Origin of the sequence: Pseudonocardia alaniniphila, assembly GCF_022524485.1 — a bacterium.
GTDB lineage: Bacteria > Actinomycetota > Actinomycetes > Mycobacteriales > Pseudonocardiaceae > Pseudonocardia > Pseudonocardia alaniniphila.
This window is the reverse complement of record NZ_JAKXMK010000013.1, coordinates 171375-212627: the sequence shown is the minus strand read 5'-3', so window position 1 is coordinate 212627 and position 41253 is coordinate 171375. Positions and strand designations below refer to the sequence as shown.

General features: G+C 72.3%; 38 protein-coding genes (1 of these 38 cut by a window edge). 15 read left to right on the top strand and 23 right to left on the bottom strand.

Annotation, left to right across the window (positions count from 1 at the left end; translation table 11 throughout):
- Nucleotides 1-50 precede the first annotated feature (50 nt).
- Nucleotides 51-1448 (bottom strand): glycine--tRNA ligase, encoded by a 1398-nt coding sequence (locus MMF94_RS17450; RefSeq protein WP_241037870.1) that lies wholly within the window; start codon nt 1446-1448, stop codon nt 51-53.
- Between the two features lie 264 nt (nt 1449-1712).
- Entirely contained in the window at nt 1713-2036 is a 324-nt protein-coding gene (locus MMF94_RS17445) for an antibiotic biosynthesis monooxygenase family protein (RefSeq protein WP_241037869.1), read from the bottom strand.
- Nucleotides 2037-2133: 97 nt separating this feature from the next.
- Between MMF94_RS17445 and MMF94_RS17440 the strand changes: the two genes are divergently transcribed.
- The 3 genes from MMF94_RS17440 (at nt 2134) to MMF94_RS17430 (ending at nt 3664) form a co-directional block, all read left to right on the top strand.
- Nucleotides 2134-2559 carry an ArsR/SmtB family transcription factor gene (locus MMF94_RS17440; RefSeq protein ID WP_241037868.1) on the top strand — a complete coding sequence of 142 codons (426 nt, stop codon included), beginning with the start codon at nt 2134-2136 and terminating at the stop codon, nt 2557-2559.
- Nucleotides 2556-2978 (top strand): Fur family transcriptional regulator, encoded by a 423-nt coding sequence (locus MMF94_RS17435; RefSeq protein ID WP_241037867.1) that lies wholly within the window; start codon nt 2556-2558, stop codon nt 2976-2978. Before MMF94_RS17440 ends, MMF94_RS17435 begins: the two co-directional genes overlap by 4 nt.
- A 74-nt stretch (nt 2979-3052) precedes the next feature.
- On the top strand, nt 3053-3664 hold the full coding sequence (locus tag MMF94_RS17430) for a hypothetical protein (protein WP_241037866.1): 612 nt from the start codon (nt 3053-3055) through the stop codon (nt 3662-3664).
- A 52-nt stretch (nt 3665-3716) separates the two neighbouring features.
- On the opposite strand, the gene MMF94_RS17425 is transcribed toward MMF94_RS17430, so the two are convergent.
- Nucleotides 3717-4115 (bottom strand): hypothetical protein, encoded by a 399-nt coding sequence (locus MMF94_RS17425; protein ID WP_241037886.1) that lies wholly within the window; start codon nt 4113-4115, stop codon nt 3717-3719.
- A 20-nt stretch (nt 4116-4135) separates the two neighbouring features.
- Nucleotides 4136-4921, bottom strand: a complete 786-nt coding sequence (locus MMF94_RS17420; protein WP_241037864.1) for an isoprenyl transferase — start codon at nt 4919-4921, stop codon at nt 4136-4138.
- A 97-nt stretch (nt 4922-5018) separates the two neighbouring features.
- On the opposite strand from MMF94_RS17420, the gene MMF94_RS17415 reads away from it, so the two are divergent.
- The 4 genes from MMF94_RS17415 to MMF94_RS17400 all read left to right on the top strand — a co-directional run bounded on the left by MMF94_RS17415 (nt 5019) and on the right by MMF94_RS17400 (nt 7965).
- On the top strand, nt 5019-5777 hold the full coding sequence (locus MMF94_RS17415; protein WP_241037862.1) for a DedA family protein: 759 nt from the start codon (nt 5019-5021) through the stop codon (nt 5775-5777).
- 10 nt (nt 5778-5787) lie between these two features.
- Nucleotides 5788-6966: a sensor histidine kinase gene (locus MMF94_RS17410; RefSeq protein WP_241037861.1), complete on the top strand. Its 1179-nt coding sequence runs from the start codon at nt 5788-5790 to the stop codon at nt 6964-6966.
- Between the two features lie 2 nt (nt 6967-6968).
- Complete coding sequence (locus MMF94_RS17405) at nt 6969-7613, top strand: response regulator (RefSeq protein ID WP_241037884.1); 645 nt, start codon at nt 6969-6971, stop codon at nt 7611-7613.
- A 115-nt stretch (nt 7614-7728) separates the two neighbouring features.
- On the top strand, nt 7729-7965 hold the full coding sequence (locus MMF94_RS17400; protein WP_241037860.1) for a FitA-like ribbon-helix-helix domain-containing protein: 237 nt from the start codon (nt 7729-7731) through the stop codon (nt 7963-7965).
- A gap of 80 nt (nt 7966-8045) precedes the next feature.
- Here MMF94_RS17400 and MMF94_RS17395 read toward each other — a convergent pair whose 3' ends face one another.
- The 4 genes from MMF94_RS17395 to MMF94_RS17380 all read right to left on the bottom strand — a co-directional run bounded on the left by MMF94_RS17395 (nt 8046) and on the right by MMF94_RS17380 (nt 11105).
- On the bottom strand, nt 8046-8441 hold the full coding sequence (locus tag MMF94_RS17395) for a hypothetical protein (protein WP_241037859.1): 396 nt from the start codon (nt 8439-8441) through the stop codon (nt 8046-8048).
- A gap of 79 nt (nt 8442-8520) precedes the next feature.
- Complete coding sequence (gene recO, locus MMF94_RS17390; protein WP_241037858.1) at nt 8521-9324, bottom strand: DNA repair protein RecO; 804 nt, start codon at nt 9322-9324, stop codon at nt 8521-8523.
- 18 nt (nt 9325-9342) lie between these two features.
- The gene (locus MMF94_RS17385) at nt 9343-10152 is read right to left on the bottom strand and encodes an ABC transporter permease (RefSeq protein WP_241037857.1); all 810 of its coding nucleotides are present in this window, start codon (nt 10150-10152) and stop codon (nt 9343-9345) included.
- On the bottom strand, nt 10149-11105 hold the full coding sequence (locus MMF94_RS17380; RefSeq protein WP_241037856.1) for an ATP-binding cassette domain-containing protein: 957 nt from the start codon (nt 11103-11105) through the stop codon (nt 10149-10151). The genes MMF94_RS17385 and MMF94_RS17380 overlap by 4 nt, the downstream gene beginning before the upstream one ends.
- A gap of 76 nt (nt 11106-11181) precedes the next feature.
- Here MMF94_RS17380 and MMF94_RS17375 point away from each other — a divergent pair, with 76 nt between their 5' ends.
- The gene (locus tag MMF94_RS17375) at nt 11182-11868 is read left to right on the top strand and encodes a TetR/AcrR family transcriptional regulator (RefSeq protein WP_241037855.1); all 687 of its coding nucleotides are present in this window, start codon (nt 11182-11184) and stop codon (nt 11866-11868) included.
- A 3-nt stretch (nt 11869-11871) separates the two neighbouring features.
- Here MMF94_RS17375 and MMF94_RS17370 read toward each other — a convergent pair whose 3' ends face one another.
- Both MMF94_RS17370 and MMF94_RS17365 read right to left on the bottom strand, forming a co-directional pair.
- Nucleotides 11872-12474 (bottom strand): response regulator transcription factor, encoded by a 603-nt coding sequence (locus MMF94_RS17370; protein WP_277398752.1) that lies wholly within the window; start codon nt 12472-12474, stop codon nt 11872-11874.
- 10 nt (nt 12475-12484) lie between these two features.
- Nucleotides 12485-13630, bottom strand: a complete 1146-nt coding sequence (locus MMF94_RS17365) for a sensor histidine kinase (RefSeq protein ID WP_241037853.1) — start codon at nt 13628-13630, stop codon at nt 12485-12487.
- Between the two features lie 126 nt (nt 13631-13756).
- Between MMF94_RS17365 and MMF94_RS17360 the strand changes: the two genes are divergently transcribed.
- Both MMF94_RS17360 and MMF94_RS17355 read left to right on the top strand, forming a co-directional pair.
- Complete coding sequence (locus MMF94_RS17360; RefSeq protein WP_241037851.1) at nt 13757-15154, top strand: acyl-CoA thioesterase/bile acid-CoA:amino acid N-acyltransferase family protein; 1398 nt, start codon at nt 13757-13759, stop codon at nt 15152-15154.
- Nucleotides 15151-15963 (top strand): hypothetical protein, encoded by an 813-nt coding sequence (locus tag MMF94_RS17355; RefSeq protein ID WP_241037850.1) that lies wholly within the window; start codon nt 15151-15153, stop codon nt 15961-15963. Before MMF94_RS17360 ends, MMF94_RS17355 begins: the two co-directional genes overlap by 4 nt.
- On the opposite strand, the gene era is transcribed toward MMF94_RS17355, so the two are convergent.
- Genes era through ybeY form a run of 5 tightly spaced genes read right to left on the bottom strand, consistent with a single transcriptional unit; the run spans nt 15905 to nt 20442 of the window.
- Nucleotides 15905-16837, bottom strand: a complete 933-nt coding sequence (gene era / locus MMF94_RS17350; RefSeq protein ID WP_241037849.1) for a GTPase Era — start codon at nt 16835-16837, stop codon at nt 15905-15907. The genes MMF94_RS17355 and era overlap by 59 nt on opposite strands.
- A gap of 25 nt (nt 16838-16862) precedes the next feature.
- Nucleotides 16863-18116, bottom strand: a complete 1254-nt coding sequence (gene lhgO, locus MMF94_RS17345) for an L-2-hydroxyglutarate oxidase (protein ID WP_241037848.1) — start codon at nt 18114-18116, stop codon at nt 16863-16865.
- The gene (locus MMF94_RS17340) at nt 18113-18526 is read right to left on the bottom strand and encodes a cytidine deaminase (protein ID WP_241037847.1); all 414 of its coding nucleotides are present in this window, start codon (nt 18524-18526) and stop codon (nt 18113-18115) included. The genes lhgO and MMF94_RS17340 overlap by 4 nt, the downstream gene beginning before the upstream one ends.
- A complete protein-coding gene (locus tag MMF94_RS17335; protein WP_241037846.1) occupies nt 18510-19895 on the bottom strand; it encodes a hemolysin family protein in 1386 nt (461 codons plus the stop codon). The genes MMF94_RS17340 and MMF94_RS17335 overlap by 17 nt, the downstream gene beginning before the upstream one ends.
- Nucleotides 19896-19905: 10 nt before the next feature.
- Nucleotides 19906-20442, bottom strand: coding sequence for an rRNA maturation RNase YbeY (gene ybeY, locus MMF94_RS17330; RefSeq protein WP_241037845.1), 537 nt, complete (start codon nt 20440-20442; stop codon nt 19906-19908).
- A gap of 74 nt (nt 20443-20516) precedes the next feature.
- Between ybeY and MMF94_RS17325 the strand changes: the two genes are divergently transcribed.
- On the top strand, nt 20517-21764 hold the full coding sequence (locus MMF94_RS17325) for an FAD-binding protein (RefSeq protein ID WP_241037844.1): 1248 nt from the start codon (nt 20517-20519) through the stop codon (nt 21762-21764).
- A 62-nt stretch (nt 21765-21826) separates the two neighbouring features.
- Here the strand turns inward: MMF94_RS17325 and MMF94_RS17320 are convergent, their stop codons facing one another.
- Nucleotides 21827-23434 carry an alpha/beta hydrolase gene (locus tag MMF94_RS17320; protein WP_241037842.1) on the bottom strand — a complete coding sequence of 536 codons (1608 nt, stop codon included), beginning with the start codon at nt 23432-23434 and terminating at the stop codon, nt 21827-21829.
- 61 nt (nt 23435-23495) lie between these two features.
- Complete coding sequence (locus MMF94_RS17315) at nt 23496-24521, bottom strand: PhoH family protein (protein ID WP_241037841.1); 1026 nt, start codon at nt 24519-24521, stop codon at nt 23496-23498.
- 358 nt (nt 24522-24879) lie between these two features.
- Here MMF94_RS17315 and MMF94_RS17310 point away from each other — a divergent pair, with 358 nt between their 5' ends.
- The 4 genes from MMF94_RS17310 (at nt 24880) to MMF94_RS17295 (ending at nt 35173) form a co-directional block, all read left to right on the top strand.
- On the top strand, nt 24880-28767 hold the full coding sequence (locus tag MMF94_RS17310) for a Pls/PosA family non-ribosomal peptide synthetase (protein WP_241037839.1): 3888 nt from the start codon (nt 24880-24882) through the stop codon (nt 28765-28767).
- A gap of 2 nt (nt 28768-28769) precedes the next feature.
- Nucleotides 28770-30098 (top strand): M1 family metallopeptidase, encoded by a 1329-nt coding sequence (locus MMF94_RS17305; RefSeq protein WP_241037838.1) that lies wholly within the window; start codon nt 28770-28772, stop codon nt 30096-30098.
- A gap of 54 nt (nt 30099-30152) precedes the next feature.
- Nucleotides 30153-33179, top strand: a complete 3027-nt coding sequence (locus MMF94_RS17300) for an alpha-mannosidase (protein ID WP_241037837.1) — start codon at nt 30153-30155, stop codon at nt 33177-33179.
- A gap of 95 nt (nt 33180-33274) precedes the next feature.
- The gene (locus tag MMF94_RS17295; protein WP_241037836.1) at nt 33275-35173 is read left to right on the top strand and encodes a vWA domain-containing protein; all 1899 of its coding nucleotides are present in this window, start codon (nt 33275-33277) and stop codon (nt 35171-35173) included.
- Nucleotides 35174-35183: 10 nt separating this feature from the next.
- Here MMF94_RS17295 and MMF94_RS17290 read toward each other — a convergent pair whose 3' ends face one another.
- The 6 genes from MMF94_RS17290 to hrcA form a co-directional block, all read right to left on the bottom strand.
- The gene (locus MMF94_RS17290) at nt 35184-36812 is read right to left on the bottom strand and encodes a thiamine pyrophosphate-binding protein (protein WP_241037835.1); all 1629 of its coding nucleotides are present in this window, start codon (nt 36810-36812) and stop codon (nt 35184-35186) included.
- Nucleotides 36813-36876: 64 nt separating this feature from the next.
- Nucleotides 36877-37650, bottom strand: coding sequence for a cyclase family protein (locus MMF94_RS17285; RefSeq protein ID WP_241037834.1), 774 nt, complete (start codon nt 37648-37650; stop codon nt 36877-36879).
- Between the two features lie 95 nt (nt 37651-37745).
- Entirely contained in the window at nt 37746-38558 is an 813-nt protein-coding gene (locus MMF94_RS17280) for an alpha/beta hydrolase family protein (RefSeq protein WP_241037833.1), read from the bottom strand.
- 351 nt (nt 38559-38909) lie between these two features.
- On the bottom strand, nt 38910-39653 hold the full coding sequence (locus tag MMF94_RS17275) for a 16S rRNA (uracil(1498)-N(3))-methyltransferase (RefSeq protein ID WP_241037832.1): 744 nt from the start codon (nt 39651-39653) through the stop codon (nt 38910-38912).
- 128 nt (nt 39654-39781) lie between these two features.
- A complete protein-coding gene (gene dnaJ, locus MMF94_RS17270; RefSeq protein WP_241037882.1) occupies nt 39782-40936 on the bottom strand; it encodes a molecular chaperone DnaJ in 1155 nt (384 codons plus the stop codon).
- A 66-nt stretch (nt 40937-41002) separates the two neighbouring features.
- Nucleotides 41003-41253 carry the final stretch of a heat-inducible transcriptional repressor HrcA gene (gene hrcA, locus MMF94_RS17265; protein WP_241037830.1) on the bottom strand. Its footprint extends 769 nt past the window's final position, so only the last 251 of its 1020 coding nucleotides appear in the window; its start codon lies off the right edge, out of view; its stop codon occupies nt 41003-41005.

Genomic DNA, 41253 nt, shown 5'->3' with positions numbered 1-41253 from the left:
CGCCCGTCCGATGGATCCGGACGGGCGCGCCGCTCGTGCAGAGGGTTGGGTCAGCAGCCCAGCAGGCGGGCGGCCAGGTAGCTCTCGACCTGGTCCAGGGCCACCCGCTCCTGCCCCATCGAGTCGCGCTCTCGGATGGTGACGGCCTGGTCGGTGAGGGTGTCGAAGTCGACGGTGATGCAGAACGGTGTGCCGATCTCGTCCTGGCGGCGGTAGCGGCGACCGATCGCGCCGGCGTCGTCGAACTCGACGTTCCAGTGCTTGCGCAGCACCGCGGCCAGATCGCGGGCCTTGGGCGACAGCTCGGCGTTGCGCGAGAGCGGCAGCACCGCGGCCTTGACGGGCGCGAGCCGCCGGTCCAGCCGCAGCACCACCCGCTTGTCGACGCCACCCTTGGCGTTGGGCGCCTCGTCCTCGGTGTAGGCCTCGACGAGGAACGCCATCATCGAACGCCCGACGCCTGCTGCCGGCTCGATCACGTACGGCCGGTACCGCGTGCCCGACGCCTGGTCGTAGAACGACAGGTCGACGCCGGAGTGGTTGGAGTGCGTGGTGAGGTCGAAGTCGGTGCGGTTGGCGATGCCTTCGAGCTCGCCCCACTCCGAGCCGGTGAAGCCGAACCGGTACTCGATGTCGACGGTGCGCTTCGAGTAGTGGGAGAGCTTCTCCTTGGGGTGCTCGTACTGGCGCAGGTTCTCGGGGGAGATGCCGAGGTCGACGTACCAGTTGGTGCGCTCGTCGATCCAGTACTGGTGCAGCTTCTCGTCGGTGCCCGGCTCGACGAAGTACTCCATCTCCATCTGCTCGAACTCGCGCGTACGGAAGATGAAGTTGCCGGGCGTGATCTCGTTGCGGAAGCTCTTGCCCATCTGGCCGATGCCGAACGGCGGCTTCTTCCGCGACGTCGTCTGCACGTTGAGGAAGTTGACGAAGATGCCCTGCGCCGTCTCGGGGCGCAGGTAGTGCAGGCCTTCCTCGGACTCCACCGGGCCGAGGTAGGTCTTGAGCATCATGTTGAAGTCGCGCGGCTCGGTGTACTGGCCGCGCGTGCCGCAGTTGGGGCAGGGCACGTCGGAGAGGTCGTCCTCGGAGACCTCCTTGCCCGTGCGCTCGGCGTACTCCTCGGCCAGCTGGTCGGCGCGGAACCGGCGGTGGCAGCTCAGACACTCCACCAGCGGATCGGTGAAGACGCCGACGTGGCCGGAGGCCACCCAGACCTCGCGCGGGAGGATCACGGAGCTGTCGAGGCCCACGACGTCGTCGCGGCCGGTGACCATGCTCCTCCACCACTGCCGCTTGATGTTCTCCTTGAGCTCGACGCCCAGGGGCCCGTAGTCCCAGGCCGACCGCGTACCGCCGTAGATCTCACCCGACGCGAAGACGAATCCGCGCCGTTTCGCGAGCGCGACGATGGTGTCGATCTTGGCGGAGCTCGGCTTGCTGGCCACGGGGCTGTACTCCTGGGCGGGGCGACGGAGGAACGAACCTTCAGGGTAGCGACCGAGCCCGAGCGGGTTTCCGCGCCGTCGTCGCAGACGGCTGATCGTCGTCGCAGAAGCCTCGGCTGCTGCGCGAAAGGCCGAGGCTCTGCGAGGACGCCTCAGCCGTGGGCGAACGCGCGGCGGATGCGGTCCGGCACCGGCCCTCGCAGACACGCCGTGCTCCTCGCAGGGGCCCGGGCGTCTGCGACGAGCCCGCTGCGTCTGCGAGGACTACGACAGGAGGCTTTCGTGCTCCTGGGTCTTTCCCTTCTGTGCCGTCAGGAGGGTCTCGAAGGTCGACGGGGTGTCCGTCAGCGCCTCCGCGAGCAGGGGAATCACGTGCTCCCGCACCTCGAACGGGGAGAGTGCGCGGCGGTAGGCGTCCACTGAGACGAATCGGACTGCCAGCACCCAGTGGTGAGGCTCGTCGACCGAACGGCCCAGCTCCCCGCCGAGGCAGCCGTCGGCCGATGTGAGCAGCTCCAATGCCCGGCGGGCACGCGCGAGGAACGCAGGTGCGGGAGAATCGGCGACGAACCGGCAGACGAGCAGCACGAACGGAGCATGCCACCACACGCCTACGATGGAGGTGCGGCCGCCGGAGAGCTGGACCACCGGGGGGCGTGGCCGCCGCTTCCGGGGATGGGGACCAATGTCGATCGTCGCTGGTGCCGGGCGGGCAAACGCGTCCACGGGGGAGGCCGCGTACGCCCAGGTCGACGACCAGACGGCAGCGAACACTACGACTCATACCACCGCGCACCGCACCGCGGCCCCCGCGCCCGTCCGCACCCCCCGAACACTCGCGGAGGCCGGCGACCTGCTGCGCGCGCTCGCCGCACCGGTGCGGATCGCGATCGTGCTCCAGCTGTTGGAGTCCAACCGGTGCGTGCACGATCTCGTGGACGCGCTCGGGGTCACACAACCGCTGATCAGCCAGCACCTGCGGGTACTCAAGTCGGCGGGTGTGGTCCGGGGCGATCGGCAGGGCCGCGAGGTGGTCTACTCGCTGGTCGACGACCACCTCGCCCACATCGTCGTGGACGCGGTGGCTCACGTGGAGGAGGGGGTCCGATGAGTACGACGGGGCAGGCGCCCACGACACGGGCGCTACGGGCGACGCGGCAGCGGGCCGCTGTGTCCGCGCTGCTCGACCGGCTCGACGACTTCCGCTCGGCCCAGGAGATCCACGAGGAGCTCCGCAGGCTCGGCGAGGGCATCGGGCTCACCACCGTCTACCGCACGCTCCAGACGCTCGCCGACGGTGGCGAGGTCGACGTCCTGCGCACCGGCACGGGCGAGGCCGTGTATCGCCGATGCGACACCGCTGATCACCACCACCACCTGGTGTGCCGCCGCTGCGGCCACACGGTGGAGATCGAGGGTCCCGACGTGGAGAGCTGGGCACAGCGGGTGGCCGAGACCCACGGGTTCGTCGAGCTCAGCCACACGGCGGAGATCTTCGGCCTCTGCAAGGACTGCGGCGCCGCGCGCTGACGTCCGTCTCAGAACGACACATCCGCCACGCCCCGCGGCCGCTAGCGTCCGCAGCGGAACGCGAGGAGGCGCTCATGGCGGACGACGTGGCGGGTAGCAACGGGGCGGCCACGGCCACCGCACCGAGCACCGTGCGGAGGCTGGACGGTTCCGAGCCCGCGGAGCTGGCGGGCCTCGCGGCGGTGTTCGAGGATCTCCAGTACGTGCTGCGCTGCTGCGAGCACCTGGTCAGCGTGCTGGCGCCCCCGCAGCCGGACCCCGCCCTCGTCGAGGCACTGTGGACGGGCGCCCTGATCGGCTACGTCCGCTGCTTCTCCGGGCGGGCGGGCGTCCTGTCCGACGCCGATCTCGGCCTGCTCGAACTCGACGGCGACGTCCGCGAGTTCCACGGGATGATCAAGAAGCTCCGGGACCACTACGCCTCACGGCACGTCAACCCGCGCGAGTCGTTCACGATCGGCGCGGCGCAGGGCGACGACGGCAGGCCCACCGGTGTCGCGGTGGTCTCGGCGCCGCGCCCCCTCGTGGACGACACGACGGTGCGCCTGCTCGGCCGCGTGGCCTACGCCCTCAGTGCGCTGGTGGACAGCAAGATGCAGGAGACCCAGACGCGAGTACTGGCAACAGCCGGAAAGCTATCGCCGCAGAAGCTCAACAGCCTCCCGCTGGTCCACCTCTCCACGTAAGCCCGCAGCACTGTGGAGCCGTAGCGCTCCGGAGACACCCGGACAGGCAGCCCTACGGCTCCACACTGCTCTGCTCGCTCGTGAGCTCCGCTCGCATGCTCGATGCGCTGCTCACCACCAGCATCAGCAGCGTGCCCATCGCCTTCTCGTCGAGTCCGCTCGCCGGGAAGGCGTAGCGCAAGGTCACATCCCAGCCGTTCTGGCCGCGGATCACCCGCGGGGTGCCGAAGAGTCCCTCTCCTGCGCCGAGCGCGACGCGCGTGGGCACGTCCGACTCCACCGGCAGGTCCCAGGCCACCACGCACGTGAGGTTGAGGACCGGCAGGCCTTCCTCCAGTTCCAGCCCTTGCAGAGCGCAGACGACCCCGCCGTGGGCGAAGGTGAGTGCGCCGTCGTCGTCGGTGGTGACGTCGTGGAAGCGCTCCAGCGCCTGCCGTGCGATGCCGAGCATCTCGGGGATCGAGCGGCCGCTCACGACGCCGCTCCCGGCTTGTCGAGCGCCCCGCCGAAGCGGCGGTCGCGGCGTGCGTAGATCTCGATCGCCTCCCAGAGATGGCGGCGGTCGAAGTCGGGGAAGAGGGTGTCGAGGAAGACCATCTCCGCGTAGGCCGACTGCCAGAGCAGGAAGTTCGACGTGCGCTGCTCGCCCGACGAGCGCACGAACAGGTCGACGTCCGGCATATCCGGCTCGTCGAGGTAGCGGGCGATCGTGCGCTCGTCGATCTTGTCCGGGCGGATCCGGCCGTCGACGGCGAGCTGCGCGACCTTCCGTACGGCATCGGCGATCTCGGCGCGCCCGCCGTAGTTGACGCACATGGTGAGCGTCAGGACGTCGTTGTGCCTCGTCTTCTCCTCGGCGATCTCCAGCTCCTTGATCACCGAACGCCACAGCCGGGGCCGCCGTCCCGCCCACCGGACCCGGACGCCCATCGCGTCCATCTCGTCGACGCGGCGGCGGATGACGTCGCGGTTGAAGCCCATGAGGAACCGCACCTCGTCGGGGCTGCGCTTCCAGTTCTCCGTGGAGAAGGCGTAGGCGGAGAGCCAGCGGACGCCGATGTCGATCGCTCCACGGGCGACGTCCATGAGCGAGGCCTCGCCGCGCCGGTGCCCTTCGATGCGGGGCAACCCCCGGGCGTTGGCCCAGCGGCCGTTGCCGTCCATGACGAGCGCGACGTGGTTCGGAACCAGCTCACGGGGGATGGCGGGGGGCCGTGCGCCCGACGGATGCGGTGGCGGGGGCTGGAAACGTGCCATGGCTGGCCACCCTACGGAGGGGGGTGAGGGCGACCGCAGGGTGCATCCGGCGAGCGCCCCAGTTCCGGGCGGAACGGACTTTCCTACCATCATCGGCATGGTCTCCCCTCCTGAGCTCGATGGCGTGGTGGGCTGGGTCGTCGCCCTGATGGACGCCCTCGGCGCTCCCGGCGTCGGACTCGCCATCGCCCTAGAGAACGTGTTCCCCCCGCTCCCCAGCGAGGTCTTCCTCCCGCTCGCAGGTTTCGCCGCGGCCCGTGGCGAGATGAGCGTCGTCGCCGCGATCGTGTGGACCACGCTCGGCTCGCTCGTCGGGGCGCTGGCGCTGTACGGGATCGGCGCCGCGCTCGGCCGGGACCGGCTGCGCGCGGTCGTCGATCGCATGCCGCTCGTGAACCTGCGTGACGTCGACAAGGCGGAGGAGTGGTTCGCCCGGCACGGCAACAAGGCCGTGTTCCTCGGCCGGATGGTGCCGCTGGTGCGCAGCCTCATCTCGGTGCCGGCGGGCGTCGAGCGGATGAACCCGCTCCTGTTCGCCGGGCTCACAACGGCCGGCAGCCTGATCTGGAACACCGCGTTCGTGATGGCCGGCTACACCCTCGGGGAGAACTGGCACATCGTCGAGCAGTACGCGGGAATCGCCTCGAAGGTGGTGCTCGTGGCGATCGTGCTGGCTGTGGCCATCTTCGTCGCGAAGCGGGTCGCCCGGCGCAAGCAGGACGTCGAGGAGGTCCCCCTCTCCGAGAGCCCCACCGAGCAGATCCCGGTGATCGACGCCGTCGCCGTCACCGAGCGGATCCCCGCCGTTCGTCCCGGACCGGTCGGGCCGCCGATGCGGCGTGGCCCCCACCAGTAGCCTCCCGATCGTGGGGACGATCAGGCGGGCCGCCCGGATGGGCGCCGGGCTCGCCCTCTGTGCCCTGACGGCCGCCGCTCACGTACTTCTCCTGCTGCCGGCCGCGATCGCCCTGCTCGTCCCCGCCGCCCGGCTGTCCGTGGCCGCAGTGGCGAGCCGCCTGGCCGGCGTCGAGCGCTCCCGCGTAACGACATGGCTCGGCGGGGTCGGCGCGGCGACCGCCGCACCGTCGGCCCCGCGGGCGCTGCGCTACCTGGGCGCCCGGTTGCCCGTGGCCTTCCTGGGCGGGATCGTGATCGCCCTGCTCGTCGGGGGCACGGGGTTCGCGATCACGCTCCTGTGGTCCTGGATCAGCGGCACACCGTGGGTCCTGGACGGGCCACCTGCCGCCGTGGTCACCGGCGAGATCGTCCTCTACTACGCCGCTTCCGGGGTGGTGCTGCTCTACCTCGGCATCGCCGGGGCGGCGGTCGCCGTCCGGTGGGAGCGGGCGCTGCTCGCCCGGCTGCTCGCGCCGTCGCGGGAGGAGCAGCTCACCCGGCGCGTCGTCGAACTGGCGAGCACCCGCGATGCCGTCGTCGCCGCCGTCGACGACGAGCGCAGGCGCATCGAGCGCGACCTCCACGACGGCGTGCAGCAGCGGCTCGTCGCCCTCGGCATGCTGCTCGGCAGGGCGCGCCGCCACCCCGACCGCGCCGCCGAACTCGTTGCGCAGGCGCACGAGGAGGCGCAGCGGGCCCTCGTCGAACTGCGGGACGTCTCGTGGCGGGTCTATCCGGCGGCGCTGGACACCGAGGGTCTTGGCGCCGCCCTCGAGTCCGTGGCCGAACGGGCGCCGCTCCCGGTGCGGATCACCTGCACGCTCGCGACCGAGCCTCCCGCCGCCGTACGGGCCGCCGCATGGTTCGTCGCCTGCGAGGCCGTCACCAACGCGGCGAAGCACTCCGGAGCCACGGCCGTGACGATCGAGGTGGGGACCATGGCCTCCGCGCTGCACGTCAGCATCCGCGACGACGGGTGCGGCGGCGCCGACCCCGCGGGCATCGGCCTGGCCGGCCTGGCGCGCCGGGTGGCCGCCGTCGACGGCGAGCTGACGGTGGAGAGCCCGCCCGGCGCCGGCACGCTGATCGCGGCGCACCTGCCCGTCGTCGAGCCCGCGCACGCGGTGCTCCCCGGAAGGACCGCATGAGCCTGCGCGTCACCATCGCCGAGGATTCGGCCCTTCTTCGTGAAGGGCTCGTCCGGCTGCTCGCCGACGAAGGGCACGAGGTCGTGGCCGCGGTCGGGGACGCCCGCGCGCTCCTCGGCGCCGTCGAGAAGGACCGTCCCGACGTCGTGGTCGCCGACGTCCGGATGCCGCCGACGCACAGCGACGAGGGGATCGTCGCGGCGCTGGAGATCCGCCGACGCTGGCCGGCCGTCGGGGTGCTGGTGCTCTCCCAGTACGTGGAGAGGCGGCACGCCGCGCAGCTCATCGGCGACGAGGGAGCGAAGGTCGGCTACCTGCTCAAGGACCGGGTGGCCCAGGTCGGCGAGTTCCTCGACGCGCTCGAACGCGTCGGCGCGGGCGGGGCGGCGTTCGACCCGGAGGTGGTGCGCCAACTGCTCGCCCGCGGCACCCGTGCCGACCCGCTCGCCCGCCTCACCCCCCGCGAGCGTGACGTCCTCGACGCCATGGCCGAAGGGCTGACGAACGCCGGTGCGGCGGAGCGGCTGCGCATGTCCGTGAGTGCCGTGGAGAAGCACGTGGCGTCGATCTTCGGGAAGCTCGGGATCGCCGAGGCGGCGGGGTACAGCAGGCGGGTGCTGGCGATCCTGCGCTACCTGGGCTCCTGATGCAGCACACCCCCTCACCATCAGCGGGGTGTGCACCAGGGGTACGCGACGCCGACAACGCCGTGCGCCTCTATGAGCTCCCGGCGGCCTGATCGCGTGCGGCTAGATTGCATGCGTGACCGCGATCACCGTCCGCAACGTCCCCGAGCACGTCCGGCGCGAGCTGGCCGCGCGAGCGGAGCGCAGCGGGCAGTCGCTGCAGGAATACCTGCTCGCAGCGCTCGCTGAGCTGGCCACCACACCCCGTCCGGACGACTGGTGGGCCCAGGTTCGGGAACGTGCACGGACCTACCGCGGCTCGGCATCGTCGGATGACATTGTCGAGGCCCTGCGCAACGTCCGTGGCGAGTGAGCCACCCCGAGGCCCTCTCGCTGATCTCACCAGCGACGAGCCCTCTCGGCACGATGCGGAGAGGGGCGGTTCGTCCGCTGTCAGCCTGCTGACTTCGTCAGCTGTGACACCCGCTGTGGGGACACGCCGAGTACTGCCGCGACGTCTCCGCCGGTGAGGCCGACCCTCTCTTTGAGGTGATGGGCAAGCGCGCTCCAGCGCCTCGCCGCATCCTTCTGCGCCTGCTCGGCCTCCCGTGTCGCACTTCGCGCCTGCTCGACCTCGGCAGCCACGCCGGCGCCGAGATCCGGGCGGATGTCGAACTCGAAGCTGCCAGGATCGGCGTCGTACAGCAGTGCGAGGTAGTCACGCACCATGCGGTCGGCACCGGCGATGGTGCGTGACTGGGTAGCGCCGACCTCAGCGCCGTCAGCATCGACGATGTGGAGCTCCCAGCCACGCGCCCATCGCTTCGCCTGGACTGTGTAGGTGCTCACTGCAACCACCCTTCCGGCAGGCAGGCCAGCTGCTTGCCAATGCTCTGCACTACGCCCGAGTTGCTCGACGCCCCGCTCGTCACGCTCGACCGTCGGCCGCCACAGGCTCCGAGTCGGCGCTGCGGGTTCGTGACTCCGCCGGAGGCGTGAACGAACGTCGCTCCACCAGCGGCAACGACCTCAGCTGCCGCTCCATGTGCCACTGCAGGTGCGCGGCCACGAGCCCGCTGGTGTCGCGGCGGGTGGCCGGTGCGGCAGCGTCCGCGGTGTCCCAGTCGCCGTGCAACAGGGCATCGAGCAGCGCGAACGTCTCCCGCGACGGCATGACCGAGCCGGGTGGGCGGCAGCGCGGACACACGGCCCCACCGGCGGCGATGTTGAACGCCGTGTGCGGGCCGGGCTCGGCGCAGCGCGCGCAGTCGTTGATCGCGGGGGCCCATCCGGCGTGCGTCATCGCGCGCAGCAGGAACGCATCCAGCACGAGCGACGGGTCGCGCTCGCGGCCAGACAGGGCGCGGATCGCCCCCACCAGCAGCAGGTACACCCGCATCGCAGGCTCGCCCTCCTCTGCGACGAGCCGGTCGGCCGTCTCGAGGATGGCGCAGCCCGCTGTGTAGCGGGAGTAGTCGCCGACGATGCCCACGCCGAACGCGTCGACGGTCTCGGCCTGAGTGATGATGTCGAGCGAGCGGCCGGTGTAGCACTGCACGTCGACGTGGTTGAACGGCTCGAGCCGCGCGCCCCACCGCGACCTCGTGCGCCGAACCCCCTTGGCCACAGCGCGCACCTTGCCACGGCGGCGGGTGAGCAGCGTGACGATGCGGTCGGCCTCGCCGAGCTTCTGCACCCGCAGCACCAGGCCGGTGTCGCGGTAGAGGCTCACCGCGCAAGCCTACGGCGGTCAGGCGTGCGGCCGCGCGTACCGGGCCGTGCAGAGCGGCACGAACACCAGCAGGAGAAGCGCCGTCCAGCCCAGCGAGGCGACCACGGGATGCTCCAACGGCCACGCCCCGTTCGTCGGTGCCGTGGGGTTGCCGCAGAGCTCGCGGACGGCCGCCGCCAGCGCGCTGACCGGGTTCCAGTCGGCGATCGTCCGCAGCCAGGCCGGCATCCCTGCCGTCGGGACGAAGACGTTCGACAGCATCACCACGGGTAGGACGAGCGCCGACAGTTGCCCCGCCGTCTCCTCCTTCCCGATCAGCAACCCCAGGAACATGCCGATCCAGGTGGCCGCGAACTGGAACGCCACCAGCAGACCCAGCGCAGCGAGCGCCGGTGCGATCCCGGTCTGGATCCGCCAGCCGACCAGCAGGCCGCAGACGGCCATCAGCAGCAGGCAGAGCACCCCGTAGACCACGGTCGCCGCCGCCTGCCCGAACGGCACCGCGACCCGCGAGATCGGCATCGAGCGGAACCGGTCGACGACACCGCGGCCGCTGTCGCGCGCCATCGTGATCATCGACGGGATGATGTTGAACGCGGTGGTGGCGAACAGCCCGGGCACGAGGAACTCGCGGTAGTCGCCCGAGCCGGGCACGGCGATGGCGCTGCCGAAGATGTAGCCGAACACGAGCACGAGCACGACCGGTGCGGAGAGAGTGATGACGATCCCGGCCGGGTCGTGGCGCAGCTTCAAGAGCACACGCGCGGCAGCCGCGGCGCCGTCCACGGCCGGGCGGGAGCGGGTGGGGGCCATGGGGATGGTGCTCATGCCGCTGCCTCCTCCTGCCGGGACCGGCGGCCGACGAGGTGCAGGAACACCTCGTCGAGCGTCGGACGGCGGATGCCGACGTCGAGCACTGCCACGCCTGCCGCGTCGAGCATGCGCACGACGCTGGGCACGGTGACGGCCGCCGCGGCGACCGGTGCGCTGATCCGCAGGGACGCCTCGTCGATCTCCGGCTCGCCACGGGTGTACGCAGCGATCGCGGCCGCGGCGGCGGGCAGCTCGGCAGGAGCCTCGACCAGGACGTCGACGCGGACGCCGATCGAGTCCTTGAGGACGTCCGGGCTGCCGGTGGCGACCGCGCGTCCACCGTCGACGATCACGATGTCGTCGGCCAGCCGGTCGGCCTCCTCCAGGTACTGGGTGGTGAGCAGCACCGTGGTGCCGGCGGCCACCAGTTCGCGGACCGTCGTCCAGATCTCGGTGCGGCTGCCCGGGTCGAGACCGGTCGTCGGCTCGTCCAGGAACAGCACGGGCGGCGCGACGACCACGCTCGCGATCAGGTCGAGCCGTCTGGACATTCCGCCTGACCAGGTCTTGACCAGCCGATCGGCGGCGTCTGCGAGATCGAAGCGGTCCAGCAGCTCATCGGCGCGTTTCCGGGCGCCGCGGCGGCCGAGGTGCTGCATCCGGCCGAGGATCTCCAGGTTCTCGCGGCCGGTGAGATCGTCGTCCACGGCGGCGTGCTGCCCGGCGAGGCCGATCGAGGCGCGCACCGCCGCGGCGTCCCGCACGACGTCGTGGCCGAGCACCGCGGCGCGTCCGGCGTCGGGCACGGTGAGGGTGGCCAGCACGCGGATGGCCGTGGTCTTGCCTGCCCCGTTGGGCCCGAGCACGGCGCACACGCTGCCGCGAGCGACCTCGAGATCGAGCCCGTCGAGCGCCCGCACCGGGCCGTACGCCCGTACGAGGCCCTCTGCTACCACTGCAACTGTCATCAGTCCTCCCATACTGCAATCAGTGTTCGCAGTAGGAGGGTAACCGACTGGGTACACTGTTCGCAAAGGAGGCGCCATGGCCCGGAGCATCTGGCTGCGCCAGGAACGGTCAGGCCGGGGCCCCGCACCCGAGCACAGCAGGGCCCGGATCGCCGCGGCCGCGGTGGAGCTCGCCGACGAGGGCGGTCTCGACGCCGTCTCCATGAGGAAGGTCGCCGCGGCCATCGGTGCAGGCGCCGCATCGCTCTACCGCTACGTCGAGACGCGCGACGAGCTGCTGGAGCTCATGGCCGACGCCGCCGCCGGGGAGATCGACCTCTCCCGGCCCCCGTCGGGCGACTGGCGCGCCGACCTCATCGCGCTGGCCCACGGGCTCAGGGACGTCTACCGGCGCCACCCGTGGATGCTCGACATCTCTCCGGGGCGCGTCGCCCTCGGCCCGAACACCGTGGACGTCCTGGAGCACGCGCTGACCACGATGCAGGGTCTCGGCGCGCCGGCCAGGGCCAAGATGGAAGCCTTCGCCCTGCTCAACGGCTTCGTTGCGCTACTCGTGCGGACCGAGAAGGAGCTGGGCGGACGCACGACGGAATGGCACGAGGCGCAGGCGGAGTTCCTCGCCTCGGTGGTGACCGCCGGGCGGCACCCCCACCTCGCCGCGGCGTTCGCCGACCCGTCCCCTGCCCCACCCCGGGACACCGACATGCTCGACGGCGTACTGCCCCGGGTGCTGACCGGCCTGCTCGACACGGGCGGTGCGTGAGGGCTACAGCCAGCCACGCTCCTCCGCCGCACGGGCCGCCTCGATCCTGGTCCGCGTGCCGGTCTTGCGGATCGCCGAGGAGAGATGGTTGCGGACGGTGCCGCGGGACAGGAACAGCCTACCGGCGACGTCGCCCACCGGCGCCCCGCAGGCAGCGGCTCGCAGCACGTCACGCTCGCGGTCGGTCAGCGGGTTCTCCCCATCGCTGAGGGCGAGTGCGGCGAGACCCGGGTCCACCACCCGCTCCCCGCCGAGCACCCTGCGCAGCGCCCTGGCCAACTCGGTGGAGGGAGCGTCCTTGAGCAGGAAGCCGGACGCGCCCGCGCTCATGGCCCGGCGGAGATAACCCGCGCGTCCGAACGTCGTGAGCACGACGACGCGGCACCCGGGAAGCGCCGCGGTGAGCGCGGCCGTCGCCGTGAGACCGTTACCGCCTGGCATCTCGATGTCGAGCAGGGCGAGGTCCGGCTCGGTCGCTCGGGCGGCGGGAACCACGTCATCACCCCGCGCGACCTGAGCGACGACCTCCACATCGTCTTCGAGCTCCAACAGCGCCACCAGCGCACCGCGGACCATCGCCTGGTCCTCCGCGATCAGGATCCGCACCGTGCCGCCCTCATCTCGCCACCTCCGGTCCGGATCGGGCCCGCGGCACCCGCACCGCCAGCCGGAATCCGCCACCGGGAGCCGTCCCCGCTTCGAGCGCGCCCGACGCCGCCGTGATCCGCTCGGCGAGACCGTGCAGCCCGTTGCCTTCCGGCGCAGCGTCGTCGCACTGGCTCCCTGAGCCGTCGTCGAGCAGTTCCACTTCTGCCCCACCGTCGTCGGTGCGCAGCCGGATCGACGCCCTGCCTGCCCCCGAGTGCCGGACGATGTTGGTGGTGCCCTCACGGACGGTCCAGGCCAGCAGAGCATCCACGTCGGGCGGCAACGGAGGGCCGGGCTCGTCGATCTCCGCCGCTACGCCCGCTGCGGCGAGCGCGGACCGGGCACTGCGCAGCTCGGCGGCCAGGTCGACCGATCCTCGGTACCCGCTGACGGCGGCGCGGACCTCGGCCAGCGCCTCCCGGCTGACGGCCTCGATGTCGCGAACCTCGGCGCCCACACGCCCCAGGTCGCGGTCCAGCAGCCGTGTCGCCAGCTCGCTCTTCAGCGCGATCACAGAGAGGCTGTGGCCGAGCAGGTCGTGGAGATCGCGGGCGAAGCGGAGCCGCTCCTCGGCGACGGCGAGGCGAGCGAGCTCCGAACGCGCGCGGTCGAGCTCCCGGAAGGTATCGGCGACCCAGCCGAACGCCATGGCGTAGAACCCCACCACCACCGCATATCCGGCCTCCCATGCCACCACGAGCAGCCCGGCTGCCGACCACCACTGGCTCGCGCCGGCGAGCACGGCGACGAGCACGACCGCCACGACAGCGCGCGGGCGCCGGATGGCGGCACCGGTGACCTGGGCTGTGTAGATGAGCAGTGTCGCCCAGGTCGACCCCATGCTCAGGGCCATGGCGACCCCGACCAGCGCGCACGCGACGACCCGCGGCGTCGGGTCCGGCTCCCATGGCGACCGGAAGGGTCCGGTGAGGACGGTGGGGAGATACAGCGTCACGAACACACCGAGGCCGGTAGCGGCCGCCACGATCACGCCGGTGCTGTGCTCGCCGACGACCAGGTCGTAGATCGGATAGCCGAAGAACGGCAGGTTGATCACCACGGAGATCCGCCAGTACAGCCGGAGCCGGGAGGTGCCCTCGCGCTGCGCGCCCACGACCCGATGGTCGGGCACCGGCCGCGCGCGCGGAAGACCTGCGGGCGGGGACATGACAGGTGACACGGGTGGGCACACGACACGACGCACTTCCGGCGTCTCCGGCGTGCCCCCAGGCTTCACGTCATGCGGATCATGCGGATCGTCGCGGGGGCGATCGTGCTGGCGCTCGCCGCGGTCGCGTGCTCGGCCGGTGCACCCGGGCAGGCGCCCGCAGGCGCCACGATCGCGGTGGGTGCTGCGGACGTGCTCGCCGACGAGCGGGTCCCGATCACGGTTCACGGCCTCGCCGCAGGAGAGGACGTCACGCTCTGGGCCCGCCGGGTCGACGATCTCGGCCGTCCATGGTTGGCGCACGCCACCTTCACCGCGGGGCCGGGCGGCACGGTGTCCGTGGACACGCAGGCCCCGCGGACCGGCACGTACTCCGGCGTCGACGCGATGGGGCTCTTCCGGTCGATGACGCTCGCCGACGGCGCCGCGCCCGGTCCGGCGTTTCCGGTGACCGCGGAGCCTGCGGTCACCGTGCAGCTGACGGCTCAGGCGGACGGTGAGCCGGTTGCGTCCACACAGGTCGTCCAACGGTTCGTTGCGCCTGATGTGGTCACCCGGCCGGTCCGTGAGGACGGGCTCGTCGGGGTGCTGCACACGCCGGCAGGCCCAGGGCCACACCCCGGTGTCCTCCTGCTCGGCGGATCCGAGGGCGGGGTGCCGGACAACGGCGTCGCCGGTCTGCTCGCCTCACGCGGTTTCGCCACGCTGGCGCTGGCGTACTTCGGCGCCGACGGGCTGCCGGGTGAGCTGGTGCGGATCCCGCTGGAGTACTTCGGGCACGCGATCACCTGGCTCAGCGCACGTCCCGACGTCGCCGACGGCCGGGTCGGGGTGATCGGCGCCTCGCGGGGAGGAGAGCTCGCCCTCTGGTTGGGTGCGACGTTCCCGCAGGTCGGGGCTGTGGTGTCGTACGTCGGGAGCGGCCTGGGCTACGCCGGCCTGCCGACGTCCGGGTTCACAGGCGGACGGCTCCCCCCGGCATGGACGTACGCGGGCGCGGACATGCCGAACCTCGCGCCCGCCTACGGGGCAGCCGCGTTCTGGCGCTATCTGCGGTCGATCATGCTCGGCACGCCGACCGCCGACGTCGCCGGTTCCTGGCCGGACGTCCTGGCCACGGGGCCCGAGGCGATGGCGGCGGCGACGATCCCGGTCGAACGGACCGACGGCCCGGTGCTGCTGCTCTCCGGCGGCGACGACCGGCTCTGGCCCAGCTCGCCGATGTCCGACGTCGCACTCAGGCGACTGGAGGCGCGCGGCCATGGACATCGGCACGAGCACCGCTCGTACGCGGACGCGGGGCACTTCTTCGTCGGCGCGCCGTACGCCGGCCCGTTCCCGACGGTGCTGGCGTCGCCTGCCTACGGTTCGCTGGCCGGTGGCGGGACACCGGAGGCGAACGCGCATGCAGCCGCCGACTCGTGGCCGCGAGTGCTGTCCACGCTGCGCGAAGGGCTGGGACCCCGATGACCGGTCACGCTGCGGTTCTGCTCAGGTCCGCCGCCGGTGGCGCCGCACACCTGCTCCTGGTCGGCGGGCTGCTCCTCGGGCTCGGACATCCGCTGGTCGGTCTTCTGGACGCCGCTGGGCTGGCGCTGCTCGGGGCGCTGCCGGCCGGGCTGCACGCCTCCCGGCGGCTGCGGCTGCCCGGTGCGGTGCTCGTGACCTCACTCGCGGTGGCCGTCGCCGTCGAGCTCGCGCTGCCTGGTCCGACCGTGGCCGTGCTCGGTGGCGAGCGGGTGACCACCGGCATGACGCTGCTCGCCGGCTACACGGCGGCCTGGCCGCTGCTCCTCGCCCTCGTGCTCCTCACCGGCGTCGTCGGCTGGTCTGCGACCGCCACAGTGCGACCACGACGGCTGATCGCGACAGGGGTCGCAGGCATGTCGGGCCTGACGTGCACCGGTCTGGTTCTGCTCTCGGGGGTGACGCGGGGATGGGTGCCGAGTCCCGTCGTCCCGCCGGCCTGGGGAGCGTCCGGGCTGTTCGTGCTCGCGGCGATGGCCGTGCTGTTCCTGCTCCGGACCCGCGTGCGCTCGCCTCTGCTCGTGCTCGCCGTGCCGCTGGCGGCTGCCGCCGTTCTCTCCTGGGTCACCGACCCTGTGGACGGCAACCCCGCCTCCGGCCTGGTCGCGTCCGGCGTGCTCTACGCCGTGCTCGCCCTACTGCTCGCCGCCGCCGAGCTCGCCGTCCGCGCTGCCGTACCCGCCTGGCGGACGGTCAGAACCCGAGCTTGCGGAGCTGACGCGGATCGCGCTGCCAGTCCTTCGCGATCTTGACGTGGAGGTCGAGGAACACCTTCGTGCCGAGCAGCGCCTCGATCTGGCGGCGGGAGTCGGTGCCCACCTGGCGGAGCCGCTCCCCGCCCTTGCCGATCATGATGCCCTTCTGGCTCTGGCGCTCCACGTAGATGCTGGCGTGGATGTTCAGCATGGGCGCGGCCTTCTCGTGCCTGCCCTCGCGTGGCACCATCTCCTCGATCACCACGGCGATCGAGTGCGGCATCTCGTCGCGCACGCCCTCCAGTGCGGCCTCCCGGATCAGCTCCGCGACCAGCGTCTCCTCCGGCTCGTCGGTGAGCTCGCCGTCCGGGTAGAGCGGCGGCCCCTCCGGCAGCCGGGCGACGAGGAGATCCGAGAGCAGGTCGACCTGGAACCCGTCGACCGCGGAACACGGCAGCACCTCGGCGAAGTCCATGAGCCCGGAGAGCTGCGTGAGCCGCTCGGCGATCTGCTCGGGCCGCGCGATGTCGGTCTTGGTGACGATGCCGAGCACGGGCGTGCGACCGGCGACCGACCGCAGCTCGTTCACGATGAACTCGTCGCCCCGGCCCACCGGGGCATCGGCCGGCACGCAGAAACCGATCACGTCGACCTCGGCCCACGTCTCGCGGACGACGTCGTTGAGCCGGCTGCCCAGCAGCGTGCGCGGCTTGTGCAGGCCCGGGGTGTCGACCACCACGAGCTGCGCGTCGGGCCGGTGCAGGATGCCGCGGATCGCGTGGCGGGTGGTCTGCGGCCTGCTCGACGTGATGGCGATCTTCGAGCCGATCAGGGCGTTGGTCAGCGTCGACTTGCCGGCGTTGGGACGTCCGACGAAGCAGGCGAACCCCGATCGGAAGCCATCGGGAACCGACGCGAACCCGTCGGTCACCGTGCGCCCCGCGCGGTCGGTGCCGTCATGCCGCGTTGAGCGGGGCGATCCGCTCACCCGTGAGGCGCTCGAGGATCTCCCGGCCGATCGGCATCGCCGCGGTGGCAGCGGGCGAGGGCGCGTTGAGCACGTAGAGGACGGAGCCCGCGCCGCGCTCACCGTCGGCGCCGCCCTGCGCGACGAACAGGAAGTCGTCGACGAGCGAGCCGTCCGGCTTCACGGCCTGGGCACGCACGCCCGCGCCCGAGGGCGTGAGGTCCTCGGCCTGCACGTCCGGCAGCATCCGCTGGATCTGCTGAACCATGGCCTTCTTCGACAGCGAGCGGTGCACCTCACCGAGCCCGTAGCGCCAGTGCTTGCGGGCCAGCCGCATCATGCCCGGGTAGGCCAGCGACTGGGCCAGCTCCTTCGGCTTGATCGTGCCCCACGAGTACCCCTCGCGCGCCAGCGCCAGCACGGCGTTCGGGCCGGCGTGGACGTGCCCGTCGATCCCGCGCGTGGCGTGCACGCCCAGGAACGGGAACGCGGGGTCGGGCACCGGGTAGATCAGGCCCTTGACCAGCTCTGCGGCCCGGGCGCTGAAGCCCGCGTACTCCCCGCGGAAGGGGATGATCCGAACACCCGGGTCGGCGCCGGAGGCCTTCGCCAGCTCGTCGCCGCGCAGCCCGGCACAGACCACCACCTGCTTGGCCAGCAGGTCGGTGCCGTCGGTGCGCACGACGACGTCCTCACGGCGGCGCACCAGCCGCAGCACCGAGCGGCCGAGCTGGATCTCGCCGCCCTCCTTCGCGACAAGCTCGCCGAGCTTCTCCGCGACGGCGCGGTAGTCGCAGATGCCGGTGGACGGCACGTAGAGAGCGGCGATCCCGCGGACGTGCGGCTCGTGCCGGCGCATCTCCGCCTGGTCGAGCTCGTGCGCCTCCACCCCGTTGGCGGCGCCGCGCCGGGCGAGCTCCGCCATCCGCGGCAGCTCCTCGGGCTCGGTGGCGACGACGAGCTTGCCGGTGACCTGGTGGGGCAGGTCGTGCTCGCGGCAGAACGCCACGGTCTCCGCGCAGCCGGCCACGGCGAGGCGCGCCTTCAGGCCGCCCGGGGCGTAGTAGAGCCCGGAGTGGATGACGTTGGAGTTGTTGCCGGTCTGGTGGGTGGCGAGGCGCGGCTCGCGCTCGAGCACGGCGACCGAGCGACCCGTGCGGGCCACGGCGTGGGCGGTGGCGAGGCCGACGATGCCGCCGCCGACCACGACGACGTCGAACCTCGGTGTGGCGGGGAAGGTCATGCGGAAGTCTCCGTGGAAGTCTGCGAGGCCGGGACCTGTGTGGTGGGGGTCTGCGGGCGGTGGATGTGCCGGACGGCGCCGGTGGGGTCGGCGCGCAGGAGATGGGCGGCGGGAGCGAGATCGCGGACGGCGGCAAGTGATGCGCCGTCGATCGAGTCGGACGCGGTGACGACCGCGGCGGCCTCCAGCCCGGGGGCGCCGCTCGACACGGCGGCGGCGACCGCTGCCTGCAGCGCGGTGAGCGACAGCGACGGAAGCGCCACCGAGGTGGCGGAATAGGTGCGGCCGTCGGTGTCGCGCACGGCAGCGCCCTCAGAAGCTCCCGTGCGGGCACGCGCCGAGCGGGCAAGCGTCACGATCTTGGCGTCCTCAGGGTCGAGTGCCTCCCCCGAATCACGCTGGTCGGACATCGCTCTCCTCCCGACGGCCGGCGCGTTCTGCGCCCGCATCGTCCCGTTCCTCGTCGTCCCCGCCCGCCTCCACCGGCTCAACGAGCACGGTGTTGATTCGGATCCGGCCGCGGGCGTCCTTTCCGCCTTCGGCGAGCAGCCGCAGCCCGGGTACCTCGGCCTCTGCGCCCGGAAGCGGCACCCGGCCGAGCTGCTGGGCGAGCAGGCCACCCACCGTGTCGACGTCGGCGGCTTCCAGCACGTCGCTGAGCAGGCTGTCGACGCCGTTGGCCCCGGGGAACAGCTCCACGAGATCCTCCACCGGCAGGCGCGCCGAGACCCGAAGCCTACGACCGTCCAGCTCCTGGACGTCGGGCACCTCCTCGGAGTCGTACTCGTCGGTGATCTCGCCGACGATCTCCTCCAGGATGTCCTCGATCGTGACCACACCCGCGGTGCCGCCGTACTCGTCGACGACGATCGCCATGTGGTTGCGCGTGCGCTGCATCTCCTTGAGCAGCTCGTCGATGCGTTTGCTGTCGGGGACGAACACCGCAGGCCGCATCACGCTCTCCAGCGCGTCGACCTCGTCGTCGGGCCCGGTGGAGCCTGCGCCCTGCACGGCCTGGACGAGGTCCTTCAGGTAGGCGACGCCCACGATGTCGTCGATGCTCTCGCCGAGCACCGGGATCCGCGAGTAGCCGCTCTTGAGTGCCAGCCGGAGCACCTTCTCGACCGGCGTGTCGCGCTCGGTCCACACCACGTCCGGCCGCGGCACCATCACCTCGCGCACGAGCGTGTCGCCCAGCTCGAACACCGAGTGGATCATCTGGCGCTCGTCCTCGTCGACCACGCCGCTGGTGCTCGCCATGTCGACGAGCTCGCGCAGCTCCACCTCGGAGGAGAACGGGCCCTGCCGGAACCCCTGACCAGGGGTGATGGCGTTACCGATGAGGATCAGCAGCTTCGTGAGGGGGCCGAGCAACGTGGCGAGCGCGCGGATCGGCGCCGCGACGATCATGCCGACGCGATACGGGTGCTGACGACCGAGCGTGCGCGGGCCGACCCCGATCAACACGTAGCTCACCACGACCATGATCCCGCCGGCGATGAGCGCCGCCATCCACACGGGCTGCATGGTCTCCACCAGCGCCACGGTGAGCAGAACGGTGGCGGCGGCCTCGGCCGCGAGTCGCAGCAGCAGCAGCAGGTTGACGTGGCGCGGGCGGTCGGCCACGACCGCGGCGAGCGCACGCGATCCGGGCCGGCCCGCACGGACGAGCGCGTCGACCCGGGCTCGGGAGACCGAGTTGAGCGCAGCGTCGGCAGCCGCGAACAAGCCCGCGAGCGGGACGAGCAGGACCGCGATGACGATCAGCGGGATGCTCATGATGAGGCCGTCAGCTGTCTTCGAGCCCGACGGTGCCGAGCACTGCGTCGTCGCTGCGACGCTGGGCCTCGCGAGCGGCGGTCTCCGCGATGGCGGCGCGCCAGTCGGTGAGGAGCTTGTTCTGCAGGGCGAACATCTCGCGTTCCTCGTCGGGCTCGCCGTGGTCGTAGCCGAGCAGGTGCAGCACGCCGTGCACGGTGAGCAGGTGCAGCTCGTCGGAGAGCGTGTGGCCGGCCTGACGGGCCTGCGCCTTGGCGAACTCCGGGCAGAGCACGATGTCGCCGAGCAGCGCGGGCCCCATGTCCGGGGCGTCGGGCCGTCGGGACTCCTCGGTGAGCTCGTCCATCGGGAACGACATCACGTCGGTGGGGCCGGGCTCGTCCATCCAGCGCTCGTGTAACTCGCTCATCACTTCCGTGGTGACGGCGAGGATGCTCAGCTCGGCTGCGGGGTTGACATGCATCGCGTCGAGGGCGTGGCGCGCCACCGAGGCGATGAGCGACTCGTCCACGGTGACGCCGGACTCGTTGCAAACCTCGATCGACACCCGATTAACCCCTGATCCGGCCGGTGATGAACAGGGGCCCAGCCTAGCCCGTGGCCGTGGGTAGGTTCGGCTGCATGGGCACCAGCGCATCCGTCACGAACTGGGCGGGCAACATCGTCTTCGGAGCCGGCAGCTTTCGCAGGCCGGACTCCGTTCCCGCGCTGCAGGAGCTGGTGGCGGGGAGCGACAGGATCCGGGCCCTGGGCACCGGGCACTCGTTCAGCCCGATCGCCGACACGACGGGTGACCTCGTGTCGCTCGCCGACCTGCCGAAGATCGCGCACATCGATCCGGACGCCGCCACCGTCACGGTCTCGGCCGGGGCACGGTACGGGGAGGTGACCGGAATGCTGACCGCGGCAGGCTTCGCCCTTCCCAACCTCGGCTCGCTGCCCCACATCTCCATCGCGGGCGCCTGCTCGACCGGCACCCACGGTTCCGGGAACGGAAACGGCGCCCTCGCGACAGCCGTGTCGGCCGTCGAGCTGGTGGGGGCCGACGGCGAGCTGCGCACGGTGCGCCGGGGTGATGCCGAGTTCGCGGGCTCCCTCGTCGCACTCGGCGCGCTGGGCATCGTCACCACATTCACCCTCGACCTGCGCCCGGCCTTCGACCTGCGGCAATGGGTCTACGAGGGCCTGCGCGGGTTCGACGACGTCGAGGAGGTGCTGGCGGCCGCGTACAGCGTCAGCCTCTTCACCTACTGGGAGGGCGAGGGCTTCGAGCAGGTGTGGATCAAGCAGCGCGACACCGACCCCGAGCCCCCGTTGCGCTGGCTCGGCAGCACCCGCGCCGACGGCCCGCGGCACATGGTGCGTGGGGTCGACCCGCGGCACTGCACGCCGCAACTGGGCGTGGTCGGCCCGTGGAACGAGCGGCTGCCGCACTTCCGGCTGGAGTTCACCCCGAGCAGCGGCGAGGAGTTGCAGTCGGAGTATCTGCTTCCGCGCGGCTCGCTCGTCGACGCATTGCGCGCCCTCGACCGGATACGCGACACGATCGCGCCCGTCCTGCAGGTGTGCGAGATCCGCTCGATCGCCGCCGACGACCTGTGGCTCTCCCTCGCCCACGAGCGTGACAGCGCCGCGGTGCACTTCACCTGGGTCGCCGACACGGCCGCGGTGCTCCCGGTGGTGGCGGCCGTTGAGGCGGTGCTGGAGCCGTTCGGTGCGCGGCCGCACTGGGGCAAGGTGTTCGGCATCGAGCCGGACGCGGTGCGGGCGCTCTGGCCACGCCTGCCCGACGTGGAGCGGCTCCTGCGCCGGCACGACCCCGCAGGCAAGTTCCGCAACGCGATGGTGGACCGCTACCTGCCCGCATGACGCACCTGGCCCGGCGCGGATTCCGCGCCGGGCCAGGAGCACTCGTCCGTGGAGCCTGGGGCTCAGCCTCCGGCCTGAGGAGCCGGCTGACCGCCGGGTGCGGTCTGCCGGGCGCAGGTGGTGTCCTGCGCCGGGAGCGTGAGATCCACCAGGTAGCGCGTGGCGGCCGCATCCGCGCAGGCGTTGGCCCCCTGGAGCGCCACCGTGTGCCCGTCGTTCTCCACGGTCAGCAGCCGGGCCTTCATCTGCCTGGCCAGCGACACGCCGTCCTCGTACGGGGTGGCAGGGTCGCCGGTCGAGGAGACGACCAGCACGGTGGGCAGGCCCGGCGCCTCGACGGGCCCGGGCTGGCTGGTGGGCGGCACCGGCCAGAACGAGCACTGCTCCAGCGCGTCGGACGGCCCGACCCCCGCGTCGTAGAACGGCGCGATCTCCAGCGACTCCTTGCTGATCTCGAGCGCGACGCTGCGGTCGGTAAGCCGGTCGGAGTCGACGCAGTTGATCACCGGGAAGGCTTCCAGCAGATTGCTGTAGCTGCCGTCAGGTGCCCGCTCGTAGTAGGCGTCGGCCAGCCGCAGCAGGTTGGCGCCGTTGCCCTGCGTCACCTGCACGAGCCCTTCCTGCAGGAAGCCCCACAGCGACTCGGAGTACAGCGCGGTGAGCACGCCGGTCATGGCGTCGTTGTAGCTCAGCGTGCGCCCGCCCGCGGCCGGGACCGGCGTGTTGATCAGCGGCCGCAGGAGGTCCTGCAGCTTCTTCGACGCGCCCGGCACGTCGGTGCCCAGCGGGCATCCGGCCTGCCCGACGCAGGCCTTGGCGAAGTTGTCGAAGGCCCGCTGGAAGCCACGGGCCTGCGTGAGCCGCGACTCCACAGGGTTCAGCGAGGGGTCGACCGCGCCGTCGAGCACCATCGCGCGCACCGACTGCGGGAACTGCTCGGCGAACTCGGAGCCGATGTGCGTGCCGTAGGAGTAGCCGACGTAGTTCAGCTTCTCGTCGCCCACCACCTGGTGGGCGATCTGCAGGTCGCGGGCCACGTCGCGGGTGCCCACGTTGGCGAGCACGTCGAGGCCCACGCGGTCGGCGCACCGCTGCGCGAAGTCCTTGTACTCCTGCTCGGTCTTCGCGACGCCCTCCGGCGAGGTGTCGAGATCGAGGTCCGCGCGATCGGCATCGATCTCAGCGGTGTTGGAGCAGTCGATCGTGGGCTCGGAGACACCGACACCACGCGGGTCGAACCCGATGAGGTCGAACTTCTGGGCCACCTCGCCGTTGCCGATCAGACCGGCGATCGACGGCAGGAAGCTCACACCCGAGCCACCGGGGCCGCCCGGGTCGGTGAACAGCGAGCCGATCCGGGCCGCCGGGTCGAGCGCCTTCTGCCGGAGCATGGCGATCTTGGCGGTCTTGCCGTCCGGGTTCGCATAGTCGAGCGGCACCTCGAGATAGGTGCAGTCGAACTTGGGGTCGGCGAAGGTCTGCCGGTCGGCATCCGTGCGCGCGAAGTCGGTGCAGGGGCCCCAGGACAGCTCCTGGGACAGGAAACGATCGAGCCCCGGCTGGGCGGGCGCCGGTGCAGGCGCCGCCGCAGCCACGGGCGGGACGGCAATGGACAGTCCTACCAGGAGCGTGAACGTGCTCGCGACGACCGCGCGACGGGACAACCTCACGAAGGGGAATCTTGTCGGTGATGGGTCCCCCGGGCAACCACCAGGCGCGGCACGGCAGTGTTCAGCGCCGACGTGACCGCCTGTCCTGCGGCGGGCCTGTGCGCGGCGCAGCCGCCCGCAGGTTCGGTCTCTCGTTGCCGGCGTCCCAGCGCGCGTAGGCGTCGACGATGTCGGCCACCAGCCGGTGGCGCACCACGTCGGTGCTGGTCAGCAGCGAGAAGTGGACGTCGTCGACGTCGCCGAGGATGTCGCGCACGACGTTGAGCCCCGATCGGGTGCCACCGGGCAGGTCGACCTGCGTGACGTCACCGGTGACCACGATCTTGGAGCCGAACCCGAGCCGCGTCAGGAACATCTTCATCTGTTCGGGCGTGGTGTTCTGGGCCTCGTCCAGAATGATGAAGGCGTCGTTGAGCGTGCGGCCGCGCATGTACGCGAGCGGCGCCACCTCGATGGTGCCGGCAGCGATCAGCTTCGGGATCGACTCGGGGTCGATCATGTCGTGCAGCGCGTCGTAGAGCGGGCGCAGATACGGGTCGATCTTCTCGTAGAGCGTGCCGGGCAGGTAGCCGAGCCGCTCCCCCGCCTCCACGGCCGGCCGGGTGAGGATGATCCGGTTGACCATCTTGGCCTGCAACGCCTGCACGGCCTTGGCCATGGCGAGGTAGGTCTTGCCCGTGCCGGCCGGGCCGATGCCGAAGACGATGGTGTGGGCGTCGATGGCGTCGACGTAGCGCTTCTGGTTGAGCGTCTTGGGCCGGATCGTCTTGCCGCGCCGGGACAGGATGTCGAGGCTCAGCACCTCGGCGGGCGACTCCCCGATGCGGGCGCGCTCGTCGGCCTCGCCGTCGGCGAGCATCTCGACGGTGCGCCGCACGGCGTCGGTGGAGACCTGCTGCCCGCGCTCCGCGAGCATGATCAGCTCGGTGAACACCCGCTCCGCGAAGGCCACGTCGGCCGGGGATCCGGTGAGGGTGAGCTCGTTACCTCGGACATGGACGTCGGCGTCGAGCAACTCCTCGGCGACGCGCAGGCTCTCGTCGCGCGAACCCAGCAGCGCGAGCAGAGCGGTGTCCGGAACGGCCATGCGGGACTGGACGGGATCCGGATGTGACAAGGGCTGTGCCGCCTGCTTTCCATCTGCTGGGACTCTGCTGCCTGAGGACCCTGCGATGTTACCGCCACACCCCGACAGAACGCCCGACCTTTCCGTAGCCGATGCCTCGGCGTTCGGCCGAGTGAGGTCCGGCACCTACCGGAGCCCCGCACGTCATCCGGTGTTTACCTTGGATGGCCGGTGTGCCGTGCCCTGGGTGGGTCGACAGACCGTCGGCCACCGGATGTGAGGCCGCGGTGCAGAGCACCGGGAAGGTGTGAGAAATGGGCCGCCGGGCCACCCACCGTGTGCACGCGTCCTGCGCCCGACCGGCTGCAGGAGGCTGCGCGTGACCACCACTGCCGCTGTCGGGGTCGGCTCGGCTGCGCGGCCTGCGGTTTTCACCACGGATGTCGCAGCGCCGCCGCGCACGCTGCTGGAAATCCTCGCGGTGACCGCCGCGCTGCACCCGAACGCCACCGCGCTCGACGCCGGTGGGGTGGCGCTGAGCTATCGCCGGCTCGCCACCGACGTCGAGGCCGTCCGCGCCAGGCTCGCCGCCGCAGGCATCGGCCGCGGCGACCGGGTCGGGGTACGGATCGCCTCCGGCACGGTCGAGCTCTACGTCGCGATCCTCGCTGTGCTCGCGGCAGGCGCTGCGTACGTCCCGGTGGACGCCGACGACCCCGACGAGCGAGCGGAACGGGTGTTCGGCGAGGCAGCGGTCTGCGCCGTGCTCGGCGACGGCTGCGCGATCGCGATGCGCCACGACCCGATCGGCACGCCCGGACGCCCCCGTCCCGACGACGACGCCTGGGTCATCTTCACCTCCGGTTCCACCGGCACCCCGAAGGGTGTGGCGGTCCGGCACGCCGGCGCTGCCGCGTTCGTCGACGCGGAGGCGCGGATGTTCCTCGCCGACGAGCCGATCGGGCCGGGCGACCGGGTGCTCGCGGGCCTGTCCGTGGCCTTCGACGCGTCATGTGAGGAGATGTGGCTCGCCTGGCGGCACGGTGCGTGCCTGGTGCCGGCCCCGCGGTCGCTGGTGCGCACCGGCGTCGACCTGGGCCCATGGCTCGCGGCGCAGCGGATCACGGTCGTCTCCACCGTGCCGACGCTCGCCGCGCTGTGGCCGGCCGACGCGCTCGAGGACGTCCGGCTGATGATCTTCGGGGGTGAGGCGTGCCCGCCCGAGCTCGCGGAGCGGGTCGCCGTGGAGGGCCGCGAGGTGTGGAACACCTACGGTCCGACCGAGGCGACCGTGGTCGCCTGCGCCTCGCCGCTCACCGCCGACGGCCCGGTGCGTATCGGGCTCCCGCTCGAGGGCTGGCAGCTCGCGGTCGTCGATGCCGAGGGTGAGCCGGTCCCCATGGGCGGGACGGGTGAGCTGGTGATCGGCGGCGTCGGGCTCGCCCGCTACCTCGACGCGGCGAAGGACGCCCAGAAGTTCGCTCCGCTGCCGTCGCTCGGCTGGCCCCGCGCCTATCGCAGCGGCGATGTCGTCCGCGCCGAGGAGGCCGGTCTGCTGTTCCTCGGCCGGGCCGACGAGCAGGTCAAGCTGGGCGGCAGGCGGATCGAGCTCGGCGAGGTGGACGCCGCACTGCACGCGCTCCCCGGTGTGCGCGCCGCCGCAGCCGCGGTGCGCCGGACAAGGGCGGGCAACCAGGTCCTGGTCGGCTACGTCGCCCCGGAGACCGGTGAGTTCGACTCCGACAGCGCCGCGCACCGGCTTCGCGACCGCCTGCCCGCCTCGCTCGTCCCGCTGCTCGCGGTGGTCGAGGAGCTGCCCACCCGCACGTCCGGGAAGGTCGACCGCGAGGCCCTGCCCTGGCCGCTCCCGTCGGGATCGGGCGAGGACCTGGTCGCGGCGGGCGTACTGACCTCGACGGAGGGCTGGCTCGCGCAGGGCTGGGCCGAGATCCTCGGCGCTCCCGTCACCGATCCGAGCGCCGACTTCTTCACCCACGGCGGTGGCAGCCTCACCGCAGCCCAGCTGGTTGCGCTGATCCGCGCCCGGCATCCGCAGGTGTCGGTCAACGACCTCTACCTGCGCCCGACTCTTCACGAGCTTGCAGGCTGGCTCGACGCGCAGAGCACCGCACCCACCGCCCGTCGCGAGATCAGGCCCACTCCGCGGCTCACCGGGGTGGTGCAGGCGTTGCTCCTGGTTCCCATGCTCGCGCTCGTCGGGCTCCGCTTCACCACGACCGCGGCCGCGCTGTCCACGCTCGCCGCGCTCTCCGGGGTGTTGCCCTGGGCGCCCGCGGTGCCGTGGTGGTGGCTCGTGCTGGGGTGGCTGGTGCTGTTCAGCCCGCCGGGCCGGATCGGGATCGCCGCAGGTGGGGCCCGGCTCCTGCTGCGTGGGGTGCGGCCGGGCAGCTACCCCCGCGGCGGCTCGGTGCACGTCCGGCTGTGGGCCGCCACCCGGCTCGCCGAACTCTCCGGCGCCACCGGGGCAACCGCGGCCTCGTGGACGACACAGTACGCACGCGCACTCGGGGCGAAGATCGGCAAGGACGTCGACCTGCACTCCGCACCCCCGGTGACGGGGATGCTCAAGCTCGGCCGGGGCGCCGCGGTGGAGCCCGAGGTCGACCTGTCCGGCCACTGGGTCGACGGCGACGTCGTGCACGTCGCCAAGATCCGGATCGGTGCGGGGGCACGGGTCGGCGCGCGCAGCACCCTGTTCCCCGGCGCACGGGTCGGCCGGGGCGCCGAGGTCACCCCGGGGTCGACCGTGCAGGGCGCGGTACCCGCGGGTCAGCGCTGGTCGGGCTCGCCCGCCCACCGCACCGGCAGGAGCGACGTGAACCGGCCGGCGGACCGGCCACCCCGCTCCCGGTTCTGGGTGGCGGCCTACGGCGTCACGTCGGCCGTGCTCGGGCTGTTCCCGGCGCTCGCCGCGCTGCCCGCGCTCGTGATCGTCGGCTTCGCGGTGTCGGGAGCCTCCACACCCGCCGCCGTGACGCGTGCCGCGCTGCCGGCCGTCCCGCCGGCTGCGCTCGCCTACGTCGTCGGGTACGCCCTGCTGGTGCTCGTCGGTGTGCGGTTGCTCGGCGCGGGGATGCGCGCGGGTCTGCACCCCGTCCACAGCCGGGCGGGGTGGCAGGTCTGGACCACCGAACGCCTGATGGCGATGGCCCGCATCGCGCTGTTCCCCCTCTACGCGAGCCTGTTCACGCCGGTCTGGCTGCGGCTGCTCGGGGCTCGTGTCGGCAAGGACGTGGAGGCGTCCACCGTGCTGGCGCTGCCCCGGATGACGACCGTCGCCGACGGGGCGTTCCTCGCCGACGACACGATGGTTGCGACCTACGAACTGGGCGGCGGCTGGATGCACGTCGGGCCCGCCCGGATCGGCAAGCACGCGTTCCTCGGCAACTCCGGCATGACCGGCCCTGGGCGTTCGGTACCCAACCGTGGCCTGATCGGGGTGCTCTCCTCGACACCGCGGAAGGCGAAGAAGGGCTCGTCATGGCTCGGGCTGCCGCCGATGCCGCTGCGCCGGGCGGTCGAGCAGGGTGACACGAGCCGGACGTTCCATCCCCCGCGCAGACTGAAGGTGGCGCGCGGGCTCGTCGAACTCTGCCGGGCCGTCCCGGTGATGTGCTCCGTGGCTCTCGCCATGGGCGTGCTCGCCGCGCTGCTGGCCGTGGACGCCGCCGGCGGGCTGCTGCTCGCCGCTGTGCTGGCCGGCCCGTTCCTGCTGGCTGCCGGGCTCGTCGCCGCCGCCACGGCGACCGCCGCGAAGTGGCTGCTGATCGGCCGGTTCCGCGCAGTGGAGCACCCGCTGTGGAGCTCGTTCGTGTGGCGCAACGAGCTCGCGGACACCTTCGTCGAGGTGCTCGCGGTGCCCTGGCTCGTCGGCCCGGCGAGCGGCACCCCGGTGCTCACCGCCTGGCTGCGCAGCATGGGCGCGAAGGTCGGCCGCGGTGTGTGGCTGGAGACCTACTGGCTGCCCGAGTCGGACCTCGTCCGGCTCGGGGACGGGGCCACCGTCAACCGCGGCTGCGTCGTGCAGACCCACCTCTTCCACGACCGGATCATGAGCATGGACGAGGTGCGGCTCGACCAGGGCGCGACGCTCGGGCCGCACGGGATCGTCCTACCGGGCGCCGGGATCGGAGCACGCACCACCGTGGGCCCGGGATCGCTGATCACCCGAGGTGACGCGGTGCCCGCCGACACCCGCTGGCTGGGCAACCCGATCACCGCGTGGCCCGCAGGCGCAGGACGGTAAGGATGGACCCCAAGGCCGGGCCACCGGCCGGTGCCTGCCGCTCGGCCGACTCCTATCTTCCCGAGCACGGCAACGGCGGCTACCGGGTCACGCACTACGACCTCGACCTCGCCTACAAGGTCCGCTCCAACCGGCTCTCCGGGCGAGCCACGCTCACGGCCGTGGCCGGGCAGCCGCTCGGCCGGTTCAGCCTCGACCTCGGTGCGTTCACGGTCCCCCGCGTCAGCGTCGACGGGAGGCAGGCACGGTTCAGCCACCGCGGCGGGAAGCTCCACGTCACGCCGGCCCGGCCGGTGGCGGCCGGCGCCTCGTTCGTCGTCGAGGTGCGCTACGGCGGCAACCCGCGGCCCATCGACAGCCCGTGGGGCGACATCGGCTGGGACGAGTTGACCGACGGGGCTCTCGTCGCCGCACAGCCCATCGGCGCGCCGTCCTGGTTCCCGTGCAACGACCACCCTGCGGACAAGGCCGCGTACCGGATCGCCGTGACCACCGAAGCGCCCTACACGGTGCTGGCGACCGGCGTGCCGACCGGTCGGCGGCGCTCCGCCGGCAGCCGTACATGGGTCTTCGAACGGCCGGAGCCGACGGCGACCTACCTGGTCAGCGTGCAGATCGGCCGATACGAACAGCTGGACCTGGCCCGCGGCGGCGTCCCCCAGGTGGCCGGGGTACCGGCACGCCTGCGCAAGAACGCCGCCCGCGACCTCGGGCGGCACGGGCAGATCATGACGGCCTGCGAAGGGCTCTTCGGGCCGTACCCGTTCGGCGACTACGTGGTGGTGGTGACCGACGACGACCTGGACGACCCGATCGAGGCGCAGGGCATGTCGATCTTCGGCGCCAACCACGTCGACGGGAAGCGGACCCACGAGCGGCTGGTGGTGCACGAACTCGCGCACCAGTGGTTCGGCAACAGCCTGACGATCGCGGACTGGCGCCACATCTGGCTCAACGAGGGCTTCGCGACGTACGCGGAGTGGCTGTGGTCGGAGACGTCGGGCGGGCCCGCGGCCCAGGCGCACGCCCGTGAGTGGCACGAGGTGGTGGCGGGCCTGCCCGCCGACCTGGTGCTCGCCGACCCCGGCGTCGAGCGGCTGTTCGACCAGCGCGTGTACAAACGCGGCGCGCTGGCCCTGCACGCGCTGCGCCTGCGGATGGGCGACGAGCGCTTCTTCGCCCTGCTGCGCGCCTGGACCAGGCGGCACCGGCACTGCTCGGTGACCACCGAACAGTTCACCGCACTCGCCGGCGTGCACGCGGGCGCCGATCTGTCCCCCTTCTTCTCCGAGTGGCTGTACGGCGAGGCGCTTCCCGATCTGCCGCGCTGAGCCCCCGCCGTCCGAGGCTTCTGCGCGGACGGCGACGCGAGTCAGGATGTGACCGTGCACGATGACTCGGCTCTCGTCCTCCCGCGGATCGCGCGGTTCTTCCGCGAGCGACTCCTCCCCGCCGTCTACCGCGACCGCGTCCCGGCCCAGCTGACGGCGTGGACGGCGCCTGGTGAGCCCGTTCCGTTCGCCGAAGCCGTGCGGCAGGAGTTCGCTCCGATCACCCCCGGCACGGCGTGGGGACGGCCGTGGGGCACGGTCTGGTTCCACGTCACCGGGTCCGTCCCGGCGGCCTGGACCGATCCCGCCACGCGGCCCGAGCTCGTCGTCGACCTAGGCTTCTCCTCGGCCGTCCCCGGTTTCCAGGCCGAAGGGCTCGCCTACACGCCCGGCGGCGTGGTGGTGGCCGCGGTCGAGCCGATGAACATGCACGTGCCTCTCCCCGACGGCGCTGGATCCGCCGTTGACCTCTACGTCGAGGGCGCCTCGAACCCCGACGTCGGGAGCGGCTGGACGTACTCCCCGAGCCCCCTCGGCGACCCCCTCACCGCGGGCTCCGACCCGATCTACCGCCTCGGCGGCGTGGACGTCGCGCTGGTCGACCTCCCCGTCTGGGAGCTGACCCAGGACGTCTGGACGCTGTCGGGGCTGGTCGGTGAGCTGCCCGCCGACCTGCCTCGGCGCGCCGAGGTGCTGCGGGCACTCGAACGGGCCGTCGACGCCGTCGACCCGGACGACGTCTCCGGCACCGCGGACTTGGGCCGGGCCGAACTGGCCGGTGTGCTGGCGAGCCCGGCCTACGCCAGCGCCCACCGGGTACACGCCGTCGGCCACGCCCACATCGACTCGGCGTGGCTCTGGCCGGTGCGCGAGACCGTCCGCAAGGTCGCCCGGACGTTCGCCAACGTGCTGTCCCTGATGGACACCGACGACGAGTTCGTGTTCGCCGCGTCCTCCGCCCAGCAGTACGCCTGGCTCAAGGAGCACCAACCCGAACTGTTCGAGCGGGTGAAGGCGCGCGTCACGGAAGGCCGGTTCGTGCCGGTCGGCGGGATGTGGGTGGAGTCGGACACCAACATGCCCGGCGGCGAGGCGCTGGCGCGCCAGTTCGTGGCGGGCAAGCGGTTCTTCCGCGAGCAGCTGGGTGTGGACCCGCAGGAGGTGTGGCTCCCGGACTCGTTCGGCTACTCCGCCGCGTTGCCGCAGATCATGGCCGCCGCCGGAGCGCGCTGGTTCCTCACCCAGAAGATCTCCTGGAACGAGACGAACGTGATGCCGCACCACACGTTCCGCTGGGAGGGCATCGACGGCACCCGGATCTTCACCCACTTCCCGCCGGTCGACACGTACAACTCGCAGCTCTCGGCGCAGGAGCTGGCACGGGCTCAGCGCCAGTACGCCGAGAAGGGCCGGGCAAACACGTCGCTGGTGCCCTTCGGCTGGGGCGACGGCGGTGGCGGGCCGACACGGGAGATGCTGGCCGCCGCGGCGCGCACCCGATCGCTGGAGGGTTCACCGGCCGTGCGGATGACCTCGCCCGCGGAGTTCTTCGCCACTGCCGAGGCCGAGTACCCGCTGCCGCCGGTGTGGTCGGGCGAGCTCTACCTGGAGTTCCACCGCGGCACCTACACATCGCAGGCACGGACCAAGCGGGGCAACCGGCGCAACGAGCACCTGCTGCGGGAGGCCGAGCTGTGGGCCGCCACGGCCGCCGTGCGCACCGGCGCGGCGTATCCCGTGGACGTCCTGGAGCGGTGCTGGCACACCGTGCTGCTGCAGCAGTTCCACGACATCCTGCCGGGCACGTCGATCGCGTGGGTGCACCAGGAGGCGGAGCGCAACCATGCCCGCGTCAGCGCGGAGCTCGAGGAGGTCATCTCGCGGTCGCTCGCGGCGCTCGTGGGAGAGGGCGACGAGGAGATCACCGCGAACGCAGGCCCGTACGTCCGCGACGGTGTGCCTGCCCTGGGCGGCGCGACGCCGTCGCGTCCCGGCGGGCGGGCGACGATCGAGGAGAGCGGTGATGGCCTCGTGCTCGCCAACGACGCGGTCCGGGTCGTCATCGACGAGCGCGGGCTGTTCACCTCGGTCCGCGACCTCGCCGCCGACCGCGAGGTCGTGGCACCGGGCACCACCGCGAACCTCCTCCAGCTGCACCGCGACACCCCCGCGAAGTGGGACGCCTGGGACATCGACGAGACCTACCGGCGCCACGGCCGCGATCTCGTGGACGTCGACGAGCTGACGGTGCTCGAGCGCGGACCGGAGCGGGTGTCCGTGCGGATCGTCCGCAAGCCGGGGGCGTCCACGATCACGCAGGTCGTGAGCCTGACCGCCGGCTCGCCGGCGATCGACGTCGTCATCGACGTCGACTGGCACGAGCGGCAGAAGCTGCTGAAGCTCGCGTTCCCGCTCGACGTGCACGCCGACCGCGCGACCTCGGAGATCCAGTTCGGGCACCTGCACCGCCCGATCCACACCAACACCTCGTGGGACGCGGCGCGGTTCGAGACCGTGGCCCACCGGTGGGTGCACGTCGGTGAACCGGACTACGGCGTGGCAGTGGCCAACGACTCGACCTACGGCCACGACGTGAACCGCAGCACCCGCCCGGACGGGGGCACCACCACAACCGTGCGGCTCTCCCTGCTGCGCGCGCCGCTCTTCCCCGACCCCACCGCCGACCAGGGGGAGCACCGGCTCGCGGTCTCCTTAAGCGTGGGCGCCACGATCGCCGACGCCGTGACCGAGGGCTACCGGCGCAACCTGCCGCTGCGGACGGTGCGTGGCCGGGCCGGGATAGACCCGCTGGTGACGGTCGACCATCCCGCCGTTGTCGTCGAAGCCGTGAAGCTCGCCGAGGACGGCAGCGGCGACGTGGTCGTGCGGCTCTACGAGGCGCACGGCGGCCGAGCCATGGCCTCGATCAGGGCGGACTTCGCACACTCCGGCGTGGTCGAGACCGATCTGCTGGAGACCCCGCTGGAGCAGCCGGTGGCCCTGTCCGCCGACGGCACCCGGCTGGCCCTGCGCCCGTTCCGCATCGTCACGCTGCGCTTCGCACGTGGCGCAGGAGGCTGACAAATCGGCCGAACCCGGCCATGCAAAGCTACGCCTCGTGATCATCGCGGGGTCGAACCTGGTCCGGATCGGCCTCGTGGCGCTCGGCGTGGGGGGTGCTCCTCACGCTGGCCGGGCCCGTCGCCGGCGCCCAGGGCACGCAGGGGCCTGCCGAGCTCGCGCCGACGATGCTGGTGCTCGACGCGTCCGGCTCGATGACGGGCGCGGACCCTGCGGGCGGCACCAAGATGGACGCCGCCAAGAAGGCGGTGCACGCCCTGGTCGCCGCCGCACCCGACGGCGCTCCTGTCGGCCTCGCCGTCTACGGCACCGGCACCGGCAACTCCGACGCCGAACGCGCTCAGGGTTGCCAGGACGTCACAGTGCTGCGCCCGCCGGGTGCGATCGACAAGGCCGCACTCGCCACGGCCGTCGACGGTGTCGTTCCCCGCGGCTACACCCCGATCGGACGCTCCCTCCAGGTGGCCGCCGAGCAGCTGCCACCCGAGGGCCCCCGCTCGATCGTGCTCGTCTCCGACGGCGAGGACACCTGCGCCCCACCCGAGCCCTGCGATGTGGTGCGCACGCTCTCCGGGCAGGGCGTCGACCTCGTCGTCCACGCCGTCGGCTTCGGTGTCGACGCCGTCGGCTTCGGTGTCGACGCCGTCGCCCGCGCCCAACTCGCCTGCGTCGCCCAGGCCACCGGCGGCACCTACACCGACGCGCCCGACGCCGGCGCACTGCAACGCGTGCTCCCCCGCGTCACAGCCACAGCGCTGCGCAACTACCAGCCTGCGGGCACACCCATCACGGGCACGCCGACCTTCGACGCCGCGCCGGTGGCCGGCCCGGGACAGCACCTCGACACCATCGGCCAGCACGAGCAGCGCTACTACGCGGTCGACGTGCCCGCAGGCGCCACGGCCTACTTCAGCGCGACGGTCTCCTTCCCGCGCCTGCGCGGGATCGATCTGGTCAGCGACTTCAACACCCTTCAGCTGCGCACCTACGGCGACGGCGGCGAGGACTGCCACGAGTTCGTGTCCGAGCAGACGAGCAGGTCATCGGACGGAGCCGCGCTCACCGTCGCCACCACCTGGGACGGCGCCACCAAGGACGCCACCGGCAGCAGCCCGGCCGCCGACGCGTGCAAGGGAGGTGGCCGCTACTGGTTCGCGCTGGAGTGGGACCGGGTGTCGGCGGGCGTGCCCGAGCGGCTCCCTGTCGAGCTCCTCGTCGGCGTCGAGCCCGCGGTGACCGACCCGGGGCCAGTTGCCGTACTGCCTCTGGGCGCGTTCGTCGAGCCGACGGGCACACCCCGGCCTGTGGTGGGCGGTGGCTCCTTCAACGTCGCCGGCACGCTGGACGGCTCCGGCAGCTACTCGGACGTTCTGCAGCGCGGTGAGTTCGTGTTCTACCGGGTGCGGCTGGACTGGGGGCAGGGGCTCACCTACCGCGTGCGGCTCGGCGAGACACCGGGCCGAGGGACCGAGAACCTCTCTCCCGTCTCCACACGGGTGTACACGCCGACGCGCGAGGAGATCGGCGAGGAGTTCGCGTCGTACAACGGGGACGCCCGCCAGCTGCCGAGCAACACACCCGCGCTCACCACCGTGCCGGTGCGCTACGGCAACCGGAACGCCGATGTGGTGGCGACCCGCACGCAGAGCGTGGCCGGCTGGTACTCGATCTCCGTTCAGGTGGGCGCGCCCCACACCGACACCGGCACCGCGGCCCCGGTGCCGATCCAGCTCGACCTCACCGTCACCGGCGACCCGGAGCCCGGCCCGGCGTACGCGTTCTCCTCGCCCGAGGCGCAGCGGATCGGGCCGTTCGGCGAGCCCGGCACACCCGCGACCCCGCCGGTGGCCGTCGCCCCCGGTGCTGCCCAGGGCGAGGCCGCGAGCACCACAGTGGTCTCGCCTGGCGGTTGGGCCACGATCGCGGGCGGTGCCGCGCTCGTGGTGGCCCTGGGCACCGGCCTCGTGCTGCGGAGCCGCCGCCGGGCGCGGTAGCGGCAGAGCACTAGTGACCGCGGAACGCCTCCGCGAGCCACCACGAGCCACCGTCCGAGGCGATCTTCGCGTCGACCAGCATCGGGGCGGTGCGTGGACCGTTCACCCACTCCGCCACCGGCTTCAGATCGTCCGGGGTACGCACCGTCACGGCGTCGAAGCCGAACCCCCGCCCGATCGCGGCGATGTCGGTGTCGGGGAACGTGACGGTGGTGTGGTCGGCGCCGGTGAAATGGTGCACCTCGGCGCCGTAGCCGCGGTCGTCGTAGATCACGACGACCATCGGGAGCCCGAGCCGCGCCACGGTCTCCAGCTCCGCGGCGGCCATCAACGCTCCGCCGTCGCCCAGCGCGGCGACGGCGAGCCGGTCCGGGCGGGCGAGCGCCGCCCCGACCGCCGTGGCGAGGCCGAGCCCGATCGACTGGAACGCCTGCGTGAAACAGAACCCGTGCTCGTCGGGAACGCGCAGGTAGGCGCTCGGATACCCCATGAAGTTCCCGGAGTCGACGGCCACCGTCCGATCGTCGGGCAGCAGATCGTCGAGTGCGATCGACAGCGTGCGGGGGTCGATGCCGTCGGGCCCGGTGAGGTCGTCGTAGGCGACGGTGTTCCAGCGGCCGCGCTCGGCGATCGACGCCCGGACCTCGCCGGTGCGGTAGCCCGTGCGGCGCTCCTGGTAGACCGCCAGCACGTCGGCAGCCGTCGCGCCCACGTCACCCAGCACGCCGAGGTCCACCGGCCGGTTCGCCCCGATCGCGTCGGTGTCGAGGTCCACCTGCACGACCCTGGCGCCCGGCCCGATCAGCGCGCCGTGGCGCATGGTCCACATGTTCAGCGTGCAGCCCCAGCCCACCACCAGGTCGGCCTGCGTGATCAGCTCCGCGGCCAGCGGCGAGGCGAACCCGCCGGAGATCCCCAGCGACCAGGGGTCATCGTGGAACAGCCCGTTCGCCACGGCCGACGTGGCCAGCAGCGCGCCGCACGCCTCGGCCAGCGCGCGAAGCTGCTCCCGTGCGTCGCGCGCGCCCCGACCGGCCACGAACACCGGGCGCTGCGCCGCCGTCAGCAGCGTGACGAGCTCCGCCACCGACGCAGCGGACGGCCGCACCGGCGCCAGTGCGGGCAGCGCGGGTACCTGCATCGGCTGTGGAGCCGCGGCGGCCTGCACGTCGAGGGGCAAGTTGAGCACCACGGTGCGGCGCTGCTCGACGGCGGTGCGGAAGGCCCGGACGACGTCGGCGGCTGCCGACTCCGGCGAGTGGACGCGTTCCGCGACCGCACCGACCGCTTCGACGAGCGCGTCCTGGTCGATCCGGAAGTTCGACCGCACAGCGGCGCCGCCCGTGTCGGCGGCCAGCACCAGCATCGGCGTGCGACTCTTCGCGGCCTCGGCGATCCCGGTCATCGCGTTGGTGAGCCCGCAGCCCTGGTGCAGGGAGAGCACGCCGACGCGCCCGCTCGTGCGGGCATAGGCGTCGGCCATCGTCGCCGCGCCGCCTTCGTGGCGCGCCGCCACGAACGGGAGGCCACCGGCGCGCAATGCGTTGGTGACGTGGAAGTTCCCGCTCCCCACCACCCCGAAGGCGTGCCCGACCCCCAGTTCGGTGAGCGCGCGGCCCACCAGCTCGGCGACGATCATGTGGTCATCTCCCGATCGCAGGGCTCATACAGCCCGTTCAGCCGGGCGCCCTCGCCGTCCGCCATCACGGCTCCACCAGCGCCAGCACCCGGGCCGGGCTCCCCGACCCGCCGACGATCGGCAGCGGACCCGCGATCACCACCGCGCCGGTGGGCGGCAGCTGCGCAAGGTTCTGCAGCTGGGTCAGCCCGTACTTGCCCGCCCCCAGCATGTAGGAGTGGCACGGGAACGGCGGGTCGAACGAGTGCGCCGCACCCGCGTCGGTGCCCACGGTCTCCACGCCGAGCCCCATCACCGGGGCCTCCTCGGCGAGCCACTTCGCGCACTCGACGGAGATGCCGGGCGTGTGCGACCCCGTCTCGTCGGCGTTCAGGAATGCGTCGGCATCATCGCTGCGGCTGTCCCAACCCGTCCGGTAGAGCAGCCAGCCACCCTCCGGGAGTGGCCCGTGCTCGGACTCCCACGCACGGACGTGGTCGATCTCCAGCAGGAAGTCCGGGTTCTTCTCGCACTCCGCCGAGAAGTCCAGCACGGCGGCGGGCGCTACCAGCCGAGCGGCCGGCACCTGCGCGATGTCCTCGCCGTCCTTCGCGGTCACCCAGTGCACCGGCGCATCGAAATGCGTGCCGGTGTGCTCAGAGGTCTGGATGTTGTTCCAGTACCAGGCGGGGCCGCGGTCGTCGTAACGGCTCATCTCGGTGAGCCCGAACGGCGAGGCGTTGGCGAACTGCGGAGGCAGCTGGAGAACCGGGGTTCCGCTGTGCAGCGGCGCGGTGAGGTCGATGACCTCGACGGCACGCGTGCGTAGCGCGTCGAGCAGGTTCTGCAGCACCGGCATGGCAGGTTCCTCCGAGATCGGCATGTGGTCGTAGGCGTATCGCGATCCCCAATGATCCTTGCGTATGACTGCATATCCGCCCAGTGCGCGAAGTACTAGTCCTTGAGGAGACGCTCCAGGGCGTCGCGGCAGGCGCGCCACGCGGCGCTCGACGGGTCGATCAGTGCCATGTGGTCCACCCCTGGCAGCGTGACGAGCTCGGCCGCGTCCCCGGCCGCAGCCACGAACCGCTCGCTCTGCCGGATCGGCACGTTCACGTCCGCGGTGCCGTGCACGCACACCACCGGCGCGCCGATCGGGAGGCGGGCGATGGGCGATGCGAGCGAGTACCGGTCCGGGACATCGGACGGGTCACCGCCGAGCAGCGCCTGCACCGCACCGCTGCCCACCCGGCGTTCGGCGGCGTCGACGAGGTCCAGTACACCGGCCTGGCTGACGACGCCACGCAGTTCGACGAGAGGCCCCGCGCCGGGCGCACCCGCGGGAAGCCCGGAACGGGCGGCGAGCCACGTGGCGAGGTGTCCGCCTGCGGAGTGCCCGACCGCGACGACGCGCTCCATCGGCAACCGGCCACCGACCGCGTCCTGCACCGGACCGGCCAGCGCATCCACCGCCGCCGCGACGTCGTCGAACGTGCGGGGCCAGCCACCGCTGTCGCCGTCGGCGGAGCCGGTGCTGTCGGCCGGCACCGGCACCCGCCGGTACTCGATGTTCCATGCGGCGAGCCCGGCGTCCGCGAGGTCGGCGGCCAGCGGGCGACCCAGCTCGAGTCCGTAGGCCTGCCGCCAGAAACCACCGTGCACCACGACGGCGACCGCTCGGACATCGCCTGCCGGAAGGGTCAGCTCGCCGAACTGGGCGGGGTGGATGCCGTATTCGAACCGGAGTGGGGCCTCTGGGCGACTCACGGACGGGATCATGACACGGGAAACCGATTCGTCACGTCGCGGTGGACGTGGGGGGACACCCACCGCGACGTGACTCCGCCGGTTGAGGGGGACTCCACCGGCGGCCCCGTGGGCGAGCACGCTCACGGTGCGGGCCGGCCGTCTGCACGGCCGGATTCCGACAGAAGGTACCGCGAGGAACGAACCGTGAAAGCCGTCCTCACCCGGATGAACCCGCAGGTCCGACGTATCTGGACCCGGACGGGGGCGCTCGGGGCCGTCAATGCTGATGAGAGCGCCGGTGGCCCGCCGAGCGATCGGCGGATCGGTACTGACCGAACGAACGGGTGCGCCGCGCCGGTTTCCGACCGGTCAGCTCCAGCGATCGGTCAGCACACCGAGCGCACCGAGCGCGACGGCGGCCGCGGTCGAGGCGCGCAACACCTCCTGGCCCAGCCGCACGGGCCGGGCACCCGCGGCCACGAGCGTCTCGATCTCCTCGTCGGTGATCCCGCCCTCCGGGCCGACCACGAGCAGGAGGTCGCCGGTGCGCGGAATCTCGTCGGCGATGTCCGCGAGCCGGTCGCCCGCGCCCTCGTGCAGCACCAGCGCACCGGCCGCGGCACCCACCCGCCGCGCCAGCTCCCCGGTCGTCACTGGCTCCTCGACGTCCGGCAACCACGGGCGCCGGGACTGCTTGGCCGCCTCGCGCACCGTGCTGCGCCAACGGCCCAGCGCCTTCTCCCCGCGCGGCCCGTCGTCCCAGCGCGCGATGCACCGCGCCGCGCGCCACGGCAGGACCCCGTCGATCCCGGCCTCGGTGGCCATCTCGACGGCCAGCTCGCCGCGGTCACCCTTGACGAGGGCCTGGGCGAGCAGAACGCGAGGCGCGGGCGGCTCCAGCACGACCCGCGAGGTCACGGTCAGGTCGACGGTGTCACGGCCCGCCGCGTCGACGACAGCATGGGCGAGCCCGCCGTGGCCGTCGGCGAGCTGCACGGCCTCGCCCGGACGCAGCCGCTTGACCGTGGCCGCGTGACGCCCCTCGGGCCCGTCGAGGACAGCGCGGTCGCCGGACGGCAACGCGTCGACGAGGAACAGTGGTGCGGTACTCACGAGACGATCCTCCCGCGCCCGGGACCGGGGCGGGCGGCAGCGGGCTCAGTGGGCAGGCCACCGACATCGACGAGTGTGGCCACCTCGGTGGGACCGGGCGCGGACCCGGCGCTCATCGGTCGGGCAGGTCAGCGGAACGAGTCGCGCAGCCGGGAGAAGATGCCGTGGCCGTTGCGGTTGCCCGCGGCCAGGTCGGGCTGTTCCTCCCCACGCAACGCGGCGAGCTGACGCAGCAGCTCGGTCTGCTCCTTGGTGAGGCTGGTCGGCACCGCGACGTCGACGTGCACCATCAGGTCGCCGTGGCCGTCCACCCGTCCGCTGGAGCGCAGCCGTGGCATCCCCTTGCCCCGCAGCGTGCGCACCGTGCCCGCCTGCGTGCCCGGCTCGACGTGCAGCTCCTCCATCCCGTCGAGGGTGGGCAGCGGCAGTGTGGTGCCGAGGGCAGCCGCGGTCATCGGCAGCTCCACGGTGCAATGCAGGTCGGCGCCGTCGCGCGTGAACAGCTCGTGCGGCTCCTCCTCGACCTCCACGTACAGGTCGCCCGCCGGGCCGCCGCCGGGCCCGACCTCGCCCTGTCCGGCCAGCCGCACCCGCATGCCGTCGGCCACACCGGCCGGGATCCGCACGCCGACCGAACGCCGGGAACGCACCCGCCCGTCGCCGCCGCACTGCCGGCACGGCTCGGGGATGACCTCGCCGAACCCGCGGCAGTTGGGGCACGGCCGCGACGTGACGACCTGGCCGAGGAACGAGCGCTGAACGCTCTGCACCTCGCCGCGGCCGTTGCAGATGTCGCACATCGTGGGCACGCTGCCGGGTGCGCAGCCCGAACCGGTGCACACCGAACAGAGCACGGCGGTGTCGACGGTGAGGTCACGCGTGACGCCGGTGGCGCACTCCTCGAGCGTGAGGTGCATCCGGATCAGCGCATCGGCCCCCGGTTGCACACGGCTGCGCGGGCCACGTCCACGGCCACCGCCCTGGCCGCCGAAGAAGGCGTCCATGATGTCGCCGAAGCCGAAGGCGCTGAACGGGTCGCCGCCGCCACCGCGGGCGCCGGCGCCGTTGCCCAGAGGGTCGCCGCCCAGGTCGACGATGCGGCGCTTCTCCGGGTCGGACAGCACCTCGTAGGCCGCACTCACCTCGCGGAACCGCTCCTGTGCCGCCGCGTCGGGGTTGACGTCGGGATGCAGCTCGCGCGCGAGCCTGCGGTACGCCCGCTTGATCTCGTCGGGCCCGGCGTCACTGTCGACGCCCAGGATCCCGTAGTAGTCCCGTGCCACCCTGGCGTTCCCCATGGTCCTTCTCGCTCAACCGTTCACAACTCGTGCCGGATCGATAATGCCCTGTCAGCGCCCTGCCAGGATCTCACCCACGTACCGCGCCACCGCACGGACCGCCGCAATCGAGCCCGGATAGTCCATCCGGGTGGGGCCGACAACACCCATGCCACCCAGAACGGTGCCGGGGCCGTATCCGATCGACAGCACGGATGTGTCGCGCATCTCCTCGGCCTCGTTCTCCTCGCCGATGCGCACCGTGACGGTGCCGGGATCCTGCGCGGAGGCGAGCAGCTTGAGGACCACCACCTGTTCCTCGA

Coding starts and splice junctions, on each gene's coding strand:
- MMF94_RS17335 (WP_241037846.1), bottom strand. CDS start 19,895: ATGAGCATCCCGCTGATCGTCATCGCGGTCCTGCTCGTCCCGCTCGCG.
- MMF94_RS17415 (WP_241037862.1), top strand. CDS start 5,019: ATGGTCTCCCCTCCTGAGCTCGATGGCGTGGTGGGCTGGGTCGTCGCC.
- MMF94_RS17360 (WP_241037851.1), top strand. CDS start 13,757: ATGCGGATCATGCGGATCGTCGCGGGGGCGATCGTGCTGGCGCTCGCC.
- MMF94_RS17285 (WP_241037834.1), bottom strand. CDS start 37,650: ATGCCGGTGCTGCAGAACCTGCTCGACGCGCTACGCACGCGTGCCGTC.
- MMF94_RS17385 (WP_241037857.1), bottom strand. CDS start 10,152: ATGAGCACCATCCCCATGGCCCCCACCCGCTCCCGCCCGGCCGTGGAC.
- MMF94_RS17440 (WP_241037868.1), top strand. CDS start 2,134: ATGTCGATCGTCGCTGGTGCCGGGCGGGCAAACGCGTCCACGGGGGAG.
- MMF94_RS17380 (WP_241037856.1), bottom strand. CDS start 11,105: ATGACAGTTGCAGTGGTAGCAGAGGGCCTCGTACGGGCGTACGGCCCG.
- MMF94_RS17340 (WP_241037847.1), bottom strand. CDS start 18,526: ATGTCCGACCAGCGTGATTCGGGGGAGGCACTCGACCCTGAGGACGCC.
- MMF94_RS17290 (WP_241037835.1), bottom strand. CDS start 36,812: ATGATCGTCGCCGAGCTGGTGGGCCGCGCGCTCACCGAACTGGGGGTC.
- MMF94_RS17305 (WP_241037838.1), top strand. CDS start 28,770: ATGGACCCCAAGGCCGGGCCACCGGCCGGTGCCTGCCGCTCGGCCGAC.
- MMF94_RS17325 (WP_241037844.1), top strand. CDS start 20,517: ATGGGCACCAGCGCATCCGTCACGAACTGGGCGGGCAACATCGTCTTC.
- MMF94_RS17355 (WP_241037850.1), top strand. CDS start 15,151: ATGACCGGTCACGCTGCGGTTCTGCTCAGGTCCGCCGCCGGTGGCGCC.
- MMF94_RS17420 (WP_241037864.1), bottom strand. CDS start 4,921: ATGGCACGTTTCCAGCCCCCGCCACCGCATCCGTCGGGCGCACGGCCC.
- MMF94_RS17375 (WP_241037855.1), top strand. CDS start 11,182: ATGGCCCGGAGCATCTGGCTGCGCCAGGAACGGTCAGGCCGGGGCCCC.
- MMF94_RS17435 (WP_241037867.1), top strand. CDS start 2,556: ATGAGTACGACGGGGCAGGCGCCCACGACACGGGCGCTACGGGCGACG.
- lhgO (WP_241037848.1), bottom strand. CDS start 18,116: ATGACCTTCCCCGCCACACCGAGGTTCGACGTCGTCGTGGTCGGCGGC.
- MMF94_RS17315 (WP_241037841.1), bottom strand. CDS start 24,521: ATGGCCGTTCCGGACACCGCTCTGCTCGCGCTGCTGGGTTCGCGCGAC.
- MMF94_RS17425 (WP_241037886.1), bottom strand. CDS start 4,115: ATGCTCGGCATCGCACGGCAGGCGCTGGAGCGCTTCCACGACGTCACC.
- MMF94_RS17430 (WP_241037866.1), top strand. CDS start 3,053: ATGGCGGACGACGTGGCGGGTAGCAACGGGGCGGCCACGGCCACCGCA.